This is a genomic window from Chlorobium sp., assembly GCF_021740465.1.
Lineage (GTDB): Bacteria > Bacteroidota > Chlorobiia > Chlorobiales > Chlorobiaceae > Chlorobium.
In genome coordinates this window covers 1-53,563 of sequence record NZ_JAIOZR010000014.1, presented here as the reverse complement: position 1 = coordinate 53,563, position 53,563 = coordinate 1, and the positions used below count along the sequence as shown (strand labels likewise).

51 protein-coding genes and 2 pseudogenes are annotated in these 53,563 nt (G+C 51.0%); 36 read left to right on the top strand and 17 right to left on the bottom strand.

Going from position 1 to position 53,563, the window contains the following annotated elements:
* Positions 1-346 precede the first annotated feature (346 nt).
* The 3 genes from K9G39_RS07830 to alr are packed head-to-tail and all read right to left on the bottom strand — an operon-like array spanning position 347 to position 2,906.
* Positions 347-1,207, bottom strand: coding sequence for a hypothetical protein (locus K9G39_RS07830; RefSeq protein WP_292004365.1), 861 nt, complete (start codon positions 1,205-1,207; stop codon positions 347-349).
* Positions 1,208-1,759: a helix-hairpin-helix domain-containing protein gene (locus tag K9G39_RS07825; protein ID WP_292004364.1), complete on the bottom strand. Its 552-nt coding sequence runs from the start codon at positions 1,757-1,759 to the stop codon at positions 1,208-1,210. It abuts the gene before it with no gap.
* A gap of 22 nt (positions 1,760-1,781) precedes the next feature.
* The gene (gene alr, locus K9G39_RS07820; protein ID WP_292004363.1) at positions 1,782-2,906 is read right to left on the bottom strand and encodes an alanine racemase; all 1,125 of its coding nucleotides are present in this window, start codon (positions 2,904-2,906) and stop codon (positions 1,782-1,784) included.
* 260 nt (positions 2,907-3,166) lie between these two features.
* Between alr and K9G39_RS07815 the strand changes: the two genes are divergently transcribed.
* The 4 genes from K9G39_RS07815 (at position 3,167) to aroA (ending at position 7,103) form a co-directional block, all read left to right on the top strand.
* Complete coding sequence (locus K9G39_RS07815) at positions 3,167-4,540, top strand: pyridoxal-phosphate dependent enzyme (protein WP_292004362.1); 1,374 nt, start codon at positions 3,167-3,169, stop codon at positions 4,538-4,540.
* A gap of 369 nt (positions 4,541-4,909) precedes the next feature.
* Entirely contained in the window at positions 4,910-5,470 is a 561-nt protein-coding gene (locus tag K9G39_RS07810; RefSeq protein ID WP_292004361.1) for a hypothetical protein, read from the top strand.
* Between the two features lie 30 nt (positions 5,471-5,500).
* Complete coding sequence (gene rpsU / locus K9G39_RS07805; RefSeq protein WP_292004360.1) at positions 5,501-5,698, top strand: 30S ribosomal protein S21; 198 nt, start codon at positions 5,501-5,503, stop codon at positions 5,696-5,698.
* A 100-nt stretch (positions 5,699-5,798) separates the two neighbouring features.
* The gene (gene aroA / locus K9G39_RS07800) at positions 5,799-7,103 is read left to right on the top strand and encodes a 3-phosphoshikimate 1-carboxyvinyltransferase (protein WP_292004359.1); all 1,305 of its coding nucleotides are present in this window, start codon (positions 5,799-5,801) and stop codon (positions 7,101-7,103) included.
* A gap of 22 nt (positions 7,104-7,125) precedes the next feature.
* Here aroA and K9G39_RS07795 read toward each other — a convergent pair whose 3' ends face one another.
* The 6 genes from K9G39_RS07795 to lptB all read right to left on the bottom strand — a co-directional run bounded on the left by K9G39_RS07795 (position 7,126) and on the right by lptB (position 12,809).
* Entirely contained in the window at positions 7,126-7,929 is an 804-nt protein-coding gene (locus K9G39_RS07795; RefSeq protein WP_292004358.1) for an alpha/beta fold hydrolase, read from the bottom strand.
* A complete protein-coding gene (locus K9G39_RS07790; RefSeq protein ID WP_292004357.1) occupies positions 7,922-8,251 on the bottom strand; it encodes a YtxH domain-containing protein in 330 nt (109 codons plus the stop codon). Before K9G39_RS07790 ends, K9G39_RS07795 begins: the two co-directional genes overlap by 8 nt.
* A 127-nt stretch (positions 8,252-8,378) precedes the next feature.
* Complete coding sequence (locus K9G39_RS07785) at positions 8,379-9,782, bottom strand: HD domain-containing protein (RefSeq protein ID WP_292004356.1); 1,404 nt, start codon at positions 9,780-9,782, stop codon at positions 8,379-8,381.
* Positions 9,783-9,989: 207 nt separating this feature from the next.
* A complete protein-coding gene (locus K9G39_RS07780) occupies positions 9,990-10,262 on the bottom strand; it encodes an RNA-binding protein (protein ID WP_292004355.1) in 273 nt (90 codons plus the stop codon).
* 158 nt (positions 10,263-10,420) lie between these two features.
* Positions 10,421-11,929: a B12-binding domain-containing radical SAM protein gene (locus tag K9G39_RS07775; RefSeq protein WP_292004354.1), complete on the bottom strand. Its 1,509-nt coding sequence runs from the start codon at positions 11,927-11,929 to the stop codon at positions 10,421-10,423.
* Positions 11,930-12,074: 145 nt separating this feature from the next.
* Positions 12,075-12,809 (bottom strand): LPS export ABC transporter ATP-binding protein, encoded by a 735-nt coding sequence (lptB, locus tag K9G39_RS07770; protein WP_292004353.1) that lies wholly within the window; start codon positions 12,807-12,809, stop codon positions 12,075-12,077.
* A 258-nt stretch (positions 12,810-13,067) separates the two neighbouring features.
* Between lptB and K9G39_RS07765 the strand changes: the two genes are divergently transcribed.
* From K9G39_RS07765 to K9G39_RS11190, 9 genes are all read left to right on the top strand, one after another.
* On the top strand, positions 13,068-13,595 hold the full coding sequence (locus tag K9G39_RS07765) for a gamma carbonic anhydrase family protein (RefSeq protein ID WP_292004352.1): 528 nt from the start codon (positions 13,068-13,070) through the stop codon (positions 13,593-13,595).
* A gap of 188 nt (positions 13,596-13,783) precedes the next feature.
* Complete coding sequence (locus K9G39_RS07760; RefSeq protein ID WP_292004351.1) at positions 13,784-14,977, top strand: FAD-dependent oxidoreductase; 1,194 nt, start codon at positions 13,784-13,786, stop codon at positions 14,975-14,977.
* A 26-nt stretch (positions 14,978-15,003) separates the two neighbouring features.
* Complete coding sequence (locus K9G39_RS07755) at positions 15,004-16,101, top strand: mechanosensitive ion channel domain-containing protein (protein ID WP_292004350.1); 1,098 nt, start codon at positions 15,004-15,006, stop codon at positions 16,099-16,101.
* 137 nt (positions 16,102-16,238) lie between these two features.
* Complete coding sequence (locus K9G39_RS07750) at positions 16,239-16,667, top strand: peptidylprolyl isomerase (RefSeq protein WP_292004349.1); 429 nt, start codon at positions 16,239-16,241, stop codon at positions 16,665-16,667.
* Positions 16,668-16,851: 184 nt separating this feature from the next.
* Complete coding sequence (locus K9G39_RS07745) at positions 16,852-17,541, top strand: hypothetical protein (protein ID WP_292004348.1); 690 nt, start codon at positions 16,852-16,854, stop codon at positions 17,539-17,541.
* 161 nt (positions 17,542-17,702) lie between these two features.
* Complete coding sequence (locus K9G39_RS07740) at positions 17,703-18,389, top strand: DUF3307 domain-containing protein (RefSeq protein WP_292004347.1); 687 nt, start codon at positions 17,703-17,705, stop codon at positions 18,387-18,389.
* Between the two features lie 56 nt (positions 18,390-18,445).
* The gene (locus tag K9G39_RS07735; RefSeq protein WP_292004346.1) at positions 18,446-19,309 is read left to right on the top strand and encodes a DUF4349 domain-containing protein; all 864 of its coding nucleotides are present in this window, start codon (positions 18,446-18,448) and stop codon (positions 19,307-19,309) included.
* Positions 19,310-19,511: 202 nt separating this feature from the next.
* The gene (locus K9G39_RS07730; RefSeq protein WP_292004345.1) at positions 19,512-20,222 is read left to right on the top strand and encodes a hypothetical protein; all 711 of its coding nucleotides are present in this window, start codon (positions 19,512-19,514) and stop codon (positions 20,220-20,222) included.
* A 1,056-nt stretch (positions 20,223-21,278) separates the two neighbouring features.
* Entirely contained in the window at positions 21,279-21,701 is a 423-nt protein-coding gene (locus K9G39_RS11190) for a four helix bundle suffix domain-containing protein (RefSeq protein WP_363319371.1), read from the top strand.
* A 235-nt stretch (positions 21,702-21,936) separates the two neighbouring features.
* On the opposite strand, the gene K9G39_RS07720 is transcribed toward K9G39_RS11190, so the two are convergent.
* From K9G39_RS07720 to K9G39_RS07690, 7 genes are all read right to left on the bottom strand, one after another.
* The gene (locus tag K9G39_RS07720; RefSeq protein WP_292004344.1) at positions 21,937-22,437 is read right to left on the bottom strand and encodes a GNAT family N-acetyltransferase; all 501 of its coding nucleotides are present in this window, start codon (positions 22,435-22,437) and stop codon (positions 21,937-21,939) included.
* Positions 22,438-22,453: 16 nt separating this feature from the next.
* Positions 22,454-23,020: a DUF1778 domain-containing protein gene (locus K9G39_RS07715; RefSeq protein ID WP_292004343.1), complete on the bottom strand. Its 567-nt coding sequence runs from the start codon at positions 23,018-23,020 to the stop codon at positions 22,454-22,456.
* A 149-nt stretch (positions 23,021-23,169) separates the two neighbouring features.
* A complete protein-coding gene (locus tag K9G39_RS07710; RefSeq protein ID WP_292004368.1) occupies positions 23,170-24,444 on the bottom strand; it encodes a Ni/Fe hydrogenase subunit alpha in 1,275 nt (424 codons plus the stop codon).
* Entirely contained in the window at positions 24,434-25,198 is a 765-nt protein-coding gene (locus K9G39_RS07705) for an NADH:ubiquinone oxidoreductase (protein WP_292004342.1), read from the bottom strand. Before K9G39_RS07705 ends, K9G39_RS07710 begins: the two co-directional genes overlap by 11 nt.
* A gap of 12 nt (positions 25,199-25,210) precedes the next feature.
* Positions 25,211-26,035, bottom strand: a complete 825-nt coding sequence (locus K9G39_RS07700) for an FAD/NAD(P)-binding protein (protein ID WP_292004367.1) — start codon at positions 26,033-26,035, stop codon at positions 25,211-25,213.
* Positions 26,036-26,088: 53 nt separating this feature from the next.
* A complete protein-coding gene (locus K9G39_RS07695) occupies positions 26,089-27,168 on the bottom strand; it encodes a 4Fe-4S dicluster domain-containing protein (RefSeq protein WP_292004341.1) in 1,080 nt (359 codons plus the stop codon).
* 260 nt (positions 27,169-27,428) lie between these two features.
* Positions 27,429-28,661: a peptidase U32 family protein gene (locus K9G39_RS07690; RefSeq protein WP_292004340.1), complete on the bottom strand. Its 1,233-nt coding sequence runs from the start codon at positions 28,659-28,661 to the stop codon at positions 27,429-27,431.
* 141 nt (positions 28,662-28,802) lie between these two features.
* Here K9G39_RS07690 and K9G39_RS11185 point away from each other — a divergent pair.
* The 7 genes and pseudogenes from K9G39_RS11185 to K9G39_RS11180 form a co-directional block, all read left to right on the top strand.
* Positions 28,803-29,413 (top strand): annotated as a pseudogene (locus tag K9G39_RS11185) (four helix bundle suffix domain-containing protein).
* 86 nt (positions 29,414-29,499) lie between these two features.
* Entirely contained in the window at positions 29,500-30,273 is a 774-nt protein-coding gene (locus tag K9G39_RS07675; protein ID WP_292004337.1) for a hypothetical protein, read from the top strand.
* The gene (locus tag K9G39_RS07670; protein WP_292004336.1) at positions 30,270-31,070 is read left to right on the top strand and encodes an RNA methyltransferase; all 801 of its coding nucleotides are present in this window, start codon (positions 30,270-30,272) and stop codon (positions 31,068-31,070) included. The genes K9G39_RS07675 and K9G39_RS07670 overlap by 4 nt, the downstream gene beginning before the upstream one ends.
* A 409-nt stretch (positions 31,071-31,479) precedes the next feature.
* Positions 31,480-31,821: a hypothetical protein gene (locus K9G39_RS07665; RefSeq protein ID WP_292004335.1), complete on the top strand. Its 342-nt coding sequence runs from the start codon at positions 31,480-31,482 to the stop codon at positions 31,819-31,821.
* Between the two features lie 137 nt (positions 31,822-31,958).
* Positions 31,959-32,576 carry a MarC family protein gene (locus tag K9G39_RS07660; protein ID WP_292004366.1) on the top strand — a complete coding sequence of 206 codons (618 nt, stop codon included), beginning with the start codon at positions 31,959-31,961 and terminating at the stop codon, positions 32,574-32,576.
* Positions 32,577-33,193: 617 nt separating this feature from the next.
* Positions 33,194-33,763, top strand: coding sequence for an SLBB domain-containing protein (locus K9G39_RS07655; RefSeq protein ID WP_292004334.1), 570 nt, complete (start codon positions 33,194-33,196; stop codon positions 33,761-33,763).
* Positions 33,764-33,826: 63 nt separating this feature from the next.
* A pseudogene (locus tag K9G39_RS11180) lies at positions 33,827-34,030 on the top strand (Wzz/FepE/Etk N-terminal domain-containing protein); the annotation flags it as partial.
* Positions 34,031-34,054: 24 nt separating this feature from the next.
* Here K9G39_RS11180 and K9G39_RS07650 read toward each other — a convergent pair.
* Positions 34,055-34,276 carry a hypothetical protein gene (locus K9G39_RS07650; RefSeq protein WP_292004333.1) on the bottom strand — a complete coding sequence of 74 codons (222 nt, stop codon included), beginning with the start codon at positions 34,274-34,276 and terminating at the stop codon, positions 34,055-34,057.
* Here K9G39_RS07650 and K9G39_RS07645 point away from each other — a divergent pair.
* From K9G39_RS07645 to K9G39_RS07570, 16 genes are all read left to right on the top strand, one after another.
* Positions 34,262-35,251: a GNVR domain-containing protein gene (locus K9G39_RS07645; RefSeq protein ID WP_292004332.1), complete on the top strand. Its 990-nt coding sequence runs from the start codon at positions 34,262-34,264 to the stop codon at positions 35,249-35,251. The two genes, K9G39_RS07650 and K9G39_RS07645, sit on opposite strands and share 15 nt — an antisense overlap.
* A 301-nt stretch (positions 35,252-35,552) precedes the next feature.
* A complete protein-coding gene (locus K9G39_RS07640; protein ID WP_292004331.1) occupies positions 35,553-36,740 on the top strand; it encodes an MraY family glycosyltransferase in 1,188 nt (395 codons plus the stop codon).
* Between the two features lie 84 nt (positions 36,741-36,824).
* Entirely contained in the window at positions 36,825-37,862 is a 1,038-nt protein-coding gene (gene gmd / locus K9G39_RS07635; RefSeq protein WP_292004330.1) for a GDP-mannose 4,6-dehydratase, read from the top strand.
* 155 nt (positions 37,863-38,017) lie between these two features.
* Entirely contained in the window at positions 38,018-39,253 is a 1,236-nt protein-coding gene (locus K9G39_RS07630) for a glycosyltransferase family 4 protein (RefSeq protein WP_292004329.1), read from the top strand.
* 97 nt (positions 39,254-39,350) lie between these two features.
* Positions 39,351-40,391: a glycosyltransferase family 2 protein gene (locus tag K9G39_RS07625; protein ID WP_292004328.1), complete on the top strand. Its 1,041-nt coding sequence runs from the start codon at positions 39,351-39,353 to the stop codon at positions 40,389-40,391.
* Positions 40,392-40,413: 22 nt separating this feature from the next.
* Positions 40,414-41,499, top strand: coding sequence for a GDP-L-fucose synthase (locus tag K9G39_RS07620; RefSeq protein ID WP_292004327.1), 1,086 nt, complete (start codon positions 40,414-40,416; stop codon positions 41,497-41,499).
* Positions 41,500-41,562: 63 nt separating this feature from the next.
* Positions 41,563-43,329, top strand: a complete 1,767-nt coding sequence (locus K9G39_RS07615; RefSeq protein WP_292004326.1) for an ABC transporter ATP-binding protein — start codon at positions 41,563-41,565, stop codon at positions 43,327-43,329.
* 37 nt (positions 43,330-43,366) lie between these two features.
* A complete protein-coding gene (locus K9G39_RS07610; RefSeq protein WP_292004325.1) occupies positions 43,367-44,671 on the top strand; it encodes a glycosyltransferase in 1,305 nt (434 codons plus the stop codon).
* Positions 44,672-44,850: 179 nt separating this feature from the next.
* The gene (locus tag K9G39_RS07605; protein WP_292004324.1) at positions 44,851-45,528 is read left to right on the top strand and encodes a polysaccharide pyruvyl transferase family protein; all 678 of its coding nucleotides are present in this window, start codon (positions 44,851-44,853) and stop codon (positions 45,526-45,528) included.
* Between the two features lie 43 nt (positions 45,529-45,571).
* The gene (locus K9G39_RS07600; protein WP_292004323.1) at positions 45,572-46,696 is read left to right on the top strand and encodes a glycosyltransferase family 1 protein; all 1,125 of its coding nucleotides are present in this window, start codon (positions 45,572-45,574) and stop codon (positions 46,694-46,696) included.
* A 2-nt stretch (positions 46,697-46,698) separates the two neighbouring features.
* Positions 46,699-47,496, top strand: a complete 798-nt coding sequence (locus tag K9G39_RS07595; protein ID WP_292004322.1) for a PIG-L family deacetylase — start codon at positions 46,699-46,701, stop codon at positions 47,494-47,496.
* 39 nt (positions 47,497-47,535) lie between these two features.
* A complete protein-coding gene (locus K9G39_RS07590; RefSeq protein WP_292004321.1) occupies positions 47,536-48,597 on the top strand; it encodes a GNAT family N-acetyltransferase in 1,062 nt (353 codons plus the stop codon).
* A gap of 4 nt (positions 48,598-48,601) precedes the next feature.
* Entirely contained in the window at positions 48,602-49,738 is a 1,137-nt protein-coding gene (locus tag K9G39_RS07585; protein WP_292004320.1) for a glycosyltransferase family 4 protein, read from the top strand.
* Positions 49,739-49,818: 80 nt separating this feature from the next.
* Positions 49,819-50,925 (top strand): O-antigen ligase family protein, encoded by a 1,107-nt coding sequence (locus K9G39_RS07580; RefSeq protein ID WP_292004319.1) that lies wholly within the window; start codon positions 49,819-49,821, stop codon positions 50,923-50,925.
* Between the two features lie 10 nt (positions 50,926-50,935).
* A complete protein-coding gene (locus K9G39_RS07575; RefSeq protein WP_292004318.1) occupies positions 50,936-51,868 on the top strand; it encodes a glycosyltransferase family 2 protein in 933 nt (310 codons plus the stop codon).
* Positions 51,869-51,878: 10 nt separating this feature from the next.
* Positions 51,879-53,096 carry a glycosyltransferase family 4 protein gene (locus K9G39_RS07570; RefSeq protein WP_292004317.1) on the top strand — a complete coding sequence of 406 codons (1,218 nt, stop codon included), beginning with the start codon at positions 51,879-51,881 and terminating at the stop codon, positions 53,094-53,096.
* Positions 53,097-53,563: the final 467 nt, after the last annotated feature.

Below are 53,563 nucleotides of genomic sequence, written 5' to 3'. Positions count from 1 at the left end.
GTAGAGCCGGAACATCAAAATAAATATGGGTTTTGCGCATGTGTCGCCGGGTTGACACCCGGCGTTACCGTTATGGCGCTCCTCCGGAGCTTGAAGAGGTGGGGGGTGGCGGGTTGTGTCTACCGATATGGCACCCCTAACGGGGTTTGAAGAGAAGATGAAGATGGTGTGCCGGTGTCCCAGCCCCGTAGGGGCGGCATATCGGTAGCGCAGGGTGTATGCCCCCCCAAGTTAGGGGGTTTTGTGGTTTTTCCCCAGCCCCGTAGGGGCGATATATAGGTAGCGCAGGGTGAAACCCTGGGAGCCGTAGGGACGGTATATCGGTAGAGCCGGGGCGTTTTTTTCTTCAGTTTTCGAAAGCCATCAGTGCGGTAATGATGGCTTTCGATGCGGTAGAAGATCGGCAGGCGGAACTCTCTTTTTCGGCGAATTCCACTTTTTTTGGAATTGCGGGGGGAACAAGATTGCAGAGGGTTTCCTTTTCAAGCAGTGATGTCATGGCTCTGTCGGCCAGCGGCCCGGTTGCCTGAACGTCACCGTTGCGGCAAAGGGGGTTGCTCTGTAGTTCATGTATGGCGAAATACTCGGCCTCTTTCCGGTTTTTTACGCGATGGAAGTTGAAATATTCGAGCTGGCCGTTTTCCATAACGGTAAGCACAACATGGCTTTTTTCAAGGTCCAGAAGGGTGGTCGCTCCTTCGAAGCAACGTGAGCGGTGAACGGATGGCAGGAGGGGCGAGCCACAGAATGATATCGTGTGGCGTTCAGCGAATTTTGCGGAGAGGGTTGTGAATGGTTCGGCTCGATAGAACAGAACCAGGTGTTTTTCAAGCTTCTCTCCGTTCCTGCAACCGGAGTATGCGGTATGGTCGTGAAGGTACTCTTCGGGTCGGTTCAGAAAGTGCGCTGCTTCGATACGGCACTGTTCCTCGCAGGCTTTCCGGGCAGCATTGGAGGGAAAGTAGGCGTTGAGGGGAAAATAGGCCTCGGGGCAGAAGCATAGCGCCAGAGCCTCGTCTTTCCACTCTTCGGTGAGAGAAAGCAGTTTTTTCAGGCCGCGTGCCGTTTTCTTTCCTTCAAGATCGTTGGTGCCGACTGGAATGGTTTTGCATGCAGTGATAATGTATCCGTCGGAACCGGATGTTTTTATCCGGACAAAAGCGCTTTCGGTGCTGCCGATTGCACAGGCCAACTGACTTTTACTCATTTACTCGAGTGTAAGGTGCTTTTTCAGGATTTCCAGTTTTTTCTTGCCGATGCCCTTCACGTCAAGCAGCTCTTCGTGCCGGCTAACCCGGCCTCCTTTCGATGCCCTGAAGGCGACAAGCCGCCGTGCCATGACCGGGCCAACGCCAGGAATCTGCTGCAGCTGTTTTTCTGTTGCCTTGTTGAATGCAAGGGTTCCGTTAAATACTTTTTTTCCCGAACGTCTTGCCGTTTTTTTTTCATGGGGCTTTTCTTCTTCGAAATCTTCGGGGTAGAGCTGTTCGCCCGAAAGGGTCAGCGCTTCGGTTTCACCGCCTGTTTCTGCCGCAGCGGTGCCGCCGGCAAGTACCGATGCAGCCGCAATCAGACTATCGGTTTCTCTTTCGGAAAACCGTTCATTTTCCCTTTGCTGCAAAAGCGTATCGGCATCGCGTACAGACCGGAAATTCCTTACAGCACCGCCAAGTACGAGAAATACCACCAGAAGGGAGATAACAGATATTTCGGCTCTGGTCAGGCTTAACCTGACAGCAAGCCTCTCAAGAGGGTTCATGGCGCAGGAACGGCTTTTTCTTTCAGATAAAAAGACGCTTTACCCTGCTCGATACCGAGCAGAGCACCTCGTAACTGATACTTCCGGTACTGCCTGCAATGTCGTCGGCCGAAGGGCCTTCCCATCCGAATAATATAGCGTTATCGCCGGTTTTTACATCATGGTCCGTACCGAGATCTATCATGATCTGGTCCATGGTAACCGTGCCGACCTGCGGGAAGGATTTCCCGTTGATGACCACCGTTCCGCGATTTGAGAGTGCTCTCGGGTAACCATCGGCGTATCCGGCGGCAATGGTAGCGATCCTGCGGGGTCCGGGTGCCACCCAGGTTCGGTTGTAACTGACCGTGGTGCCTGGCGTGACGGATTTGATGAACACTACTTTCGCTTCGACCTGCATGACCGGCCTTACACTGACCGGTGAGGGCATTCCGGGGTCCGGGAGATAGCCGTAGAGCAGAATACCGGGACGCACCATGTCAAGCCATGCGTCTTTGCGGCAGAGAATTGGGCCGCTGCTTGCAGCATGCTTGCATACGGTTCGGCCGCTTTCAGACTGGTATTGCATGACGAGCTCCCGGAACCGTTCGAGCTGGAATGCGGTATAGCCGTCGGGTTTCGATCCTTCGGCGAAATGGGTATAGATGCCTTTGAGGGTGAGGTGCGGCGAACGGTCGATCGTCCGGAGCAGTTCCATGGTTTCCGAAGGGTGGAGGCCGAGGCGCCCCATGCCGGTATCGACCTTTACCTGCAGGGTGAGTTTTCTGCCGCAGGCGACGGCTTTTTCTTCGGCAGCCCGAAGAATGTCGAAACTGCAGATGGTCATTTCGATATCGTGCTGCAGATAGGCGTCGATCTGCGGCAACAGAGGAGAGGAGAATGCAAGAATGGAGGCCGGCTTTTTCAGGGTTTTCCCTGTCCGCAGCGCAATGGCTTCCTGAATGTTCGCAACGCCGAAGTCGCTGACCCCTCCATTTTCAAGCGTTCCTGCAACGCGGTGCACACCGTGCCCGTAGGCGTTTGCCTTTACGACACCCATGATACGAACATGCTCACCCGTCCATTGCCTGATAGCGCGGATGTTCCCGTCGAGGTGCGACAGTGCGATGCGGGCTTCCGCCATGGGCAGGGGCGCTGAATCGGTCATGGGCTGTTCGGTCTTTTTCCGGTTATAAAACGTTCAGTAATAAAACATTTTTTGCCCCTGATTGTCAAACCGGAAGTTTGACACATTGTTTGAGTCTCTGGAGGTGCCGCCGCGAACTTCCCGGGAATGGCCGACATTGCCGGTTGACGTCATGATATAGAGCTCTTTTCGGCATATCGGGGATTCGTCAATTAATGTATATCTTATACGGAAACGACGTTGCGCGATGCGCAGCATGCAACCTATCATCATCAATCATCATGTCGAACCACGATATTTTCGGGATTTCAGCAGAGACTCCTCTTGTGACCGTCAGGCAGATGGCACGCCATATCAAACCGAAAGTCACGGCAAAGCTTGAGTATATGAACCCGGCCTGTTCGCACTATTACCGGGCGGCTTCGGCGGTCATTCGCGATGCCGAGGAGCGCAGACTCATTCATCCCGGCATGACCCTCGTGGACTGGACTTACGGCAACAGCGGCATAGCGCTTGCGATGGCTGGTGTGAGCCGGGGGTATAAACTGCTTCTGGCGGCTCCCGACAAGATATCCCGTGAAAAGCAGGATGTGCTCCGTGCGCTTGGAGCCGAAATGGTGATCACCCCTTCGGATGCCTTGCCCGGGGAACCGCGAAGCTGCATGAAGGTGGCCGAAAGCCTGGTCAGGAACATACCCAATGCTTTTTTTGCCGATATGTACGAGAATCCGGTAAGCCGGGATGTGCATGCCGGCTATACCGGACGGGAGATACTGCGTCAGACGGATGGCCGGGTAACGCATGTGTTCGTGCCCATGATTTCCGGGGCTATGATTTCCGGAATCGGTCATTTTCTCAAAACCGAAAAACCTTCGGTGAAGATTATCGGCGTAGAACCTGAAGGTTCGGTTTACCAGAGTCTTTTCAGGAGCGGGGAGGCATCGAGGCCGGCAGCCTGGGAGCTGGAGGAGATAGGTGCGATGAAGGCTTCAGGGTTCTGGGATCCTTCGGTTATCGACGATATCGTTCAGGTTGGCGACAATGATGCGTTCAATTGCGGCCGCGAACTGCTGCGTGCGGAAGCGATTTTTGCCGGAGGGGCGTCCGGCGCGGTTATGGCGGCGGCATTGCAGAGGGCTGCAGCATATGGTGACGAGGATTGTGTTGTGGCCGTGCTGAACGATTTCGGAGGTTACTATCTCAGCAAGATGTTCAGCGATGTATGGATGAAGCAGAAGGGCTTCTATCGTAAAACCAAAAACGCGCTCGAGCAGATTACCGCCGAAGATATTCTGCAGCTCAAGGCGCGCATGGACCTCATTTTTGCCAGTCCGGAAACCACGCTTGCCGAAGTTTTCGAAATGATGAAGCAGAACGATGTGTCGCAGCTGCCGATTGTTTCCTATGGCACGCCTATTGGCAGTATCAGCGAAAACAAGATTCTTTCGATTCTTATCGAAAACGATGAGGCCATGAACTCGAAAGTGGTGGGCTTCATGGAGCAGCCTTTTCCGGTATGCCGGCCCGATGCGACCATCTCGGAGCTTTCGGGCAAGCTGCAGCAAAGCGCATCAGGCGTGCTGATCAGCCTTTCTGACGGCAGGCTGCAGCTGCTTACGAAATCAGATCTTATCGATGCACTGACGCATAAGTAGCCGTTATCTTTTTTTTCAGGCTCCCGGTGAAAAAGGGGTTCCTGAAGAAAGTAATAGGTTTTGTGGTGTCCGCGGCATATCATTCCCTTTCCGGAGCTGGAGCAACGGTTTTCATGAAGTTTCTCCGGAGCGAAAAAAAACAGTTTCGGGGCCGTTTTCAGGGCGTTCTGCGGCATCAGGAAAATTATCCGGTTGTTTTTTTTTGGAGTTTTCCTTATTTAAGCAGTCCTGAAGTTTCCGGATTCTCTTTGCTGTATCCGCCGGTCCTCGGGTATTGAAAAAGGTCTGCTTCGCAAGACGGATGTGCTCTTATGTTACCGCAGAGTCGGGTGCAAGGTTATCGGGCGCATTATCAACCAGCAAAGTCATATGAAGGTAGAGTCGAGAAAAAGACAGTTTATTTTGGAGGGCAAGATCAAGCCCGGCTTCTGTGAAGGTTGTGGCCAGGTTACCAAAAAAGTCTTTGTCGGCGAATGGATTCCCAGTGACAAGCCCAGGGTTGACGACCTGCTTGATGCAAAGCCCCCGAAAAAATCCAGAGAAGCCAAAGGCCAGCATGAAGATCAGCCGCCGTCAGCGGAAAACCAGTACTGGATCCGTTGTTCGGTGTGCAACCAGGTGCACCTGCTCAAGGAGTGGCAGATCCAGATCGACAGGGAGCTGAGTCCTGAAGAGCTGAAGCCGTGTGACTGCCAGGTGTACTCTCCGCACGGCATCTATGCCAAGGGAGATGCGCTTTATCATCAGGCTCTCGATGAGGTAGGGGTGGTTCGCGAAAAACAGGCTACCGGAAGCGGCGCTTATGTTATTATTGTGGAATTTTGTAAAAGCGGCAGAAAACAGCTGCTTGAAAACGTTCAGGTCAATTCCGGCAAGGAAAAGAGTTCCGAAAGCCTGACCGATCTTATCAAACTGAAATTAAGACGTTGATCTTTATTTTTACAAAGGGGGTGAATACTTTTGGTTAGTGTGCAGATTAATGATAACGAATCCATCGACAAGATGCTGAAGCGCTTCAAGAAAAAATACGAGCGTGCCGGTGTGTTGAAGGAGTTTCGAAAAAGAGCATACTTTGTCAAACCGTCAGTGGATAGCCGTCTGAAACGTTCGAGATGCAAGCGCAGGGCGCAGAGAGCGAATGAAGAGTGCAATTCCTGATAATCAGGTTTGAATCATGATGTTAAAAAGCAGCTCCTTTCGGAAGGGAGTTGCTTTTTTTTATGGCACCTTTCGGAAAAGAAAAAAAACAGAGAAATACATGGGTGTTTTTAAAGGTGAAGTAACGGCGCTGCCTCCCGACAAGTCGATCTCCCACCGTGCTGCGCTGATAGGTTCTCTTGCGGAGGGGGTTACGGAAATTACCAACTTTTCGGCGGGGTTCGACAATCAGTCGACGCTCGGAGTGTTGCGGGATGCCGGTATCGGGATTATCCAGGAAGAGGTTGCGGGCGCTTACGGACGCCCTGTCAGAAAGGTGATTGTGACTTCGCGCGGGCTCTGGAGCTTTATCGCGCCGCAAAAGCCGCTGATGTGCAACAACTCCGGCAGCACCATGCGGATGTTTGCCGGCATTCTGGCCGCCCAGCCTTTCGAGAGTGAGCTTGTGGGCGACAGTTCGCTCATGAAGCGTCCCATGAAGCGGATTGCCGATCCCCTGCGCATGATGGGCGCTATGATCGAGCTTTCCCAGGCAGGAACGGCACCCGTACGCATAAAGGGCGATAAAGATCTTTCTCCGATCGATTACCGGCTTCCGGTTCCTTCGGCCCAGGTGAAATCGCTTGTTGCTTTTGCCGCCCTGCACGCCGATGGCGAGTCGAGAATTCAGGAACCGGTACGCTCCCGCGACCATACCGAGCTTATGCTCGGTCTTGAAACCCTCGACACTCCGGACGGTCAGCGCACGATCATCATCCAGGGACGAAAAACCATTCCGGCCCGCCCGTTCCATGTTCCCTCCGATCCTTCGGCGGCCTGTTTTCTCGTTGCGCTTGCCCTTCTCGGAGTCGGTTCGGAAATCATCATCCGGGATGTCTGTCTCAACCCGACGCGTGTGGAGTTCATTCCGGTGCTCAGGGGTGCCGGTGCGGACATCACCATCGAAAACAGCCGGGTCATAGGCGGTGAATGCATCGGCGACATTCTGGTGCGCAGCACTGTCGGCCTGAACCCGCTCGTCATTAGCAACCGGACGGTTGTTGCCGGCGTAATCGATGAACTGCCGATGCTGTCGGTACTGTCGGCTTTTGCCTCCGGGGAGTTCGAGCTGCATAATGCCGAGGAGCTTCGAACCAAGGAGAGCGACCGCATCAACGCCATTGTGGTGAACCTCGAGCGTCTCGGTTTCGATTGCGAGCAGTACCCCGACGGGTTCAGGGTGATAGGCCGTCGGACCAGACCTTCCGGGACGGTAGCCGTCGAATGTTTCGACGATCACCGGATCGCCATGAGCTTCGCCGTTGCAGCTCGCGCTACCGGTGAGGCCATAGAGCTATCCCAGACCGATGTTGTGGGGGTTTCCTTTCCCAATTTTTTTGATATTATCGACAGCCTCACCCTCTGAAGGGCTTGGGGCATCGGCCGGCTCAGTGCGTTTCGAGCCGGCCGATATGGTCGATCAGGGCGCGATTGAACGCTTCCGGTCGCTCCATGTTCGACAGATGGCCGGCATTCTCAACCAGCTCCAGGCGGGCTCCGGGAATGCCGGAGGCAATGGCTCGGGCGGTTTCGGGAGTGGTGAGCCGGTCTTCGCTGCCGTTCAGCACCAGAACCGGGCAGGCGATATCAGGGAGCAGCGCGGTGGCATCCGCACGGTTCATGATGGCTTTCATGGCCGAGGTGATGGCGGCGCGGGATTGACGGGTTATCATGGCTTCCGCCCGGTCGACGAGCGAGGGGTCGGACGTGTATGTTGCCGGAGCGAAATAATTCGGCATCATACGCCTGACCGCTTCTCCGGGTCCCCCGGTTTCCACGGCTTCAATGAACTCCTGCCGCTGCCGTACAGCTTCGGGAGCATCGGCTTCCGCACGGGTATCGCACAGCACCAGCGAAGCGGTACGTTCGGGGTAGAGCCGGTAAAAGGCAAACGCCTGGTATCCTCCCATCGAGAGCCCTGCAACAGTGGCCTTTTCGCATCCGGTTCCATCAAGCATGGCTGCAATGTCGCTGGCATATTCCTCGAATGTCCAGTCCGTTTTTTCCGGCGATCCTTCGATGCCGTAGGCGTTCGGCGCTATGGCGGCAATTCCGGCATCTTCAAGTGCCCTGAGCTGTTCATCCCACATTGCGGCTGAAAGCGGGAATGCATGCAGCAGCAATACGGTGTGATCGGCACGGTGTGAGGATATATCTTTGGTGGTACGGCTGGTCAGCATCCGTTCAGACATTATCCGGTTTGACATGTCCCTTGATCTCCCGGATTATGTTGTTTGCTTCGTTGAGGATTTTTTTCGCTTCATCGCGGGCCGTGTCGATGATCTCCTGAGATCGCTTTTTCGCCTCGTTGCTGTAGGTGCTGTCGTGCTCGGTGCTTTCATAGTAATCGGAGGCCTTGTCGATCGCGTGCTTGACCTTTCCGGAAATGATCTGCTGGGTTTCGGTGCCCTTGTGCGGGGCAAAGAGCAGTCCCATGACGGTGCCGGCCGCCGCTCCGAGCGCCGCTCCGAAGAAAAGCCCCTTGTAGAATTTGTCCTGCTGCTGTTGTTCCATGATTATGTCCGGATTTGAAGGTACCTCAATAACTTTAGAAATCGGTCATCACATTTTATAGAGGTGTCCTTGATTAGGTTGAGTAGTGATCGTTTGTGTTACTGATAGATACATAAATTTCAGGATTTCATGATCGGAGAATCTCCATCACCTGCTTCATCGAGTCCGAAATTTTTTCGGCAAGATTCTCACGACAGAGCAACCTGAATTTTTTAGTGTAACGCTCGAACGAGAGAATAAAATCCGAACGGAAGACCGATTCTCCGAAATCGTCGAAACGGCAGTACTCCGAAGAGAGCTGCAGACCGTAGTGTAAATGCTCCGGGCGGGTAGGATAAACCCGTAGTTCCCTCAGGTCGTTGTAGTCGAAAATATCCTTGCCCGAAGGCGGATCTATCAGCACTTCCAGGCCGCTGAGGTTCATATGGTAACGGCTGGAGAGAAAACGGCAGATCTCCCGTTCTTTTTTTCGGCAGAGCGAACTGTCCGTGGCATAGGCAAACCAGCGGGTGTCCGTTCCGTTTTCCGTATAGGGCGGAATGGTCAGGGCTCGCTTGTAGACCCTCCTGTGCAGAATGTCTTCAAGCAGCAGGTTTTGCGCCACGGCATGCTTCGGAACCATGGCTTTCAGTTCGAACAGCACCCGATCATCGGCATTGTCGTAAAAGAGATCCTGCAGTTCACGGCCCACCATCAGCTCTTCGTCGATCAGCGCCTGCAGCAAACGCCGGAGCATGGCGGAAAGCGATCTGCCGGTATGGTGCCAGTAGACATTGCGCATCATCATATACTTGGCAAAGAGCAGGCTTTCAAGCGGTGCAATGCCTTTTTCGGTTATGGCAAAACGCTCCCGTTCCGGATCGGGCACAAATGATTCTATCAGCCGTTCGATGTCGATGCTTCCGTACGGAATGTTGCAGTGGTGCGCATCGCGCATAAGGTAATCCATCTTGTCGGGATCGAGCGTGCCGCTGATCAGCTTTCCGAAACCGCTTTTCGAACTGCCTCTGATCAGGGCGATCACCTCGTCCGGTTCCACCCGCCACTCTTCGTGGAGAATTTCGGCAATTGCGGGAAATCCCGGCTGTTCCTGATTGATGAAGCGTCCGCAAAGCTCTTCATGATGCGAGAACGCCGGACCCGAACTGCCACAGGGGATCTGTTCCTCGATTACATGGGCATGCGGGTAGTGGCCGATGTCGTGCAGGAGGCACGCTGCGAGCAGCATGCGGCAGCTCCCGTCGTCGAAACGGAAGCTGTTTTTCTGCAGGCTGAGGGCAAGCGGGCTGCTCACCATCCGCTGCAGAATCAGTTTCATCAGGTGGTATACTCCGATCGAGTGCTCAAAACGGGTATGCGTCGCGCCAGGATAGACCTGTTGTGAGAAAGAGAGCTGGCGGATACCTTTCAGGCGCATGAACGAAGGATGGGCAAGAATATGTTTCAGCGGGTCGCTTAAAGGGATGTGGCCCCATACGGGGAGTCTGATAAATCCGCCTTCAGCACGGAAAAGGAATTGTTCGGCGATCATGAAAATCTTTTTTTGGGACTCCCTGTCAATCTCCGGTCGCACCGTTACGGTGCTTAGGGATTCAAGATACGCAACAAATCACGCTGGACAAACAGATGGGTAGAGGGAATCGTTGACAGGTATGGCGCAGGTTGAGGCAAACAGACGGGCAAAAAAAAACTGCCGTTTTGCAACGGCAGTTTTCGCGGATACTGTAAACGGTAAGGCTTAGTACCTTGGGCGGGACATCGGGCGCTCTTCACGAGGTTTTGCCTCGTTGACCTTGATGGTTCTGCCGTTTAAATCGCTGTCGTTCAGGGAAGAAATCGCCTGCAATGCCTCTGCATTGTTCGGCATTTCAACGAAACCGAATCCCTTGGAACGGCCGGTGAACTTGTCGGTGATGACGCTGGAGCTTGATACTTCTCCGAATTCGCCGAAAGTGTCACGAAGATCGGCTTCGGTTACGCCGTAATCAAGATTGCCAATGTAAATGTTCATACTTGTAGCATAGTAATTCGTGCTTTGATCAAAAAGAGAAAGGCTGTCAAATAACCAAAAGCACAAATCACTTGAAAGCTTTCAGACCAACTGTTGGCCTAACAAATTATTATACCTTTTATTTTTTCATAAAACAAACGGAAAATAATCCGGACAGGTTATCCTGCAGCGCGCCGGGCATCTTTAAGGTGCAGACGGCAGACCTTGCGGAAATGGTGCCCGTAAATGGCCAGCGTTACGGCAAGCGGCAGCGACTGCTGGCGGTTGAAGAATGTCCAAATCAGTATTTTCCAGTATTGGAACCGCTCTTTTCCGATGATGCCGAGCAACACCGTTGAGCGGGCAAAAGCCATCAGCTGGCTCATTCTGAACCTGCTTCCGATCTGGCCGGCCGGCACCCTGTATTCCTCCAGTAGTGTACGGATTCGCCTGTAGTAGTATTTCGGGGTGTAGAGGTGGTTCATCATTTCCCGATACCCTTTTTTCAGCATCTCGGCGTCCATTCTCGGGATGATGTTGGTGTTGCTGTCGGCGTTGTCGCCGCTGGAGTTTTCGAGCAGCCGTCCTTCGCTTTGCATGCGTTCGTAGAGCCGAGTGCCGGGCAGGGCCTGCAGGATGCCGACCATGGCGGTTACGATTCCGCTTTTCTGGATGAACTCGATCTGTTTCTGGAAAATCGACGGGGTATCGCTGTCGAAACCGACAATGAATCCGCCCTGAACCTCTATACCGGCGCTCTGGATTCGCCGGATGTTCTCCAGCATGTCTCGCGACGTGTTGTGCTGTTTACCGCATGCCTGCAGCGCTTTATCATCGGGGGTTTCGATGCCGATAAAAACCTGGTTGAATCCAGCGCGAACCATAAGATCCATCAGTTCGGTGTCGTCGGCCAGATTGATGGAGCATTCGGTATAGAACTTCGTCGAGACGCCGTTCGACTCTCTCCATGCTATCAGTTCGGGAAGCAGCTCTTTTTTCAGGTACGATTTGTGGGCGATGAAGTTGTCGTCCACAAAAAAGACGCTGTCACGCCAGTTCATGCTTCTGAGTCTTTCAAGCTCGGTTATGATCTGCCTGCTGGTTTTGGTGCGGATTTTATGGCCGAAAAGGGTGGTGACATTGCAGAAATCGCATTGGTAGGGGCAGCCGCGTGAAAACTGTATGGCCATCGAGGCGTATTTCTGCATATCGAGCAGTTCCCATTTCGGCGCCGGCGTCCGGGTTATATCGGGGAACTCTCCGGTAGTATAGAGCTTTTTCGCGCACCCGTTTTTCAGATCCTCGATAAAAAGCGGCAGGGTCAGTTCGGCTTCATTCAGCACAAAGTGATCGACTTCGCCAAACTGTTCATGTCCGGTGGTAAAGAGCGGGCCGCCGGCTACCACGGTTACTCCTGCAATCCTGCATAGGGCGATCACTTCACGGGCGGATTTCTGCTGAACTCCCATGGCGCTGATAAAGACCATATCGGCCCAGTCGAGATCGTCCTGTTTCAGTGAACGGACGTTCAGGTCGACAAGCCGCTGCTCCCAGCTTTCGGGAAGCATGGCGGCTACGGTTACAAGGCCGAGCGGCGGAAGCGAAGCGCTTTTCCTGACGAATTTGAGTGCATGCTTGAAGCTCCAGAAGGTGTCCGGAAATTCAGGGTAGATAAGAAGAAGTTTCATGGCGTTATGCGCCCTCCGGCAGGTTAAGAACAGAAAATCCGAACGCTGCCTTTCCAGCGGCAACGGCCTGTTGCTTTAAAAACAAGAGAAAGGTTCTTTTAATTCCTGGGAGGAGATTAACGACGGCGCTTCCGTTCCCGGGTGCTCAGTATCGCTCGAGGGTGAACTTTTCGCCAAGGTAGTGCTTGCGGGCTTCGGGGCTGTCGGCGATCTCCTGCGGGGTGCCCTGCATGAAAATGCTTCCGTCGAAAAGCAGGTAGGCGTGGTTGGTGATGGAGAGGGTTTCGTGGACGTTATGGTCGGTGATGAGCACTCCGATGTTGCGTTTTACGAGATCCTGCACAATCTGCTGAATATCTTCAACGGCAATAGGATCAACTCCGGCAAACGGTTCATCGAGCAGAATGAATTTCGGGTCGAGCGCCAGAGCCCTGGCGATTTCCGTACGGCGGCGTTCTCCTCCGGAGAGTGCGTAGCCCATGCTTTTTCGGATATGGGCAATGCCGAGGTCTTCGAGCATTTTTTCGGTTTTCTCGTGCTGTTCGGCTTTTGAAAGGGATGTGAATTCAAGCACGCTGAGGATGTTCTCTTCAACGGTCATCTTGCGGAACACCGAGGCTTCCTGCGGCAGATAGCCGATGCCGAGCCGGGCGCGCTTGTACATGGGCAGACCGGTGATTTCCGCTCCGTCAAGCATTACCTTTCCTCCGTCAGGGCGTACAAGCCCAACAATCATGTAAAAGGTGGTGGTTTTGCCTGCACCGTTGGGCCCCAGGAGCCCTACGATTTCACCCTGTTTGACTTCAAGCGTCGAGCTTTTTACAACTTCGCGCTTGTTGTAGATTTTTTTAAGCCCGCTGCAGCCCAGTGTCGATTTCATGCCTTACGATGTGAATGTCTTAACCGCTATTTTGCTATACTGTTTCTATGATATCTAATTTACAATTAATGGGCTCTCTAAAAAGTGCAATGAGCGATCAAAGAATTCAGGCTCCATAAAGGAGCTCGAGTATTGAAAAGCGGACGGAGCGGAGAATCTGGAGTGTGCATGTAGTACATGAGGATTTCGAGCACCTGTCAACGCAGCGATTTCGGCACGTAATACCTTTTTGGAGATGCCCTTATCAGGTCAATCAGCATGGGGAAAGTAATGCCTTACAAGGGGGTTTGGCCCCGGATTCACGAGTCGGTGTTCATGACCGACGGTGCATTTGTTATCGGCGATGTGCATATCGGTGCTCAGTCGAGTATCTGGTTCAACGCTGTGGTGCGGGGTGACGTCTGCCCGATACGCATCGGGGAAAAGTGCAGCGTGCAGGATAATGTAACCCTGCATGTTACACACGATACCGGGCCGCTTGTCATCGGCAACTTCGTAACCATAGGCCATGGCGCGGTGCTGCATGCATGCACGGTAAAGGATTATGTGCTGATCGGAATGGGTGCGGTGCTGCTTGACGATTGTGTGGTTGAACCCTACTCTGTTGTTGCTGCGGGTTCGCTGGTGAAACAGGGATTTATCGTGCCTTCCGGCATGCTGGTTGCCGGGGTACCGGCCAAGGTGATTCGTCCGATAACCGATGCCGAGCGGAGGAATATAGAAGAGTCGCCGGAAAACTATGTGCGTTATGCACAGAACTACCGCGACGGTGGAGAGCAGGTATAACCGTTTTCCTCTTCGGAGGTTATGCGGTTTCTGCTTTATTCCCTGTTACGCGGTCGATTTTTTCAGCAGAGTTCTTTTCGGTTTCAGTTTTAGCTAAATTGTTCAGGAAGTTGGTCCTGAAACAGCCTCAGTAACGGAGCCAGCCCGGCCCCGTCAGTTTTTTTTTATCCTATGAATTTTTTTCTGCCATGAAGGAACATGATGTTGTTGTCGTCGGCGGCGGTATCAGTGGTTTAAGTCTTGCCTATTACTGCGTCAAATCCGGGATGAAGACCGCACTGCTTGAAAAAAACAGCGAGGTCGGCGGTTCGTTCGCTTCTTCGAAATACGCGTCATCCGGAAAAAATTTCTGGCTTGAACTTGGTGCGCATACCTGTTACAGTTCCTACCAGAATCTTCTCGATATCATTGAAGGATGCGGAGTCACGGGTACCATCATTCCGAGAGCGAAGGTGCCGTTTTCACTCATGATCGACGGCCAGATCAAGTCCATCGTTTCGCAGCTTGCCATTCCTGAACTGCTCATGTCGGCTCCGAACCTCTTCAAGCTGAAGAAGACCGGCCAGAGCGTGAAGTCCTATTATTCGAAAATCGTGGGAGAACGCAACTACCGAGATGTCGTCAGCCATTTTTTCAATGCTGTGCCTTCGCAGCCGACCGATGATTTTCCTGCAGAAATGATGTTCAAGAGCCGTGAAAAACGAAAGGATGTACTTAAAAACTATACCTTTAAAGATGGACTGCAAAGCGTGGCCTTCGCTATTGCCGCGCAGAGGGGCCTCAATATTTTTACCGGTACCGAGGTTCTTGGCGTGAGGCTTGAAAACGGAAAGTATTTCATCAGAACCGCAGGCGGCGATGAATTCATCGCTTCGACGCTTGCGCTGGCCATGCCTTCGGCGGTCTCCTCGAACCTGCTCAGGGATGTCAATCCCGATATTGCCAATCATCTCGGCCAGCTTAAGGCAGCTACGGTTGATTCCGTCGGGGTGATTGCCAGAAAGGAGCATATAAACCTCAAGCCTGTGGCTGCCGTGATCTCTCCTGGCGATGTGTTTTTTTCCGCGGTCTCCCGCGATACCGTCCCCGACGATACCTTCCGCGGGTTTGCCTTTCACTTCATGCCGGGACTTGACGAAAAAACCAAGAGGGAACGCATTACCAGTGTTCTTGGCGTCAGCATGTCGAAAATAGAGCATAGTGTTAGCAGAATCAATACGGTGCCCTCACTCCGTATGACCCATTTCCAGTGGCTTGAAAAAACCAATACCCTCCTTCAGGGCAAAAAGAACCTGCTTCTCTGCGGCAACTATTTTGGCGGTATGGCTATTGAGGATTGTGTGATTCGTTCAAAAAGCGAATACGAACGTCTGAAAGGATAGTCTTGTCTGCGTAAGAATCTGAACCGATGAATAGAACCGAATTATTCAGCGACATCATGCAGGGCACCTATCTGGTGCCCTTGCTGATTGTTCTGCTTTCCGTGCTCTTTTATTTTCTGGCCAACTCGGTTTTCAAAAAGGTCATTGCCCGAATCCGGGCGTCGATAAAGGAGCGAGGTGTTCCTTTTGAACTGATGGCCTGGCCCTTCAGGCTCTTTACGGCTCTTATCGGCCTTGGAGCATTGCTGCACTATTCTCCGATCCCGACCGATCTCAAGGAGCTGCTTCGCCATGCCCTGCTTATTGTTTCCATCATCGGATTCTCATGGCTGCTGATGCGTCTTATCATGGTCGTCGAGCAGTTCATGCTGCAGCACTATCCGACAACCGCGTCTCATAGCGAGGAATCCCGGAAAATCGCGACGCATGTGAGCCTTGCCCGCAAAATCCTCAATGTCCTGATTGTGCTGTTTGCCGTTTCGGGAGTGCTGATGAGCTTCGATACCGTTCGTCAGGTGGGCCTGAGCATTCTCGCTTCTGCCGGTATTGCCGGAGTGATTCTCGGTTTTGCCGCGCAGAAAAGCCTCGGTACCCTTATTGCCGGGATTCAGATTGCCATCACCCAGCCGATAAGGATCGATGATGTGGTGGTTGTTGAAAAAGAGTGGGGCCGGATCGAGGAGATTACGCTCACCTATGTGGTCGTACAGCTTTGGGACCAGCGTCGTATGATTGTTCCGATATCCTGGTTTATCGACCGACCTTTCGAGAACTGGACAAGAACTTCGTCCGAACTGCTCGGGACGGTTTTCATTTTCACCGATTATGCCATTCCCCTCGATCAGATTCGCCGGGAACTCGAGCGTATTGTGGCCGCGTCACCATTTTGGGATGGACGCGTGGTGAAGATGCACGTTACCAATACAACGGACAAATCGGTGGAAATTCGGGCGCTCATGAGTGCGGCTAATTCCTCTGATATATGGGAGCTTCGATGTCTTGTGCGTGAACAGCTGATCGAGTACATCAGAAAGAACTACCCTGGTGACCTGCCGAAAGTGCGCATGGAAATGGACCAGAGCGGTGCGGGAGCAGCTGCTGCGGGGGCCGACGAAATTGCCTGAGGGTTTTTCCCGGTGTGTTTTTTGTTCTTTTTTCCATAGCTTTGAAGCTGTCGCGAGCATTGCTGTTACAATAGCTACCGGTGATGGTTCGGCACCGTATGAAAAATTTCGATCATTGTTTTAAAAGGAGAGTAGATATGGCTCAAGCCAAACAGGGAGATACCGTAAAAGTCCATTACACCGGCACGCTCGACGACGGCGCCATGTTCGATACGTCGGCCAACCGCGATCCGCTTCAGTTCACCATCGGCGGCGGGCAGGTCATTCCGGGGTTCGATATTGCCGTGCTCGGCATGGAACCCGGACAGGTACGGACAACGGTGATCGAGCCGGATGACGCTTACGGCCCGCATAGCGGGGAGCTTGTAACGCCGGTCGCACGCGAGCGCTTTCCTGCCGATATGGAGCTCGAGATCGGCCAGCAGCTTCAGGTAGGTCTTGCCGACGGGCAGCAGGCGATCGTGATGATTGTCGATCTGTCCGAGACGGAGGTTACACTCGACGCCAACCATCCGCTTGCGGGCCAGCAGTTGACCTTCGAGATAGAGCTTGTCGAGATTGTCTGATTTTTTTTTGAGCGCCGGCCACCCTGTTCACGATCAATTGCGAAGACAGAGTGGCCGTGCAACTTTCAGCTCCCCATCCTGCCCCACCTCATACTCCAGCAGCCGGAATGCGTTTGAGCATCGTCTCTTTTGCGTATCTTGAAGCAAAAGAGTTTAAATGTTGTATTCAGTTTCCCAAGCAGCCATGATCGTTACCGGAAATATCCATGCCGTTCTGACCGGCGATCTGGTCAAGTCGTCGCGACTGACAAGCGATCAGAGCCGGGAGGCCATGGACGAGCTGAAATCCGCTGCCGCTGCATTCAATGCGGTTTATCCCGGAGCAATCCACAAAGAAATGGATACCTTCCGGCACGACAGCTGGCAACTCCTGCTGAATAATCCTGTTTTTGCTTTCAGGTCCGCCCTTTTTCTTCGTTGCATACTCAAAATGAAGTCCAGTGCCGGCATCAAGTTCGATACCCGCATCTCAATCGGCATCGGTTCCGTCGATTTCGTGGCGGAAAACCGGATATCCGATTCGCGAGGTCTCGCATTTACCCTTTCAGGCAGGGGTCTGGACGGTATGAAAAACGCACATTTCGCTTTCGATGGATCATTTGGGGAGCCGGACGGCTGGCATGACGTTTCGCTCGGTGTCGTACCGCTTCTCGACTGCGTGGTTACCGACTGGACTCCAGTCGAATCCGGTGCGGTATCGGCAGCGCTTCTCGGGAAAACGCAGGTTGAAACCGCTGATTATCTGCTTGCAAAACAGGACGCTGTTCCTTCGCGGCAGGCAATAGGCGATTCGTTGTCGAGAGCGCATTGGAGCACGGTGCACGACGTGCTGGCGCGGTTGGAAGAGAAGATTGCCGGATATCTGCAAGCCTGATGGTTTGCAAATAGCAAAAGAAAGCTTACGGATTTGCATTTCATGCCTTCTCCTGTCGGATGAACAACGAAGGGCATCTCAAAAAAAAGTGTGATGAGCGATCAAAGAATCAAGCTCCAAAAAGAAGCGCGAGTATAGCTTTAAAAATGCCCATCAGTCACATGGAAAAGATCGCCGTCATACTCATATCCGCTCATATACTTGGGGATTTTGTTTTTCAGCCCGATCGTATGGCAAGGAACAAACGGCAGCCGCTTCCCATGCTGCTGCATGCGGCAATTCACGGGCTGCTTGCCTGGCTGCTGCTGCAGTCTCCAGGCTGCTGGCAGGTACCTCTCTTCGTCATGCTCGCCCACGGTGCGATCGACCTGTTCAAACAGCGGTATTTGCGGGAGGGGCTGAACATGTTTCTCATCGATCAGGCACTGCATCTCATGAGCCTCCTGATCCTCGCCTGGTTACTGGTTCAGAACAGTATTATTCCGGAATTTACGGGAATCGGATACCGGCATATCGTCGAAGTCGCCGGTTTTTTTGCCGTCGTCAGAGGCGGCGGCTTTCCTGTAGCCTATTTTTGTGGCGACCTTCTTCGCAACAATAATCTGGATTTCGACGGGCTGCCCGGCGGCGGCAAGTATATCGGTTACCTGGAACGCGCCTTGATTTTCCTGCTCTCGATGATCGGACAACCCGAGGGCATCGGATTTCTCGTCGCGGCAAAATCGATTCTGCGTTTCGAAGAAGCCAAAAAACAGAAACAGGCCGAATACATTATCATCGGTACATTGCTGAGCTTCTCGATTGCCATCGCCCTTTCGTCGCTCACTCAGTATGCGATGGGGCTCTGAATATGCCCGTGAACCGGAAATACTTCCGATAACCAAATAATTGCCTCTTCTCCGATATGAAAACACCATTCAGATATCTTTTCAGCCTGCTTCTCCTGCTTGTCATGACGGCCTGCAGCACAGAGGGCAAGCAGTACGAGGCTGCGCCGTCCGACATGCCGGCAGCCGGATCGGCAGTGGAGAGCAGGGTCGCAGCTGAGGCGCCTGCGGCACCCTCCCCCGAGGTCGCAGTCGAAGAAGGCAGCGCCGGATCGACGCAACCGGCCGCTATCCCGCAGGTCGCCCAGCAGATCATTCGCGAAGGGCAGGCCGTCTTCGAAACCTCCGATCTCAAAAAAACGAAAACATGGATAGAGAGCCTTGTCCGGCGTCACAAGGCATACGTTTCCAATGACGAGCAGAACAAGGGCTCGGACCGCATTGAGCAGCGCATGACGCTCCGCATTCCCGCCGACAGGTTCGACGCCTTTCTCGGCGACCTCGAAAAAGGCGTGACGCGGTTCGACAGCAAGTCGATAACCGCTACCGACGTGACCGAGGAGTTCATCGACGTCTCCCAGCGGCTCAGGGTCAAGAAAGCCACCGAGGAACGCTATATCGCCCTGCTTGCAAAAGCCGCTTCGGTGCGCGACGTGCTTGAAACCGAGAAATACATCTCAGAGGTACGCGCTGAAATAGAATCGCTCGAAGGCCGCCTCAAATACCTCCGGAACCGTATCGGCCTCAGTACCCTCACCCTCACCTTCTACCAGCTCAAGCCCGAAATGCAGGGTTTCACCTCCCGTTTCGGCGTGGCCTTCAGCGAAGGCTGGAACAACTTTCTCTCGTTCCTGCTCGGAGCAATCTCCCTCTGGCCGTTTCTCATTGCCGGCGCGGCGATTATCGGGGTTGTCAGGTTTTTATGGGGCATGAGGAAGTGAGGGATGTTTTAGGCAGATGAGTCGCCCTTTGAGCGCATATTTCTATACAAGCCACAGTTTGCCCAAGTGGTAGAAGCTATGAAATTACGGTTAGCCCTTTCGCTAACCGGAGAGTAGAAGCTGCGCTTTTTGCCTGCCGGTTATGGAAACGTTTGGGCACGCTGAATAATATCCTTCGATCGAATGACTGGAGATAAACGAAATGATCAGATCAGCTACATATTTTCTCTCTCGTCTTGTGCTGTTGTCTGCGATCATTGCAAGTTCAGCCCAGGCACGGGATACCGGCCTGAGGGACAGGGTGGCCGGCGAGTATCTGCTCCAGGGGGTCATGGAAACTGCTTCCGGATTTCGGTTAGGCAACGATGGTACCTACAGGTTTTTTCTCATGTATGGAAGTGTTGACGAATACGACGTTGGCAAGTGGGAAATTGAAGGTGGGTCCGTCGTTCTCCATTCAACTGCATCCGGCGCAGAGCCGGAAATCAGGTTGGTTCGTTCAGGCAGGGCTCCTGTTCCCGGGGTTATCGTCTCTTTCGAAGGCGACAACTCGCGAATGGCTTTGTTCTCTACAGATGTTGTCCTGCACTCAAATGGGAAATCTGTGCGCTCGAACGCAATTCACGAAAATCACAGGCACGTGAATGAAGTGGCAGCACCAATACAAAAAATCAGCGTATCGTTGCTTGGTGCGCTGAGAACATACCGGACATTCGAGTTTGAACCGCATTTTCGAGACCATAACAACTTTGTGTTCCTGGCAACTCTCGGCAACTACGGTTTCGTGCGGTTCGATGGGACGCAATTAGTGATCGGTCGGGATGAACTGATCTTGAAGATGCCCGATATTCCAATGGTCTTCCGTTATGTTCGCGTGAAAGACAAAACGCAATCCGCTAATCATGCGCCTTGACCATTCGCTCTACCTCGCGCCCTGCGGTTGCTGGACGCTCTGCCTGCGGCGCAGCGCCGTTTTTCGGGTCGAAGCTGTAGCCATAAACAGACGCCCGACAAATCGCTGCAGTCCGCCTGAGCGAGCGGGCACGCAATCGCAAGGAACGTGAACGGCAGTAGGAAACGGCAAACCCGTGGTCTTGCGGACAACCGGGACCGGGAAATACAAGGGCGAGCAGTTCCGGGGCAGCACAGGTTGCCCTGCATGCCGGGGAGTTGTGAAGGTTTAATTGACCGGACAGATCAGTCCGACCGGAAGAGATTAATTGGCATTTTCACCTCATGAAACAACTGACACTCTGTATAACCGGCAGCACGGACGGTATCGGGCTTGCCGCGTAGATGACGGGACGCTCACAACTACGTAAACTTTTGTGCAAGAATCAGAAGTTTGCCATTTCGCCGGATGGTCTCCCAGCGGCGAGGAGGTTTATGAGACGGTGAGGGAGATTGCATGAAACAGCTGTAATGACGAGTATTTTGAGAACTTCCGGCTCGCATGCTACTGATCGTTTACCGGAGATCCGCTTGTCCGTTGAGATGCAGCGCCGGTTCAAAATCTGATGAGAAACCTGTACCTTTACAAGGTATAATCGTTCAACACCTGACGTTCTTTGCGCCCCCCTGTACCGTTAAACATGGTATGCGAAAAGGAACGATTTTTCACAGAACACCATGAAGAAGCTGAGACCAAGCGGCGGCTATCGTAAAGCTGCCAGTTTTCAGACGGCTACTCTGATTTACGATGCCACGTACTGGTTTTGCGATAAATTCATCGATCCGAGATCGCGGACGCTCGACCAGATGATTCAGGCCGCACGTTCAGGTCGGCAGAACATCGCGGAAGGCAGTCGCGCTGCGGCGACCTCTTCGCAGACTGAACTGCGTGGTCAATGTTGCGCGATCGAGCCTCGAAGAGCTTCTGCTTGACTATGAAGACTACCTGCGCCATCGGCATCTGAGGCAGTGAGCATCGTCGAGCGCTGAAGCGAGTGCTGTTCGCGAAGTTCCGCAGCTGTTCAGAAGAGATCGGTCAGCTCAGTCAGCTCAATCGGATCTGACTGAGCTGACCGATCAGGAGCGCTGGGAGCTGTATGCTTTCTGGCTGGAGCATGAGAGTGCCGAGGTTCGGGCCAATGCGGTCATCTGCCTGATCCATCAGGCAAACTACCTGCTTGACCGGCAGATTGCCTCACTTGAGGCGGCGTTTGTTGAAGAGGGCGGGTACAGCGAGCAACTTGCTGCAGCCCGTCTCGCCGAGCGGGAACGCAAGCGCAACGAGACCTCCCGGTATCCGACGCCGGCCGGGGCCATTCCCTCGTGTCCGCAATGCGGTAAACCCATGGTGTTGCGAACGGCCAGGACCGGCAAAAACGAGGGGCACGCTGTCACCGTTCCTTGCCACACATCTCTCGCTTTTTCAGTACCATACCAATAGCAGGTACTGAATGCTGCGCCGCTTCAAACAGCGATTATGCCCTGTATTCCTGACCCCGTGGTTACACCATTCCCGCAGGTACGTTATCGAAGGTAGATGTGATCGGGAGATATATGGCGGCAAGCTCCGTGAAGGTCTGATTGTTCTGCCTGGCGGGAAAGGGCTTTTTGTCGGTGACAATGTTTCGGATGGAGGAGGTTCGGCGCGTAAGTTGAGGGATGCTGTTGCTGATCTGTTAGAGGCTCCTGACTGTGCCTATTGGCAGAAACAATGTATGAGGTGCACCGACACAGGGAATGAATCCATGGTGCAGGTAAAACGTCGCTGCACTCTCGTCTTTTGCATCGACCAGCAAGGCATAAACAGCCATCGAAGAACTTGATGAGCGCATCAGTGCGTCTGCAATGAGCGTGCTCCCAAGTCCCTCTCCCTGATAGCTTTTATCGATGGCGAGTCGTCCCAGTCTCGATGCCGGTACTGCATGATAATGGGGCATCTTGTCGGCCAGTTTTTCAGGCAGTTGCAGCAACGGGATCTGGGCTGCTGAAAGTGTGTAGTAACCTGCAATTCTCTCGTGACGGTTATCGATCGCCACAAAGCACTTCGTGAGATTCCTTCTCACATCCTGACCGACTCGTTCGGAAAAATATCGGTCAAGCAGGCTTGAACCGCTGCAGAATCCGGATTTCTGATGTTCGCGGTTGAAGGGGATGATCGAGAATCGGGGGACATTCATATGCAGTGATGACCGGTCAGTCGTTCTTTCCTGTAAGTGCCGAATGCCTTTCGAAAGCACGTCGAAGAGCGTCATTTGGTTCCGGTGGATTCAGCAGGGCTTCGGCAAAAGCCTCTTGTCCCTCCATTGACAACTGAACAACAAAATTCTCTTCTATTGTCTTTGTGGCAGCTTCGAGAGCGGCATGTACGACAAAATCGGTTACTGTTCTTCCCTGAATGTCAGAAGCAAGTTTTATCCGGGTATGGGTTGCCCTGGAGATTCTCGCTTCAAGACGGGCTTTGCTCTCACTGCTTTGCTTTGCATCTTTCCGGGCAGCAGACTTGAGAGTGCCGACACTCTTGTTTGTTTTTGCTGCCCCACTCATGCTCTTTGACTGCCTTGTTCCGGTATCGGATGATTTTGGAGTGGCGGTTTTACCTTGTTCTTTTACGTTCGTTTTCATGATGGCTCTTGTTTTGTACGGCAATTTACCGGAATATACGAATCGTAATACATAAGCCAATCGTTCTGATGAAATATTCAGGAGGTGCAGATAAATAGTATAGTTTTTTGGAGAACCTCTAAAAAGTGTGATGAGCATGCAAGGATCAAGGCAGATGGCGCGGCGAGTATTTCGAGAACCTCCGGCCTGCACGCCACTCACCGGTCGCCGGAGATCCTGGGGCCAGAAAGAAACTTGCCGAACTGACCGGCATGATGCTGAAGCGCTTCGGGTTCTGACAAAACCCACTAATGCACCGAGCATGAGATGCAGGGGTCGTAAGAGCGCACCAGCATGGTTGCGAGCTTTTCGATCTCCCGGTCGTTTTTTCCCTCTTCGAGCGCCTGCCGGGCAAGGGCGCCGAGATCGTAGTGGATGTTGGCGTTGTTCTGCGTGGTGGGAATGATGCAGTCGGCTTTCACTACCTTGCCTTCCTCATCGGTTTCCATATGGTGGTAGAGAATGCCTCGGGGCGCTTCAACGGCTCCTGTCGCCCTGCCCGCTTTCGGGGTGAACGGCGTGCGTATCTCCCGCAGATCCATGTCGAGCAATTTCCCGATGATCGCTTCAGCGTCGTTGAGGATGTGCACACATTCAACGAGCTGCGCGATGTTGCACGTGAAGGGGTTGTGCGAGACCGGCCTGAGAGCCAGACTTTCCGCTGCTTTTTTCGCTTCGGGGTGCAGGAATTCGCTGTTGTTGTTGAAGCGGGCGAGCGCGCCTGCTGCTGACGATTCCCGGCTGCAGCGGGTGAATTTGGACGTGGAGGACTCCGCAAGGTACTCGTTGGTCATCAGGAGGTAGTCGTTTTCATCCCGCAGGACTTCGTCGGTGGAGCGGAGATCTCCACCGATGAATGGGTAGGTAGCGCCGTTATGGAGCGAAATGAATTCGGTTTCACGTTCGAATCGGGGAATGTCGAGAGTGCCGAAGAAGTCGCAGGCGATGTCGAGCGCGGCTTTCCGTTCGCCAATCATGCCGAGCAACTGCTGCAGCCTGATTTTGTCTGGCGCCTTGCTGAGCCCACCAACAACGAGGCTGACCGGATGGGTGCATCGGCCCGCCGTGACGGCGCTGATTTCGTTGCCGAGCTCCTTGAGTCCGAGGCCTGCTTTCACGAGCTCCGGATGCGACTGCATGAGCGGCAAGACGCTCGGCATACCCGCGAAATCGGGCGCGGCAAGAAAGAAGAGGTGCAGGGCGTGGCTTTGCAGGGTTTCGCCGTGCATGGCCAGCAGCCTTACGGTTTCGGCTGCGGGAGGCGGTGTCACCTGCATGGCGCGTTCGAGAGAGCGGATGCTTGCAAGTGCGTGGCTGATCGAGCAGATGCCGCAGATGCGCGAGGTGAGGAACGGCACACGCTCGGCGCTCATGCCTTTCACCATGACCTCGAAAAATCTCGGCGTTTCCACTACATCCCAGCGGGCCTCCATAAGCATGCCGTTTTCCACACGGATATGGATGTTTCCGTGGCCTTCGACTCTGGTCAGATGTCGTATGTCGATCGAACAGTCAAGTTTCATCGTCGCGGTAAGCTTCGAATGCATTGTAGAATCCGAGTTTTTCCTGAAGGTCGCTTACGCTGAGTCCTCGCTCTTTCACCAGTTCCATGAAGGCGGGAAAATTGATGTCGTCGGCATGACCGCGGCATCCGAGGCAGGGGGTCTTGCCGGAGGTGCAGACGGCATTGCAGCCTGCTCTCGTGATCGAACCGAGGCAGATTTCACCGAGGTCGAACATGCAGGTGTTGAGCTGCTCCTTGCACTCCACGCAGACCGGATACTTCGGCAGGGTGACGAGCGACCCCGTCGCCAGGCTTACGACGATCCGCTCTACCTCCTCCTTCGCTACAGGGCATCCGGGGATGGAGAGATCCACCTGGACGATGTCGCTTATTTTGCGTATCGGCAGGGTTTCAATCGGTTGGCCGTCGTATACCTCCGCAATGCACTCTTCAGTGGAAAAGCGGTTTTTCAGGCTGTTGACCCCGCCGAAGCAGGCGCAGGTTCCGAACGCCACAAGTATTTTCGCCTGTTTCCGTATGACCTGCAGCCGCTCGATCTCGTCGCTTCGGCTGATGCTGCCCTCCACGAACGCGATATCGTAGTCGTCATGTTTTTCCGAAGAGATCTCCCTGAACGTTCTGACGTCGAGCAGGCTGAAAAATGCATCGAGCGACGCTTCCCGGTTGGCAAGCTGCAGCTGGCACCCTTCGCAGCAGGTGAATTCGAACGAGGCGAATTTCAGTTTTTCGAATGTGTAGACAGGGTTTTTCATACGGCAACGGGATCAAATGGCCTCTTTGAGGTTCATGACCGACCAGTAGTCGAATACCGGTCCGTCGATGCAGGTAAAGGTCGAACCCACCATGCAGCGGCAGCACTTGCCCATCCCGCAGTGCATCCTCCGTTCGAGAGAAACGAACATCCGGTTCATGGGTATGCCGAGCCGGTCGAGATAGCTGCAGACGAACTTGAACATGACCGGAGGGCCACATACGATTGCATAGGTGTTCTTCGCGTCGATGCTGATATCCCGGAAGAGTTCGGTTATCATGCCGGTACTTCCTTTCCATTCGGCATCCGCATGCTCGACGATGGTGTGCAGCCGGATATGGCTGATGGTTTGCCACTCGTCGAACTGGTAGGAAAAAAGGAGCTGCGAGGGTTCTTTGGCGCCATAGAGCAGGTGGACATCCCGGAACCGGTCGCGATGCTCGTTGATCCAGAAGAGCGGAGCGCGAAGCGGCGCGATGCCGAGGCCGCCGGCGACGAGCAGCACATGGTGGCCAGCCATCTCATCCATGGGAAACGAGGATCCGAAGGGGCCGCGGATTGCAACATGCATGCCGGGGTCGGTTCTGAAGAGCGCCGAGGTTACATGTCCGGCCTTGCGGATGCAGAGCTCCAGAAACTCGTGGTTGCTGCTGGCGCTCGATATGGAGATCGGCACGTCGCCGTATCCGGGCAGTTCGAGCATGATGAACTGGCCGGGTTTGAACCGGAAAATGCGGCGTTCCTGCGGTTCGACGATTCGGAGCTGAAACAGTTTTTCCTGATCGGTCAGGTTAACGACGTTGGTTATGCGGCACTTGTACCCCATATCGGTTTTCATGAGGTCCGATCGTCTGTTGAACTCGGGTATCGACGATGCGAACGCTTCGCGATTCAGGTCCTGGCGGGGGATTGCGAAACGCATATCATGCATGATTCTTTCTCCATTCTGAGGTCGTTGATCACATCTTTCGGGTTGATGCCGGCAAGGCATGCCCTGCCGCACCGGTTGCAGCCGACGCAGATCTGCTGATTCGCGTTTTCGGCAAAACCCCGGTGCTGGTGGTAGTAGCGGTATTTCAGGCGGTCGCCGTTTTTCGGGCGGAAGTTGTGTCCTCCGGCTACCACTGCGAAATCGACCAGATTGCAGGAGTAGAGTTTCCTGTTTCTCGACGCTCCTTTCAGATCGATGTCGAAGCGCTCTTCCACCGAATAACAGTAGCAGGAGGGGCAGACCATGGCGCAGGTGCCGCAGTTCAGGCATTTCGCTCCCCATTTCTCCCAGACAGGCGAGTCGAACTCGATGTCGAGAATGCTCGGCAGGCTGGTGACGTCAACCTCGGTCTGAAAGCTGCGGCTGATAAGCTTGCGGCGCTCGGTCAGGAGGCAGTTGTCTTCGTAGGAAGGCTCTTCGGTCTGAAACTCCTTGAGATAGGTGAACGCTTTCGATGAGTTGATCGAAAGGTAGTATTTCTCGCCTATGTCGGAGCAGAAGAGGTTGAAGCCGGTTGAAACCGTATGGTGGGCAAGCGATTTGCAGAAACAGTCTGGAAGCGGCAGATGGTCCATGCCGATCACGAAGGTGTTCTTGCGTTTTGCCAGATAGTAGGGCGAGGGGTAGTGGCCGTTGAGCAGCACGTCGTCGAGGATGTTCAGTGCACTGATGTCGCACGCTCTCAGGCCGATCAGCACTACCGGTTCGGCTTCGTAGGCGATATGCTGTTTAAAGTCGCTGTCGTTGAACGAGAACCGTGAAAGCTCTTCGCGGAAGGGCAGAAAAAAATGTTTGGCAGACGAGGCTGTGGCCGTGTAATCGAACTCGATTTCCTCGACCGAAGAGACCGGCATGAACTGGTATATGGGGTTTCCATTGGCTGCCGTGTCCACCTGGCGAGGCCCGAAGGAGGTATTCTCTCTGACGAGTGCGTCGATGAACTTCCTGAACTCCGGCTTGGCAATGACTTTGTAGATCATGGTTCCCGGCTCCTCTGGTTACCGTTTGCCTGAACAATGCTTGTGGCGTTTCGCTTTCAGGAGGTTTTACAGCAAGTTAAGGAAAAGCAGTCCGGCAAAGCAAGGTGTACTTGCGGTTTTCGGAAAAAGGACATAAAGGACGAAAGGGACGAAAAACCCATTGTGTGGGGTGAAGCCCTATCCCGGGGTTGCACCCCGAGCTACCGACATGCCGCTCCTGCGGAGCTACCTACTTCCTGCCCATTGCTTACCGCTCACATCTATTCAATAACATACACCTTGTCGCCCTTGCGGACGCGCTCGCATTTCAGGGTGACGAGATCGCCTTTTCCTGCCCGTTCGGCAGGCGCTTCGTTACAGTAGAACCGCGCGTCATCGAAACGCACCAGTCCGGTTTCCGTTCCCTGGATCGAGAGGGTTTCGCCGGCGGTTAAACCTCGCGCATGGATCAGGATTTCCGCTACTCCTGCTTTCGGGTAGTATTTCTGAACGATGCCGATATAGGTTTTCTTTTCGGTGCCGAGAGAGCCGTACCGTTTCGCCCAGGCATCGAACGGCTGCCCGAAATAGAATCCTTCGGAGAATCCCCGGTTGTAGGCCTTCGCGAGATCCGCCTTAAGCGTTTTCGCTGTTTTCCTGAACCTGAGCCTGCCTTCGGTCGTGTTTTCTTCCGCAAGAAAGGCATCGATGGCCCTGCGGTAGGACGCCGTAGCGAGTTGCACATACTCCGGGCTGCGGTTGCGGCCTTCTATCTTGAACCCGGTTATGCCGGCTTCGGCAAGTTCGTCGATGAATTCTATGGCACAGAGATCTTTCGGGCTCATCACGTAATCCTCGCCGAGGTCGAGTTCGAACTTCTCGTCCGTATCGGTAACGCGGTACTTGCGACGGCAAGGCTGCAGGCACTCTCCACGGTTGGCCGACTTGCCGAAGAGATCCTGTGACATGAAGCACCGTCCCGACACGGCAACGCACATGGCGCCATGCACGAAACACTCGATCTTTACCGGCAGCTTATCCCTTTTTATGGCATCGGTAATGGCTTTTAACTGTTCGAGCCTGAGCTCGCGCGCGAGGACGATCATTCCGGCCCCGAGAGCTGCGTAGTGCTTTACGGCAGCGTAGTTGCTGATTGAAGCCTGGGTGGAGAGGTGGAAGGGCATTGCCTCTGTTCGGCAGGCCTCGATCACCGCCATGTCCCAGCAGATCACCGCATCGATTCCGGCTGTTTTAGCTGCGGCTACGGTCTTTCGCACCGCTTCGAGTTCATCATCGTATACAAGCGTGTTCAGCGCCAGGTACGCCTTCGCTTCATGTTCGCGGCAGGCAGCCGCGACCTCAGGGAAGTCCCCGGGGATGAAACTTCTGCTCGATGCGCGCATGTTGTACCCTTCGGCGCCGAAGTAGACGGCATCTGCGCCGGCCTGCAGGGCAGTGCGAAGGCAGGTCCAGTCTCCTGCAGGGGAGATGAGTTCTATGGCGTTGTTCTGCATGCTGTGGCTTTGAATTTTAGGGGATAATAGCAAAATGATCGGGGTTATTGTAACTTTTGAGGAGTAAGAAGTGGACGTTGTGGACCTGGTGGACAAGACTATTTCTCTTCGTCCACCAGGTCAAAAAAATTTTTTCTGCTGATGAGCTCTGAACCCCTGATTCCTAAACATGGCGGCTACCGGAATCTGAAGGGTTTTCAGGTGGCGCAGCTTGTTTACGATGTGACCGTTCGTTTTTGCGACCGTTTCATCGACAGGAAAAGCCGCACGCACTACCAGATGGTGCAGGCTGCGCGTTCCGGGGTGCAGAATATTGCGGAGGGCAGCTCGGCTTCGGGTACGTCGAAGAAAACGGAACTGAAACTGACCAGTGTGGCCCGGCCAGCCTCGACGAGTTAAGGCTTGATTACGAGGATTTTCTCCGGCAGCGGAGCCTGCCTCTCTGGCATCGCAGCGATTCCCGAAGGCAGCGCCTCGTCGATCGGCGCTGTTCGACTGCTGATGAAATAGCACTGTGGGTGAAGGAGGAGTTTAATTCTGATCAAGGTGGACAAGAATCGTCCACGCAGTCTACAAAGTCTACCTCGTCCACTCTTACGGAAATTTCTGCCAACGCGGCACTTACGCTCGTTGCAGTGGCCTGCACGTTACTTGATCGGCAGATTCAGTCGCTTGCGCGATCGTTCGAAACCGGGGGCGGGTTTACCGGGCGGCTTTACCGCGTGCGTTCCTCGCATCGCGGGAACCGGTAGCCCCTTTCCGGTGAGGTTGTGTTATTTTCCTGCATATCATGTACATTGTTTGCATTACGGAGAACCGAAAACAAGGAAAACGGTCTATGGACGAACGCCTGACAGGGAAACTTCTATTCGCTCTTTCGGCAGCCTTGCTTGCCGCAGAGCTTGCCGTTGCAGCTTTCGGCGGCATTGATACGGGCTTGATGCTGCTCGCGTTTTTCGTGTATGTCGCGCTCTGCGGCATGCTCTTTGCCGGAGGCATGATGCGTGGGAGTGACGGCTCGGCCATTGAATCGGTTTCCATGCGCAGGGCACGGGCGTTTCAGGAAGAGGGTATGAAGGATCTTCTTGCAGGTTACGATGTGGATGAGGAATTCCTGCAAGGCAGGCAGGCCAAACCGCAGGCAGGAAAATCGAATCCATCTTCTTCCGGGATGCCGCTCGAACAGGCCATCAGGGCGCATGCCGACCTGTTCGGAGGGCTTGAAAAGCTGCATGAGGCAATCGAACGGTTCGATGAGAAGGCGTTTCAGGATCTTGCCGGAAAAGCCGGTATCAGCGGCGTGAGCCGGGTGGAGGTGCTGGAGAAGATCCGTCTGATGGCATGCGGGGAAAAGGAGGAAATCCGCGAGAGCGTGAGTCGTTCGCTCGACGATACCATCAAGGCTTTCGCGCTCGATCGAGGCAGTTTCGACGATTACATCAATCGCTGTATGACTTCAAGGGAGCGTTCAGACGATGACGGAGATGACGGATTTTCCGTTGACCTCGATATCGCCGGATTGTCTCAGGGCAGCAGTGCTCCCCCGACCGACTGGTCCCACGATCCGAAAGCCATTCTTGCGAAGCTTAAAAAGCCCGGAGCCCGTCCGTGAAGCAGCCGGACGTGCAGCCCCTCGGCGGGGCCAAGTTCAAGCTTTACTGCAAGCTGCAGCAGAAGAAGCATCGGGATGGCGAAGGGCTTTTTCTCGCCGAAGGGCTTCGAACGGTCAGGGAGCTGTGCGGCAGTGTTCCTGAAGGGGATATGCTGCAGGCCCTGCTTTTCAGGGAAGGAGAGCCGGAGGCTGCCGCTTTCGGTCGCAGTTTTCCCGGAAAGGTTTTTACGCTTACCCGCAAAGAGTGTGCCCGTCTTTCCGGGACAGCAACGCCGTCGGGAATAATAGGTGTGTTCCGCCAGCAACCGGCGGCAGGATTTGATTCCTTCGGTGCCGAAGGCAACTCCTTTCTTGTTGCGCTCGATGATGTGCAGGACCCCGGCAACGTGGGCACTATTCTGAGAACCGCAGCCTGGTTCGGTGCCCATGCACTTATCTGCAGCACAGGCACGGCCGACCGCTACAACCCGAAGGCGGTGCGCTCTTCGGCGGGAAGCATCTTCGCTCTTTCGCATTACGGAGTTGCCTCTCTTGAGACGGAATTGCGGAGGCTTGCCGATGAGGGTTTCTCTATTGTCGCATCTTCGCTGGACGGACGCGATTTCCGGGAGTTCACTTCCTGGCCGGAAAAGCAGGTGCTGGTTATCGGCAACGAAGCCAACGGCGTCAGCCCTGCGGTGCAAGCCCTTTCGCACAGGCTCGTGAAAATACCTCATGCCGGGGAGACTCCCCGTGTCGAATCGCTCAACGCTTCTGTTTCAGCGGCCATACTGATGGAGCGCCTGGTGTTGCTGTAGGGGGCGGTTTGCCTTGAGCATGGCGGCTTTCTGCAATGCGGGATTTTGCGTTTCGCCGGGTTGCATCCGGCTTTGGCCGGTATACGGAGGCTGTCTCGGAAGAAAAGCTGAGACAGCCTTTTCTGTTTGGGGTACGGCTTTTTGTTAATAAGTCATTTCCTTGGCGATTTTAAAGAGAGGAGCTGACGTTGGTATTTTCCCGGCTCTGCAGGGATTGCATTCGGTTGGAACAGAGGGTAGCCATATTATAAAACGGCTTGTTGTGTTTGTCGCGGCTGTATCGATATGTCGTTCGTTCAGGTTCGGTGAAATTCGCGTCCGGATCGTTCAGACTTTCTTTCTTTTTTTGGGGATTTTTTTTTGTTTTCCGGTGTTATGATGCTATGAACCATGAATAAGGAGGTGTGCTATGAAAAAACGGTTGAAAGCGGTACAGACGGTGCTGCTCTGCGGTGCTCTTTCCCTTCCTCTCGCATCCTGTGTAGCGACTTACGGGCCTCCGGGAGCGCGATCGAACTATGTATGGGTACCCGAGTACCGTACCTATGACGGCGTTGTGATTTACGGCCACTGGAAATATACCGGTCCGTCACGTACCGACAGGGAGTGGATTCCCGGTCATTATGACCGTTACGGTAAATGGCAGAAGGAGCGCTGGTACCGTATTCCGCCCTCCCGGAAAGGAGGAGTATGGGTTCCAGGTCATTATGGTCCGAGGGGAAGATGGATAGAAGGTCACTGGAGGTATTGAATCAGTAGGCAGAAGCCAGTAGGCAGTAGTCGGGAGACAGGGGAGGAAGTTCCGGCCATCTGACTATCAGGCTGTCACGTCAGCCAGTCAGGGCGGAGTTATGGATATTGAAGTGGTGAACAGTATGCTCGGCCGCTATAGCATTTGCAACGTTTTTTGCAACCATCGGGCCGCTTGACCTTGCGGCCCTCTTTGCGGCGCTTACTCCCTATAATTCCGCGGTTGAGAGAAGAACAACCGCAATGAAAGGGACACTGCCTGGTGCAGGTATTCTGCTTTTCTTCGCTTTTTTTGGAACCTCGCTTCTCGATTATCTCGGAATCTTGCTTGCGGCATTGCGTATTGCAGGGGGCATTCTGCTGCTGCTGTTCGCAATCAGTATGGTGTTCGGCAACCAGGTCGGAGGTTCACGTTCGTCCGAGGAGGAGACGCTTGAAGCCCTGCAGAAAAGCGACCTGTCTGTGTTTCCTCTTGCGATGCCACTGATTGCAGGTCCGGCCTCCATGAGTGCCGCGGTTTTATTGATGGCCGATACCGGTGGAGATCTGTTGCAGCAGTCGGCTGTTTTGGCAGCGCTGCTTGTTGTCTTGCTGCTTACCCTGTTTTTTCTGATGATGGCTGCCGGGATTCGGAAGTTGCTCGGGGTTACCGGCCTGCATGTCGTAAGCCGTACCGTCGGCATTGTGCTTTGCTCGCTTGCCGTCCAGTTCATGATTGACGGTCTACGCGAAAGCCGCCTGTTTTTTCCTGTATAAATTTTTGTTTATTATACTGCTGTGTGCCATCCGATATGAATCCATTTCGAACGAAGCGTGTTTTGCGCTGTGTTTCATTCCGGTTTTTCAGTGTTGTGTCTGTGACGAAAATGGCCCCATTCGCAGGTAGCTATGTGCCGCTTTTTCTGAATAGCTAAAGTGAAATATTCTGTTCTTATAAGTAAAATGGCAGTATTTGATCTGACTTCTTGATTTTTCACACCATATTCACATGTTTTTAGGGCAATAAAACAGAATGCGTGATTACATTTAGTTTGGTATACTGAGTCGCCTTGCGTATACTTGCTTACATTGAATTTACGGCGTACCATTTTGAGGCAAAGGTTTGTTTTATGAGACGATAGATTTGTGGTTTTTTTATTTTAGTCTTCATAACTCAGGATCACACGTTATTGCTGCTGGATGTTATGGCGCATCATGTAAGTGTCTGTGTTTTGGCATGATAATTGATGGATATTTGCTGTGTGAAGCGTTTTTTTCAGATACTCCTGCTTTTTCATCTACAGATGGTAAATGGAAGTTATCAGATAGAGGTACTGGCATAATTAGCTGTTCAATACATAACTTGTTTATTGTAAAAAAAGAGGGGTGGATTTATGAAAATAGTACTGAAACGTATCGTATCGAGTATTCTCATCATTCAGGTTCTGTTAATGCCAGTGATGACCATTCAGGCATTTGCGGCATCTCCCTTTGACTCGGCAGGTTCTCCAATAGGGTCTACTCCAGGCACTGCTGCACCTGCAGCCGTTAGTGGCAGGGATGCAGCAGCATCGATTTCCGCTTACCAGACCGGTGGTTATTTTACCGACAGTTATGGAAATATTCTCATGAACGTGAATGTCTGGGGCAATGTAAACCGTCCCGGACAGGTAATTGTACCCGAGGGTGCGGATATTGCATTGCTTATTTCACTTGCAGGTGGCCCGAGAGAAGATGCAAACCTGAAAAAAATTCGCATCAATCGTGCAATGCCTGACGAGAATGGCAAGACGACCTATCAGGTCAACCTGGACAAATATGCTAAAGAGGGCGACCGTTCAATGCTTCTTGCAATGCAGCCGAATGATACAGTTGTCGTACCTAAGAGTAATTCACTCAACTTGCTTGGTTTATTGGGCGTAATTAGTCTTAGTGCAAGTATTTACGCTTTACTTTCGGATTGATAGTCATATTTAACAACCTCTTTTTTTCTGTTTGAGGCTTATACATTAATAGGAGAACTGCTCATGGTAGACTTGAACAATACAGCAACGCCACAACATAATACGCGAGAACTGCTTCTGAAGATCTGGCAGGGTAAATTTATCATTCTCGTATCTCTGTTGCTGGTTGTCTCTATCGCTCTTGCGCAGTACTATCTTGCAACTCCGGTCTACAGGGCGGGAGCTACCATTATGGTAAAGTCTCCGGAAAAGGAGCATTTTTTAGACCGAGCAAGGGCCGGAGAACCAATATCACTTGAAACGGATGTCGAACTTTTCAAGTCGTATCCTCTTGCCGAGGCTGCGGTTGCCATGCTTCTCGACAGCGGCAAGTACAAGAATCTTGAGCTGTTCGGTACCCGTCAACAGGGACAGAAAAACGCTCAGCCTGATGTCGTCGTATCCCGATCCGATATCGACAGCAATATCAGGAAGTATGCGCAATCTTTTCAGGGACGTGTGAAAGCGGAGCATATACGGAATACCAACCTGATCGAAGTATCGGCTTCCAGTTCATATCCTGAAGAGGCCGCCTTATTGGCAAATACTGCCTGCGAGGCATATCGCCTGAAGGACGGGGAGTGGAATGCTGCTCAGGACCTGTCGGTAAGCCGAACTATAGAAGAGCAGATTGAACAGCAGCAAAAGAAAGTTTCCGATATCGAAAATGCGATGACCGATTTTATGAAAAATCGACAGGTGTATGATGCGAGCGGAAACGTGGGCGATCTGCAGGGCTCCTATACCGACGCGGAAGCCCAATACAACGCCAACCGGGTGCAGTATGATATTCTGAGGAAACAGCTTGCGTACATCGATCAGCGCCTTTCAGATGAGGAGCGTGTTTTCTCGCGGAATGTATCGCAGAATATAACTGTCCAGCTGCGTTCGATGCGTGAAAATATCAGGACACAGGAAAACGCATACATTGCGCTTGCACTCGAGAAAGGCATGCAGGATGAGGGTGTGAAAGCTGCTTTCAGCCAACTCAATTATGCAAAAGCCCAGTATGATCAGATTACGCGAAAGAAAATTGCCGGGGAACTGGCCAATTCAAGTGATGCTCAGAAGTACCGCTTTGATCTTGTAGCGTCAAAAATGCAGATGAATGTCAAGCTGGCCGAACTTGACAATAGTGCTGGTGAGTACCTGAAGCTGAAGAACTACTATCAGGCCAAACTTAACCAATTGCCTGACAAGCAGATAACCTATGCCAAGCTGCAGCTTGATCTTCAGGTTGCAAACAAGACCTACGCATTCCTGAAAGAAAAACTTGACGAGGCAAGAATAAAAGTAGCCTCGAATGCTGGTCGTGTTATCATTCTCAAGCCGGCATTAGTTCCTGAAGGTACAGAATATCCTAACTTTTTTCAGAACTTGCTGATTGGCCTTGGCGCTGGTCTTGCTCTGGGAATTGCAATTGTTCTTGGAAAAGACATGATGAAGTAGGAAGAGTTATTCGGTATGGTGTTTGCATTTCATCACTCATTGGGCAATGGCCGCGCAAGCGGTCATTGCTTTTTTTTAGTCGATTCGGATAGAGCATCTTATTTGGTTGTCTTGAAATGAGGCATTATATTGTATCATATTGATACCGTGTCTCAGTATGGATGAATTATGGAAAAGCACGCAGGTAATTACTTTGTGGCGAGCATATTGCCAGCATTAGGTTTTCTGGATTTTGTTTTTTTTGGTATGATTTTTGCCGCTCATATAAGTCAGGATCCACAACCCGTAAAGAGTATTCCCCATGTTGCATTATCTTCTTATATTACTTCTGGGTGTTTTTCTTGCGGGATTGTCTGCAGTAGGCCAGTTTGCCTTCGGCTCGACTGATGAGCAATACTGGGTGAGTTTTCTGACTAGATCCATGGAGCATGTGCGCATTTACGCAGTCGCTCTTTTCGTTGCCCATCTTTCCATTCTCGGTCTTGCCGCGTCTGCCTCCAAGCTCAAATTGCTGGATATCCCGGACAATAACAGGAAGGTCCATGATGTCGCCAAACCGCTGGTTGGCGGACTGGGTATTATTGCCGGAGTGCTTGTGGCAATGCTTCTGTTCTTTCCGGTTGTGAAATACATGAGCTTTATGATATCTATTCTGCTCATTCTCGGTGTGGGGGTTCTTGACGATCGTTTTGATATCAGCTTCAAATGGCGCTTTGTTGTGCAGATTACCGCATCGATAATCACGATATACTATTTTCCCGGTATGCGTCTGAACAGTTTCGGTAATCTTGTAGGTTTAGGGCCGATTGAAACGGGATTGGTCATGTTTCCGGTCACTATTTTCTGCATCCTTGGTGTCATCAACGCAATCAATATGATCGATGGACTTGACGGGCTTGCCGGAACCACATCATTGGCTTCATTTACTGCATTTGCGGTGCTGGCCTGGCTGAATGATATGAGCGCTTTTATGCTGCTCAGTCTTGCCTTTGTTGGGGCAATTGCAGCCTTTCTCCGTTTCAACTGGTACCCCTCCAAGCTGTTTATGGGCGACGCCGGGAGTATGACGATCGGCTTCGTGCTTGCCTTCTTTGCTATCGAACTTACCCAGAAACCGGGCAGTATCGTATCTCCGGTAGCCTCTCTGCTGGTGCTCTCCATCCCTGTTACGGATACGCTGGCCGTTATGGTAAAACGCATGATGCGAGGAAAAAGCCCGTTCGAACCGGATAAAACCCATTTTCATCACATTCTGAGGGACATGGGATTTGGGCACGCCGGTGTTGTGATCATCATCATGTCTCTTTCGGTATTATTTTCTTCGTTGGCAATAATCGGCACAATTATGCGTGTTCCGGATTACATGCTGTTCGGCATATTCCTCTGCTGGTTCATCTATTACTTTGTCTCATCATCATCAAGGATGGGGCTTTTTTCTGTTATCGACTCAATCCGAAAAATTGGTTACCTGAAAAGAGGCGATGCTTGAATAGCTGAGGGTTTTTCGTCAACACTTATAGGTAAACAGAAATATTTTTCTTGTGTATAGCATAATACCCCATAATTCCAAACCATGAAGAGAGCTCTTATTACCGGTATTACCGGACAGGACGGTTCATACCTTGCCGAGCTTTTGCTGGCGAAAAACTACGAAGTGCACGGTATCGTGCGCCGGAGCAGCAGCTTCAACACCGGCAGGATAGATCATATTATCAATGATGCTCAGGCTGCCGACCGTTTTTTTTTTCACCATGGCGATCTTACTGATGCAAGCAATCTGAACCGTCTTCTCGAGAAGATTCATCCGGATGAAATTTACAACCTTGCTGCGCAGAGCCACGTCAAGGTGTCGTTTGATATGCCCGACTATACTGCCCAGGTTGATGCGCTTGGTACCTTGCGTTTTCTTGATGCCATAAGGGAGACTCGTATCAGCACACGCTTTTACCAGGCATCGACCAGCGAATTGTTCGGCAAGGTACAGGAGGTGCCCCAAACCGAGAAAACTCCTTTTTATCCCCGTTCTCCTTACGGTGTTGCCAAACTTTATGGTTACTGGATTATGGTGAATTACCGTGAGGCATACGGCCTCTATGCCTGTAATGGAATCCTGTTCAACCATGAGTCCCCAAGGAGGGGAGAAACCTTCGTTACGCGCAAGATCACCCGTGCAGCCGCAAGGATCAAGGCTGGCCTGCAGGAGCAACTCATGCTCGGCAATCTGAATGCCAAACGCGACTGGGGCTATGCTCCTGAATTTGTCGAAGGCATGTGGCGCATGCTGCAGCTGCCGGAGCCCGACGATTATGTGCTGGCTACCGGAGAAACCCATACGGTGAGGGAATTCGCCGATCACGCTTTCAGGGAGCTCGATATCGATATCGACTGGCAGGGCTCTGGTGCTGACGAAAAAGGGGTTGATCGCAGAACAGGCAAGGTGCTGGTTGCAATCGATCCCGAGTATTATCGTCCTACAGAAGTGGATCTGCTTATCGGTAATCCTGCAAAAGCCAAGGAAAAACTCGGGTGGGAGCCTGAAATCAAGTTTGATGAGCTTGTGGGGCTTATGGCCAGGGCTGATTGGGAGAAGGTAAAGAAACGTGGCTTTTAAAAGGGGGGGGTAATCTTGTAAAGGGGAAAAGCGGCTTTCATCGTCCAGGCCTTGTCAGAGTATTCCAGTGAAGGTACTTATGAAACCGGGCAATCTCAGAAGTACCGACGCGGGGAAAAATGATTTGGGTTTGAATGTTTGATAACCGGTACACTATGAAAATCTGCCAACTTAATCATACAGACCACTATACCGGGGGAGCGCGGGCGGCATACCGTATCCACCGTTCATTGATGAGTAGCGGTTTCGAATCACGGATGTATGTCAATCAGTCGAACACCGATGACTGGAGTGTTTGTGTGCCCGACAGATCCACTCCGGCAAGGCTTTTCAATAAGGCAAGGACGCTCTTTGCGGGGTTGCCCAACTGTTTTTTCCACTCTTCATCCGATACCCCCTACTCTGCGTCATATGTTGTTTCGGACTGGCCGGGTTTGCTCAACAATTCTGAATGCGATGTTGTGCATATGCATTGGATCTATGAAATGATGTCCATTGAAGATATCGCCAAAATAAAAAAACCGCTGCTTTGGACGCTGCACGATATGTGGGCGTTCTGTGGTGCCGAGCATTATACTGAGGATTTTCGCTGGAGAGAGGGCTATTATCATCATAACAGACCTTCGAATGAATCAGGATTCGATCTGAATCGCTGGGCATGGTCCAGAAAACAGAAGGCATGGAAGGAGCCTATCCATATAGTGACCCCAAGTAAATGGTTGGGGAAATGTGTGCAGGAGAGCAAGCTGATGGCAGGATGGCCAGTGAGTGTCATTCCAAATCCGATTGATACGACTTTATGGAGACCTGTTGAAAAAGCTTTAGCACGTAAAATTTTTAATTTTCCGCAGGATATTCCTTTTTTACTTTTCGGGGCAAATGGCGGCAGTAAGAATCCAATTAAAGGTTATGATAAAATACTGAAAGCCCTTGAACTGCTTGCTGGTGAAATCAAAGGCCTGGAATTAATTGTCTTTGGTCAGCATGCCCCTGAAAAATCCTCTGATACCGGATTCAAGGTGAGATATACTGGCCATCTGTATGATGATTTGACTTTATGTCTTCTTTACAGTGCAGCGGACGTGCTTGTTGTTCCTTCAAGGATTGATAATCTTCCGAATACGGTAGTAGAGGCTCTGGCTTGCGGGACTCCTGTGATTGCATTCAATGCTTGCGGGCTTCCAGATATGATTGATCACAAAGTAACAGGCTATTTGGCAGAGCCTTTTGACGTTGAGGATTTGGCAAGAGGGATCAAATGGGTTTTGTGTGATAATGCAGGCTATGATGACTTGTGTCGAAAAGCCAGGCAAAAAGCTGTCAGGGAGTATGATTTGGATGTTGTGTCAAGACGGTACATGAGGCTCTACGAATCCATTCTTGAAGCCTGAAGGATTCTCTGTTAGGTATGTGTTTTTTTCGATTAGACACAGGACGCAGGCTGGATGGTTGTGAATTTCTGCTGATTAACTCTACGGTGTGAAGCTTATGAGCGAGGATTTGCCAAAAATATCTGTAGTTTCAACTTTGTATAATGCCGATAAGTACCTGAAAGACTGTTTTGAATCAATATTATCTCAGGATTATGAGGATTTTGAGCTCGTTGCGGTTATAAATGGGGTTTCTTCGGATTTAACCGAAAAGATCGTACTTGATTATGCAAAACAGGATATGCGGATCAAGGTGGTCTACAACAGAAAAGCGGTGAGTTCTGTCGGCGAAGGCCTGGAGTTGGGTCTGAAAGAGATGACTGGAGAGTATTTTACCATTATCGATGGTGATGATATTCTGTTTCCCGGGGCTCTTCGGGAGCTGATGGATCATGCGAAAAGGAGCGATTCTGATATTGTTGTCGGAAATATACTTCGCATCTCAATGGATGGTGCTGTCTGCGGAGAAATAGGTTTGCCTGATTTTTCATCCATGTCCAGAAACGATTACCTTGAGAAATCTGTCTGGTATATGGATTTTTTATATCACGGAAAGTTATACAATGCAGAACTATTAAGAGAGTATGATATTACCTATCTTCCCGTGCTTGTTGGGATGGATATGCTGTTGCACTATCAGTTTGTCTGGCATGCAAAAAAAATAACAAGATGTAAAAATAATGTACATGGGTATCGAGTAAATACCAGTTCGACAACAAGGACCATGACGCTTGCAAAACTGCAGGATTCCTTTAGCTGTTATCTTTTTCTTGATCGTTTATTCGAAAAAGAAGGATTTTATACTGATGAGGAGATCATGTGCGGGTTCAAATCGCAAGGACTTATTTTGATTGCAGGGTGTTTACTGCAGGGAGGCAAGGGATTTTATAAACAATATGTTCATGATATTGACGATCTGATTAAAGGTGGTGTTTTTAGGGCAGAAAAAGTACAAAAGTATCTTAAGGGATGGCCTGTGTATTATTTTGTGCTGAGTATCTACAGACTAAATATTACTATTGGTAATATGTTTTGCTTTCTTCTGAATCAGATACGAACAAGTAATTTTCGGTTTTTGATTCGGAAATTCAATATGTGAAAAAAAGTCCTTTTATAATTATATGAGTGATATAAGGAAAATCTATGTTGCAGGGCATAAAGGACTTGTTGGTTCAGCAATAGTACGCCGACTTGAGAATGCCGGTTATAATGCACTTATAGTTCGTGACAGGTCTGAACTGAATCTTCTTGACCAGAAAGCCGTATTTGAATTTCTTTCGACGGAAAGACCGGATTACATTTTTATGGCAGCGGCAAAAGTAGGGGGGATCGCCGCAAACGACACATACCGGGCGCAGTTCATCTATGAAAATCTTCAGATTGAAGCCAATCTCATTCATGGCTCCTATCTTGCCGGGGTAAAAGATCTGCTTTTTCTTGGCTCCTCCTGCATCTATCCGAAATATGCACCACAGCCCATGTCAGAGGAGTGCCTGCTTACCGGTGAACTCGAATACACCAATGAACCGTATGCGATCGCTAAAATATCCGGTATAAAGCTCTGTGAAAGCTACAATCTGCAATACGGTATGAATTTTCTGTCTGTGATGCCCACCAATCTTTACGGCCCTAAAGACAATTTCGATTTTGCTACATCCCACGTTTTGCCTGCACTTCTCAGAAAATTCCATCTTGGAAAATGCCTGATGGACGGTGAAAGTGACTCCGTAAGGTACGATCTCGATAAAAACCCGATTGATGGCGTCGATGGTTCAGCACCCTGGGAAAAGATCCTCGATGTTCTTGACAAGTATGGTATTACTCTCAGCTCTCCAGGTAACTATCAAGTGACTATCTGGGGGACAGGTTCTCCCCGGCGGGAGTTTTTGCACAGTGATGATCTTGCGGATGCATGTGTTTACATAATGGAGAATCTTTGTTTCAGAGATATGTTTCAATCAGGAAAGGTTCAAGTCCGTAATACGCATATCAACATAGGAACTGGTGAGGATATTTCCATCAGGGAACTTGTAATTCTTATTCAGGATATTGTTGGTTTCCGTGGGCAGGTTTGTTTTGACGATTCGAAACCTGATGGCACTCCGAGAAAACTGCTGGATGTCAGCAAACTTGAATCGCTGGGTTGGAAATACACAATATCCCTGCAAGAGGGCGTCTCAAAAGTGTACAATGAATATTCCTTATAAGATACAGGCGACATCTGCATGAGTTTATTCCGTTAAATAAAAATTATTAAAGAGAGTATTCCTTTGGATTCCAATCAGAGTATCATAAAGCTTTTATACAGCCTGTGGCGCCATGTCAGCAGACGCAGACGGATACAGTTTTTGCTTCTGTTTATTCTGATGATTCTTGCCTCTTTTGCCGAAGTACTGAGTCTTGGCGCTGTGCTTCCGTTTCTTTCTGCCCTGACCAGGCCGGAAACAATTTATGAACATCATCGGGCGAAGTTTTTCATTGATATTCTGGGCATAACATCTCCGAATCAGCTTGTTTTTCCGATGACCGTGGCTTTTGGCCTTGCGGCTCTTGTTTCAGGCGTGATGCGTCTGTTCATGCTGTGGTTCAGTACCCGGTTATCCTTTGCGACCGTAGCCGATCTGAGTATGAGTGTATATCGTCATACCTTGTATCAGCCCTACGCTGTTCACATCGGACGCAACAGCAGTGATGTGATTGCAGGAATATCTTCGAAGACCGGTAGTGTTATCAGTGCGTTCGTCAATATTCTCGATCTTATAAGCTCCACACTTATCTTTGTTTCGATACTGTTCGTCATGCTGTCAGTGAACCCACTGATCGCTTTGATGGCTTTCGGCGGTTTTGGATTGATATATGCACTTGTTATCGGAATAACCCGTTCCCGATTACAGCAGCACAGTCAGTTGATAGCGCAGGAGAGCAATCAGATGATACGATTGCTTCAGGAGGCCATGGGAGGTATTCGTGATATCCTTCTTGATGGAAGTCAGGAGGAGTACTGCAATATCTTCAGAAAATCCATTTTTCCATTGCGACGTTCACAAGGTAATGTGTCTTTTCTCAGCAACAGTCCACGGTTTGTCGTCGAAGCTCTCGGGATGCTGTTGATTGCCGGGTTGTCGTATTCTCTTTCAATGAAAGAGGGTGGGTTGGTGAGTGCGATTCCGCTTCTTGGACTGCTTGCTCTCGGTGCTCAGAGGATGCTTCCGCTTCTGCAGAAGATATACGGAGCATGGGCAGGGATACAGGGTAATCAGGCCTCCCTCGATGATGCGCTGTCGCTGCTTGATCAGCAAATGCCTGAATATGCTGATGAGCCTCAGCCTGTGCCGTTATCATTCAGAAAAGAGATACGTTTCAGAGGTCTTTCATTTCGCTATGGAACAGATGCTCCCAGGGTTTTGACAAACCTCGATTTCAGTATTCCCAAAGGCAGCCGTATCGGTTTTATCGGCACAACCGGTAGTGGAAAAAGCACATTGCTCGATATACTCATGGGGCTTCTTGAGCCAACAGAAGGGGTTATTGAAGTAGATGGGCAGTCAATAACAAAACAGAACGGTCGGGCATGGCAGGTACATATAGCCCATGTTCCCCAGTCAATTTTTCTTGCAGACAGCTCTATTGAAGAAAATATAGCATTTGGCATTCCAAAAGACCGGATTGATAAAGACCGGGTACGTAAGGCGGCTTCTCAGGCTCAGATCGCGGAACTGATAGAGACATTGCCAGAGAAATACAAAACTACAGTTGGTGAGCGGGGTGTTCGTCTGTCCGGGGGACAACGCCAAAGGATCGGGATTGCCCGAGCACTCTATAAAGAGGCTGATGTTATCATATTTGATGAGGCTACAAGCGCCCTGGACAGTCATACGGAAAAATCTGTAATGAACGCTATTGACGATCTCAGCAAAGAACTCACTGTCCTGATTATTGCTCATCGACTCTCTACCCTCGAGAAGTGTGATTACATCGTGGAGTTGTCCGAGGGTGTTATTCAAAGAATTGCTGAATACAAAGATGTTGCTTTATGATGCATTGTTCGGTGATCAATAAAGAAGATGGGGTGGCATGAGACTACTGATTGTCGCTTCCGGTGATTTTTTTTCGGATTACGGGGGCGGGCAGGTATATGTCAGGCAGCTGGTCGATGAATTGATCGAACAGGGTGTAGATCTGCAAATAGCGACCCCGGGCGATAGTTCAGTTTCACAGCTTTTCTACAAAGGGTGCTCTGTTCATACAGTATGTTCAGAAGAGTTTGCCGAAAAGAATGAGGTCACCGATCTGCTGAAGGACATAAAACCGGATATTGTGCATGCTCACGGCATGAAGGAGGTTTTTGCAAAAGCATGTGCGACTGAAGGGCTTCCCTTTATCGTGACGGCACACCATGGGGGCATTCTCTGTCCAGCTGGTGCACTGCTTAATCATGCCGACGATATCTGTTCTGTCACTGCAAATGACAGTGACTGTTTGAGATGTGTGCTGCACAATAATATTCGCTGGGGGATGGGTGTCTGGCCGTTGTTGCGGCTACTTCCCTTAAGGATACGACTTGCGTTAGGGGCGGCATTGAGACGTATGCCTTTTCTCTACTATGTCACGCCTGTAGGGACGTCAGCGCTTTCCATAAGGGAAAAACTGGATGGATGGAATGATATTGTGCATTCGGCTTCTCTACTTGTTGCTCCTTCCGCAGCTATGGCTCAAAGCATGTTCCGCAATGGGGCGCCGGAAGATAAAATAAAAATAGTGCCTCATGGAATAACCGTTGTCAAAGTTGTACAATCACAGGCTGTAGTTGCGAGACAAGATTCTGATGCACCGTTACGCTTTTTCTTTCTCGGTCGGATATCGTACGTCAAAGGAGTGCATGTGTTGCTTCGAGCCTTTTCCGGAGTAACCGGGAAAACGGAGCTTCACATCATTGGTGGGGCCGGCAACAAGCCGGAAGAACGTTACATGCGGAGGCTGATGAGGAAATATGCGAGCGACAAACGAATAATCTGGAAAGGAAAGGTCACGAAAGAATCTGCTGACACGTTGATTTCACAACTCGATGTGTTGGTCCATCCTACGATTTGTCTTGAGGTTTTCGGGTTGAACATAGCTGAAGCCTTAAGTATGGGTAAGCCTGTAATCGCTACCCGATGCGGAGGTGCGGAACAGCAGATTCAGGAGGGCAGCAACGGATTTCTTGTCGAACCGGACAATCCGGTTGCGTTAACCTGCTCGATGCAGTTGTTTGTCGACAGACGTGTCGATGCCATAAGCATGGCCTTGAGAGGAAAGTCATCTGTTCGGTCGATGAAGGAGCATGTCGCTGAATTGATGGGGATATACAAAAAAGTGATAGCATCTAATGATCGTTAATATAAAAAATGACTTGTCTGGAAATATCAAGATTAACGCAGAAGCTAATTGCTTTGGGTATAGGTTCTATACAAGGGAATATTGTTTATGCTTACTGGGGGCTTTATTCGAATTTCGGTGATCAGTTGACGCCGCTATTGCTCAGGCATTACCGATTTACACCGGTTTTTTCGCATTATATGCCAAGTATCAAAAACGTCAGAAAAGCCGAGTTTTTGTCCGTTGGGACATTGTTGCAGAGTACACCTGATGATTTTTCGGGAATAATACTTGGTGCTGGTATGGATGATGTATGCAAAACATTCAAAAAAGCAAGGATACAGGGGGTTCGGGGATATCTCACAAAGAAAAATCTTGGTATTAGGGGGGATATTCTTCTTGGAGATCCAGGGTTGCTTGTTGCTGTTGTTTATCCGGAGCCGGAGCCTAAAAAATATGAACTTGGTATCGTTCCTCATTTTGTTGATATAAATGATTCGATTGTGAGCCGCTGGAAAAAAAGATTCGGAGAGAGAGCAACAATAATCGATGTCCGGCGGAAACCTGCAAATGTCATCAGAGACATCAAGCAATGCAAAAACGTGATTTCTTCTTCCTTACATGGCTTGGTTACTGCTGATGCATTTGGAATTCCCAATATCATGTATGTGATACGGCGGAATATCTCCCGACGTCATGATCACAAGTACAGGGATTATTACTCTGCGATGGAAAAAGATCTTGAGTTGATAGAGGTTGACGGGAATGAGCCTATCGATTATTTCCTTTCGAGAGTTACGGACAAGAGCAGTAGTGTCGAACCTCTTAAAAGAGACCTCCATTCAGCATATTTAAATCTCGCCAATTATTTGGACTAACAGTCTTGTCGATGGAGTGTATGGGCAGAAACCGTAATCCGGTATGAGAAAAAGGCTGGTTATTGACGGTAACAGTATGGTTTACCGTTCCGGTTCCCTATATCTGCCAGGTATAGGCCGTACTACCTATGAGTTGGCAAATGCACTGCTCCGTTTAGCTGAGTTGCCTTTTGACCTCACGATATTCACTCAAACGATAAGGGGACGGCTTGCCATGAGACCAGATGGCTTCAGGCACGTCAACCTGCCGATACCGCCAGGGAACCATCTGGAATGGATGTATAAAAGGGTTCCGCTTGTGAATATGGTGGCACCGCATGACTTGCTTCATGTTCCTCACAATTATGCACCTGTTTTCAAGTCGTCACGTACTGTCGTGACGATTCATGATGCCATGTTTTTCAGCTATCCGGAGGATTTTCTCGGCCATGATTATGCCCGTGAACACTACCCTTCTCTTGCAAGAACCTGTAGAGCTATAATCACCTGTTCCAAAAGTTCCAAGGAAGATATTGTAACTTTTATGGGTGTATCTCCGGAGAAAGTAACTGTTGCGTATTGGGGCGTTAATGGCAGGATTTTCTATCCATCGGACAAAAAGGATGCTTTTATTGCCCTCAGGAAGAGCGGTTTTGTCGATCGTCCTTTTTTTGTTTCGGTTTCCTGCGATCGCGGGCGAAAAAATACCATCGCTGTCATGCGTGCATTCAGGCTTGCGCTGCAGCGCCGATTGGAACACGACCTGGTTCTCGTATGGGGAAATCCTCCGGCAGAGTATCTTGAAGAGTTTGCTCCGGAAATTCAATCCGGGCGGATTCGTATGCTTTCACATGTCGATGATGACCAGCTTCGTCTTTTGTACACTGCATCGACACTGAGCTGGTTTCCATCTAAATACGAGGGTTTTGGTCTGCCGCTCCTTGAGTCCATGGCTTGTGGTACGCCGGTGGTGACCTGCAGGAACAGTTCTCTGACTGAGGCCGGTGGTGATGCTGCCCTGTATGTCGAGCCGGATGATTTCGGCGGCATGGCAGACCTCATGATCGAGTTTGACAGGGGATTTCGAGGCTACTGGGAACTGGTTAAGCGATCCATTGAGCACGCTGCAGGGTTTTCCTGGCAGCGGACTGCGGAATCATACGTCAAATTCTATACAGCGAACATGTGAGCATGTCCATCAGAAAATTATTAAAGCCATATTATTTCAGAGCAAAGCAGGCTCTGCTGAAAACATGGTTGGCATTCGTTCCTGAGGTTGATATCCCAAAATCTGAACGTGTGTTGATCATAGCGCCTCATCCTGATGATGAGATTCTCGGTACAGGCGGGTCTCTTATTCGGTTTCTGGATAATAATACAAGGGTCTGTGTTGCCTATCTGACCGACGGTGAAAAGAGTCTCAAGGAATTAGATCCGGCGGAGGTTGCCGAAAAACGTATTAAAATCAGTGATGCGGTACTCGGCAACCTCAAGATAGGGCCTGAGAATGTTGTTCGTTTCCATTTTCCCGACGGGGGAGTTCCGCGCATTGGAAGTCAAGGGTTTGCAGATGCAGAAGAATGTCTCATGAAGGTGGTCACGGATGTCAAACCTGACAGCATTCTGGTAACCCACCCTTTGGAGACATGGCCATTTGATCATGTCGCTGCATTTGAATTGACTTGCTCTGTGATCAAAAAGCTTCAAATGAAAGAGGTTTCGGTTTTTGGGTACTGGGTCTGGTTGCCTTATTCACTTCCCTTGAGAGATTTTTGGCATATCGATTGGAAAAATACTGTGCGTATTTCGGTTCGGAGGCAGATGGCTCTGAAAAAAAACCTCATGGAGGCATATCTTGCACCTCTTGCACCGAATGGCAAGCCATGGAGTGGGGTGCTGCCAGGGTTCATGCTTGCCATGTTCGATTATCCTTATGAAATCATGACGCGCATTGGCTTTGATGAGAGTCGCCAAGATGTCAGGATGTAACAGGTTCATTGTTTGGCATTTTAACATAGAATACAGTGTATGACCTATTCCTGGAAATTAAATGTTTACAGGTCTTGGGACGAAGTGGACGACCCTTCGTTTATAGAACAATGGAATGGATGGATGCATGAATCAACCGATGTACATGTATTCAATCATCCCGTCATGGTAAAGGCATGGACTGATACCTACCGCCGGTTGTGGCATATCGAGCCGCTTTATATCGTTGCGAGGGCTCAGGGTGTATCGGTTATGCTCCCCCTTATTCTCTGGAGGAGAAACTGGAAAAATGCCTGGATCAGAGTAATCGTGCCTGCGGGTTATTCTGATTTTGATTACCATGAACCTGTTATTGTCGCCGAGAACACCGATGGATTGATTAGTTCTTTCTGGAGCATGCTCGAAGACTGGATCCTGGGTGAGGGATTTGGTGGCTGCGACAAGGTGGAATTGACCGGAATGAGGTATCCGGGAACCAATGCATGGAAACCTTTACCTGACGTTTGTCCCTATGTTTCCTTAGCCGGTTATCAGGATTATCAGGATTATCTGTCAACATTGAAAAAAAGTCTCAGGCAGGACATCGGCCGTCAGAAAAGAAGGCTTGCACAGAACGGATCGCTTCGCTATCATGCTTATTCTCCGTCGATAACGGATGATGCGCTCGATTCGTTTCGTCTGTTCATGGATACACATGCTGAAAAATGGCCGGGTGCGTACAAGGCTCCCGGTTTACATGAGTGTGTTTTTCGCACTGGAAGCGAGGCCGGGCTCGTTCATTTTTCGGAATTGAGGTTGGACAACAAGCCGATATCCTGGCATTTCGGGTTTTTATATCGCGACCGGTTCTATTATTATATGCCTTCGTATCTCAATGCTTTGAGTAATTACTCTCCCAGCAAGGTTCATCTTTCTTTTCTTGTCGAAGAGTGTTTTGAGAGAGGTGTTGCTATATTTGATCACCTGCGTGGAATGGAAAACTACAAGCACGGTTGGGCTGGGGAGTCCGCGAGCCTCTATGGTTTCGATGCGTTCTCACCGTCACTGCTTTCCAGGTTCAAATTGTCAGCATTCAATCGTTTGCAGGACTTCAGGAAATAAACGTATGAACGTTCTGATAGCAATACCTTGCCTGCTTCGAGGGGGAACGGAGATGCAGACCTTGTATCTTGTAAAGGCTCTCGTCAAGGCCGGGCATAATGTTGAAATTATATGTTATTTTGAGTTTGACATGAAGGTTGTTGAAGAGTTCGGGGGATCGGAGGGGAGGGTTATTCTTCTTAACCTCGATCGATCGTCCGGCTTTTTGAGGATAATCGGGGAACTGCGGAAATGTTTTGCAGGCCGACGTCCTGATGCTGTTCATGTGCAATATATGGCTCCCGGAGCACTGGCGATTATTGCAGCAAGACTTGCCGGGATCAGAATCGTGCTTGCAACGGTACATCAGCCATATACGGTATCTCATGGACCTCATGCGAAAATGATACTCCGGGTTGCTGCAAAGCTTTGCGATTCGTTTATATCCGTTTCACGCAATGTGGAACAATCCTGGTTCGGAAATTCTTGTGGTGATCCTCTACATGATTCAGAACATTTCCTGAAACATTGTACGCTCTATAATGCTGTCGATGCTGCAAGGGTGATCGAGTTGTCTGGATCCCCGACCGATGATATCCTCGCTATCCGGGAAAAAAATGGTTCGATGTTTATTTTTGGCTATCTGGGAAGGGTACGGCATGAAAAGGGGCTGGATATACTTTTTGAAGCTTTTGCTCAATTGTCTAAAAAATACAATAATACAAGACTATTGATTGTAGGCGATGGTCCTGATTTGCCCGTGCTCAAAGAAACATATGGCCACGAATCCTGGTGGCCATATGTGCTGTTTGCTGGAGAAATGCCATGGGAAAATGCCATGAGGTACTTCTTTGCGGTAGATGCCGTGGTGGTGCCTTCCCGTTTTGAAGGTTTCGGCCTGAGTGCCGTGGAGGCCATGGCGGCTTCGAAACCGGTGATCGCGTCAAGGGCAGGCGGCTTGAGTGAGATCATAACGCATGGGCTCGATGGCCTGCTGTTTCAAAACGGTAGCAATAAGGAGCTCTCGGCAATGATGGAAGTGCTTCTGCTCGATCCGGTGAAACGGGCCGAGCTGTCCCGGAATGCCCATCAGCGTGCATCGGATTTTGATGTCGTGCATTTCGATCGAAAAATTCGCAATCTCTACAAATCGGAGGCGTGATGGACAATAAACAGTTCTATCATTTCTATGGCTGGCTGTTTTTCTGCGCATTTTTGCCATTCATAGCGTACATATTTGCATTGGATGCTAAAATAGCAGGGTTCGGCCTCACGGGATGGGCCTGGCTTCTGATGCTTGCAGTTTCGGTCTACTATTTTCTGACAGTAAAGGCAACCAGGTCATTTCCCCTGCGTTTCTGGATTCCCTGGCTCGTGTACCTGGTGGTATGGCTCGCAGCGGATTTCTCCTTCTTCGGGGTTCAGCTTACCCTGCAGTACATGCTGCCGATTATCGTGGGGGTTGTGGCATCCAGTTTCACTTACGACAAGGAAAAACTGCATTGGCTGTACAAGAAAATGTTTCTTCTGTGCCTCGTTCTTGTTCTTCTTTTTGCTTATGGAATTCTTTTCTACAAAGGATATACGCCTTATGCGGCTTATACTCCAATGCTGCTTTCCGTTATGGCCGCTGTCAGCATGGGCGCGTTTTATCTTTCCAAGAAAGCAAGGTTTTTCGGGGTATATGCGGTACTCTTTCTGATCCCTTTCTTAGATGTTACCCGAATGGCGCTCCTTGTTTTTCTTGTTATTCTGATCCTGCATTTCGCCAACCGCAACATCCTCTCGAAAATTTCGTTTGCGGTTGCTGGTATAATTCTGGCGATATTTGTATTCAACACCCAAGCATTTCAGGAAAAGACCTTCTTTCAGGGAAAGGGAGAGCTAACGGATTTACAGTCCAATCTGAACTACTATGATGAATCCAATTCGGTTTTCAATACCAGCGGTAGGTCTCAGTTCTACAGGTATTACGAACCTGGTCTCAAGGCGTCGCCTCTGGTCGGAAACGGACCCAGGGCAGACCTTTACCTGCTTGAAAAGGTCGTTGGTGGATCGGGAGTAAGCGAGGCTCATAATGACTATCTTTCAGTGCTCTATAATTACGGTAATATAGGTCTTGGCCTGCTGTTGTTCGGTTTTATCCCTACCTTTCTGTCACTGTACGGCAGGTTTCTGAATGAAAAGAACCAGTACAGGATACTTCTGCAGACCAGTGCAATGATCCTGACCGTGACGTTCCTGATGTCAATGTATTCAGATAACATGCTGAAATCGACAGTCTTTTTTGCTGATTTCTATTTTGTTCTGATCGGAATGGCATATGCTCCTTACGATGACAAGACGTGATCCTGTGAACATGGATATTTCAATCGTTATTCCTCTCTATAACAAGAAGGATACCGTAGCGAGGGCCTTGCAGTCCGTGTTGATGCAGACCTACAGCCCGAGGGAGATCATCGTTGTCAATGACGGTTCTTCAGATGGCAGTGAATCGGTTGTGCGTACCATGGATATTGCATGCCTAAGGCTTGTGGAACAGGATAACGCAGGCGTTTCCGCAGCAAGGAACCACGGATGGCGTGTCGCCCGGTGTGAATGGGTGGCTTTTCTTGACGCTGATGACGAGTGGAATCCTGACTTTCTTGGAACTATAGCAGCTCTGCATGAGGGTTTTCCCGACCACGAGGTGTTTGCTACAGCTTATTTTGCCGGTGATTATCAGGGCAACAGACGGCCGATTATCCTGAACAGGGTGCCGTTCCTGGGTGAACGGGGCGTTTTGGAGAACTATTTCGAAGTGGCAGCCTGCTCCGATCCCCCGCTCTGGTCTTCGGCGATCTGTATCCGCAGGGATGCGTTGCATGAGATCGGGGGATTTCCGCTCAACGTGAAGTCCGGGGAGGATCTGCTGACATGGGCTCGTCTGGCCGCCAGAAAACCACCGGTGTACAGCACCAAGCCGCTCGCTGTTTTCTGGCAGGAGAAAGCCCATACCTATGATGACCGGCCGAACAGGATGCCCGAACCCGACGATCCTGTAGGGAAAGGTCTTGCCGAGCTTAAAAAAAAGCCGGAAGCTCTGTCGCGCGATATCGACAACTATCTTTCAATGTGGCACAAGATGCGCTCTTCCATCTATCTTCGGCTTGGGTTGAGAGGCAGTGCTCTTGTGGAAACCCTGAAGGGGTTGTACTATCAGCCGTTGAACAAGAAGCTTTACATCTACCTGTTGTTGTGCGCGATGCCCCAGGCTTTGACCAGAAACATTTTTAAACAGTTCGGACGTTGAGCCGGTGCTCATGATACGGAAAGTTGTCATTGTCCATACGGATTTCAGGTTGTACTGGCCTTCGAGGCTCCGACAACTGAACCATTACCTCTCCCTGAAAGGAGTCGAGCTTTATATCGTGGAGATAGCCGGTAAGGGTTCCCCTTACAGTTTCGATGTGGCAACGGCACCGGTCGGGGAGCTGCGCTGGTTTCAGCTTTTCACTTCGAGGGCAATGGAGGAGATCGGGGCTGGCGAGGCAGTTGATGCGGTGATCCAGAAGCTCGACGAGCTTGACCCCGATGTGGTGATTGCTGGTCCCATTGCATTTCCTTCCGGGTCAGCAGCAGCAAGATGGTGCTCAAGGAAAAAACGGCCTGTTGTCGTTTTCGACGATGCACGTCTCGATGACGTGCCACGCCCTTGGTATGTCGACTGGGTCAAAAGGCAGGTGTACAGCCTTGTCGATGCGATGGTGATTCCCGCGCCCTCGCATGATTCAACCTACCGGTACTTCGGGTTTCAGAAGGGGCAGCTTTTCTATGGTGTCAACGTCGTTGACAACACATTTTTCTGCCGGCATGGCGAAACTGCAGGCTTTTCCCGGCAGGAGCCGTTCCTGCAGTTTTCTTTTTTGCTCTGTGTAGGACGGCAGATTCCAAAGAAAAACTGGAAAAAACTGCTCATGGCATTCAGGAACATTGCGGGGAATCTCCATGCGGTGGCATGGTCGCTTGTTTTTATTGGCGATGGCCCGGAGCACGGGGAACTGGTTGCGCTTGCTGGGGATTTGTTGGATCGGCAGATTTTTTTTGTTCCTTTCAGGCAGCAATCCGAATTGGTGCACTATTACCATAAGGCTTCCGCACTGGTTCTGCCGAGTCTTTTCGGTGAAACATGGGGGCTGGTAGTCAACGAGGCGATGGTTGCCGGGCTTCCGATTCTGGTCAGCGAAAAATGTGGCTGTGCGGAAGCCTTGGTTAAAGATGGAGAGAATGGTTTTGTATTCGATCCGGACAGCCAGGAAGAGATCGAAGGTGTTCTGGAGAGGTTCGTTGCCCTTGATTCTGGGAGCAGGCGTGAGATGGGGGATGTATCCCGGAATATTATTGCCGATTGGGGACTTGAACGGTTTTGCCGTGGCATGTGGGATGCTGTCGTTTCCGCTCAGGTCAAGGGCAAGCGGAGAGGTACTCTTGCCGGCCGGATTATCATCAGGTTCTGGAACGGGAGGTATTGCCCTGCCTGACATGAATATTTTCCGGTTGCGCAATCACTGCGGCAGTTGTGTCGGTGAGTCCGCCGTGCCGATGCATCACAGGAATGACAATGGGCATCATTCAGACGTGCAAACTACGTCACATTAAGGAATTTATCCCTGAGCCTGCCATTGAAGCTTACAAAATATAGGCATTGTAGACTTGTTTCCCCAGACGATTGAACACCACGTTCACCTCCGTGATGATGCCCGCGATCATCTCCCGCGAAACCAAGTTATGTCGTTCACATTTCCCACATACCGGAGCACGAGGGCTATGCCAAGCGGTTCTTCGATCCGATTCCCGGAAAGCTGAGGCGCAGAAGAGGGTGTCGGGTGTTTTTTTGCAGGAGTGCTGTTGCCGGCTTGATCATGACAGGGTAATTCGAGGTTTCCCAAGGCGTTGAAAAGGATGCCGAGCATCGGGAGCAAGGGCTGTTTTGACAGGAATGTTGCAT

Excerpts from the sequence above, each read along its gene's own strand:
- K9G39_RS07745 (WP_292004348.1), top strand. The coding sequence starts at position 16,852 with ATGATCGTTACCGGAAATATCCATGCCGTTCTGACCGGCGATCTGGTC.
- K9G39_RS07760 (WP_292004351.1), top strand. The coding sequence starts at position 13,784 with ATGAAGGAACATGATGTTGTTGTCGTCGGCGGCGGTATCAGTGGTTTA.
- K9G39_RS07740 (WP_292004347.1), top strand. The coding sequence starts at position 17,703 with ATGGAAAAGATCGCCGTCATACTCATATCCGCTCATATACTTGGGGAT.
- K9G39_RS07705 (WP_292004342.1), bottom strand. The coding sequence starts at position 25,198 with ATGAAAAACCCTGTCTACACATTCGAAAAACTGAAATTCGCCTCGTTC.
- K9G39_RS07630 (WP_292004329.1), top strand. The coding sequence starts at position 38,018 with ATGAAAATCTGCCAACTTAATCATACAGACCACTATACCGGGGGAGCG.
- K9G39_RS07755 (WP_292004350.1), top strand. The coding sequence starts at position 15,004 with ATGAATAGAACCGAATTATTCAGCGACATCATGCAGGGCACCTATCTG.
- K9G39_RS07785 (WP_292004356.1), bottom strand. The coding sequence starts at position 9,782 with ATGATCGCCGAACAATTCCTTTTCCGTGCTGAAGGCGGATTTATCAGA.
- K9G39_RS07590 (WP_292004321.1), top strand. The coding sequence starts at position 47,536 with ATGACCTATTCCTGGAAATTAAATGTTTACAGGTCTTGGGACGAAGTG.
- K9G39_RS07625 (WP_292004328.1), top strand. The coding sequence starts at position 39,351 with ATGAGCGAGGATTTGCCAAAAATATCTGTAGTTTCAACTTTGTATAAT.
- K9G39_RS07665 (WP_292004335.1), top strand. The coding sequence starts at position 31,480 with ATGAAAAAACGGTTGAAAGCGGTACAGACGGTGCTGCTCTGCGGTGCT.
- K9G39_RS07700 (WP_292004367.1), bottom strand. The coding sequence starts at position 26,035 with ATGAAAACCGATATGGGGTACAAGTGCCGCATAACCAACGTCGTTAAC.
- K9G39_RS07655 (WP_292004334.1), top strand. The coding sequence starts at position 33,194 with ATGAAAATAGTACTGAAACGTATCGTATCGAGTATTCTCATCATTCAG.
- K9G39_RS07570 (WP_292004317.1), top strand. The coding sequence starts at position 51,879 with ATGATACGGAAAGTTGTCATTGTCCATACGGATTTCAGGTTGTACTGG.
- K9G39_RS07690 (WP_292004340.1), bottom strand. The coding sequence starts at position 28,661 with ATGCAGAACAACGCCATAGAACTCATCTCCCCTGCAGGAGACTGGACC.
- K9G39_RS07790 (WP_292004357.1), bottom strand. The coding sequence starts at position 8,251 with ATGGAACAACAGCAGCAGGACAAATTCTACAAGGGGCTTTTCTTCGGA.
- K9G39_RS07825 (WP_292004364.1), bottom strand. The coding sequence starts at position 1,759 with ATGAACCCTCTTGAGAGGCTTGCTGTCAGGTTAAGCCTGACCAGAGCC.
- K9G39_RS07775 (WP_292004354.1), bottom strand. The coding sequence starts at position 11,929 with ATGAAACTTCTTCTTATCTACCCTGAATTTCCGGACACCTTCTGGAGC.
- alr (WP_292004363.1), bottom strand. The coding sequence starts at position 2,906 with ATGACCGATTCAGCGCCCCTGCCCATGGCGGAAGCCCGCATCGCACTG.
- K9G39_RS07815 (WP_292004362.1), top strand. The coding sequence starts at position 3,167 with ATGTCGAACCACGATATTTTCGGGATTTCAGCAGAGACTCCTCTTGTG.
- K9G39_RS07600 (WP_292004323.1), top strand. The coding sequence starts at position 45,572 with ATGAGAAAAAGGCTGGTTATTGACGGTAACAGTATGGTTTACCGTTCC.
- K9G39_RS07830 (WP_292004365.1), bottom strand. The coding sequence starts at position 1,207 with ATGAGTAAAAGTCAGTTGGCCTGTGCAATCGGCAGCACCGAAAGCGCT.
- K9G39_RS07675 (WP_292004337.1), top strand. The coding sequence starts at position 29,500 with ATGGACGAACGCCTGACAGGGAAACTTCTATTCGCTCTTTCGGCAGCC.
- K9G39_RS07620 (WP_292004327.1), top strand. The coding sequence starts at position 40,414 with ATGAGTGATATAAGGAAAATCTATGTTGCAGGGCATAAAGGACTTGTT.
- K9G39_RS07715 (WP_292004343.1), bottom strand. The coding sequence starts at position 23,020 with ATGCTCATCACACTTTTTAGAGGTTCTCCAAAAAACTATACTATTTAT.
- K9G39_RS07605 (WP_292004324.1), top strand. The coding sequence starts at position 44,851 with ATGCCAAGTATCAAAAACGTCAGAAAAGCCGAGTTTTTGTCCGTTGGG.
- K9G39_RS07730 (WP_292004345.1), top strand. The coding sequence starts at position 19,512 with ATGATCAGATCAGCTACATATTTTCTCTCTCGTCTTGTGCTGTTGTCT.
- K9G39_RS07595 (WP_292004322.1), top strand. The coding sequence starts at position 46,699 with ATGTCCATCAGAAAATTATTAAAGCCATATTATTTCAGAGCAAAGCAG.
- K9G39_RS07795 (WP_292004358.1), bottom strand. The coding sequence starts at position 7,929 with ATGTCTGAACGGATGCTGACCAGCCGTACCACCAAAGATATATCCTCA.
- K9G39_RS07585 (WP_292004320.1), top strand. The coding sequence starts at position 48,602 with ATGAACGTTCTGATAGCAATACCTTGCCTGCTTCGAGGGGGAACGGAG.
- K9G39_RS07650 (WP_292004333.1), bottom strand. The coding sequence starts at position 34,276 with ATGCTCCGCTTTCACACGTCCCTGAAAAGATTGCGCATACTTCCTGAT.
- K9G39_RS07765 (WP_292004352.1), top strand. The coding sequence starts at position 13,068 with ATGGGGAAAGTAATGCCTTACAAGGGGGTTTGGCCCCGGATTCACGAG.
- K9G39_RS07640 (WP_292004331.1), top strand. The coding sequence starts at position 35,553 with ATGTTGCATTATCTTCTTATATTACTTCTGGGTGTTTTTCTTGCGGGA.
- K9G39_RS07610 (WP_292004325.1), top strand. The coding sequence starts at position 43,367 with ATGAGACTACTGATTGTCGCTTCCGGTGATTTTTTTTCGGATTACGGG.
- lptB (WP_292004353.1), bottom strand. The coding sequence starts at position 12,809 with ATGAAATCGACACTGGGCTGCAGCGGGCTTAAAAAAATCTACAACAAG.
- K9G39_RS07810 (WP_292004361.1), top strand. The coding sequence starts at position 4,910 with ATGAAGGTAGAGTCGAGAAAAAGACAGTTTATTTTGGAGGGCAAGATC.
- K9G39_RS07735 (WP_292004346.1), top strand. The coding sequence starts at position 18,446 with ATGAAAACACCATTCAGATATCTTTTCAGCCTGCTTCTCCTGCTTGTC.
- K9G39_RS07710 (WP_292004368.1), bottom strand. The coding sequence starts at position 24,444 with ATGAAACTTGACTGTTCGATCGACATACGACATCTGACCAGAGTCGAA.
- K9G39_RS07780 (WP_292004355.1), bottom strand. The coding sequence starts at position 10,262 with ATGAACATTTACATTGGCAATCTTGATTACGGCGTAACCGAAGCCGAT.
- K9G39_RS07575 (WP_292004318.1), top strand. The coding sequence starts at position 50,936 with ATGGATATTTCAATCGTTATTCCTCTCTATAACAAGAAGGATACCGTA.
- gmd (WP_292004330.1), top strand. The coding sequence starts at position 36,825 with ATGAAGAGAGCTCTTATTACCGGTATTACCGGACAGGACGGTTCATAC.
- aroA (WP_292004359.1), top strand. The coding sequence starts at position 5,799 with ATGGGTGTTTTTAAAGGTGAAGTAACGGCGCTGCCTCCCGACAAGTCG.
- K9G39_RS07695 (WP_292004341.1), bottom strand. The coding sequence starts at position 27,168 with ATGATCTACAAAGTCATTGCCAAGCCGGAGTTCAGGAAGTTCATCGAC.
- K9G39_RS07720 (WP_292004344.1), bottom strand. The coding sequence starts at position 22,437 with ATGAATGTCCCCCGATTCTCGATCATCCCCTTCAACCGCGAACATCAG.
- K9G39_RS07750 (WP_292004349.1), top strand. The coding sequence starts at position 16,239 with ATGGCTCAAGCCAAACAGGGAGATACCGTAAAAGTCCATTACACCGGC.